The sequence below is a fragment of the Streptomyces colonosanans genome (assembly GCF_001866645.1).
Classification (GTDB): Bacteria; Actinomycetota; Actinomycetes; order Streptomycetales; family Streptomycetaceae; genus Streptomyces; species Streptomyces colonosanans.
The window spans coordinates 1-57,671 of sequence record NZ_MLYP01000032.1 but is presented as its reverse complement, the minus strand read 5'-3'; the positions used below and the strand labels follow the sequence as shown (position 1 = coordinate 57,671).

The following is a 57,671-nucleotide window of genomic DNA, read 5'->3' as shown; positions in this document are numbered from 1 at the left end:
GGTTTTCGGACGTGGTCACGCCGTACGACGACTGGCTGGGGTCGGGGACGAAGGGGCGCCGGACCGTGCGGAGGATGCTGTCGTACTGGCGCTCCACGGTGGCGGGGTGCAGTGCGTACTCGAGCTGGTCCTGCGTACTCGGGGAGCCTGGCTCGGGCGGCGGGGCGGACAGACTGACGACGCTCCGGAAGTGGGGAACCTGTTCGACGGAGTGGCGCAGGCCCGTGTCCTCGTACCGCTCCAGCGCGCGCGGGAATGCGGCGGACAGGCAGGCGGTCACCGCCACCAGCAGCGCGAGGGCGAGAGCGGCACCGGGGGCCGACCGCAGTCGGGTGCGGACCCAGGGGACGGCGGCACGTTCCACACGCCTGAACGGGATCACCATGTCACTCCCCCTCCCGCAGCACCTGCACCGAATCGGCCTGTCGCACCGCCAGCAGCGTCACGACGACGACCGGGACGGTGGCTACGGCCGCCAGCAGGGCGGCCACCTGCAGCGGCGGCAGTTCCACCAACAGATCCGGCACCGGGCGGGTGGCCTCGCGGGTCAGGACGATGAGTGGTAGCACCGCGCGGGTCAGGGCGATGCCCAGGCCCGTGCCCACGGCCAGTGCCAGCGCGACCAGGACGCCGTGCTCGGTGACGACGGCACGGGCCAGCCGGCGGCGTGGGGCGCCCAGGGCGCGCAGGATCGCGAACTCGGCGTTCCGCTCCCGCAGCGCCCCAGCCGCGCTCACCGCGAACCCGAGCGCGGCCAGCAGCGCCGCCGCCCCGGCTGCCGCGGTGAACGCGGTCTCCGGGCCCGCCCCGAACGGGTCGTCGCGCAGCTCGGCGGCGATCTCGTCGCGCACGACGATCTGCCCGGGATCGAGGTCGGGCCGGGCGCGCAGAGCGGTGGCGATGCCCGCGCTGTCCGAGGGCGAGTCCGGCCGCAGCCACCACTCGGTGGGCGCGAGGGCGGCTCCGTAGCGCGCCTGGAGGACCCGGTTCAAGGCGTGCAGATCGACGAGCACGGCGCCGCCGTCGCCGTCTGCCTCCCCGCCCTGGGCCGTCGGCAACTGCCGTAGGTCGCGCACGATCCGCACGGGTATGTTCTGCCCCTCGAAGGCGATGTCCATCGTCTGACCGGGGCGGGCGCCGGCGGAGGCGAGGAAGCGGTCGGTGGCGAGGGCGGCCACCTCGGTGGTCTTGGGCTGCGGCACCTGCATGCGCAGCGTCAGTGACGGGCTGAGCCAGGGCTCGTCGGACGGGACGTAGCCCGTGCCGTACACCAGAGTCGGGTGCGCGGCGGGGCGGAGGCGCGGGCGGGTCGGATAGGTTCCGGGGCTGGACGAGACCTGCCCGTCGGTGTTGGAGACCACCGTCCAGGACGCCGGCAGGGGCACTTGCTGTGCCGTGCCGGCGGCGGTTGTCGCGGTCAGGGCGTCGAAGGTCAGGGTGTGCTGTTCGGCGTGGAGGGACGGTACGGGCAGCACGAGCTGTACCCCGGTGAGTATCAAAGGTCCGTGGCCGCTCGGCAGTTCGACAGACAGTGTGTGCGGGCGCCCGTCGACGGGGAGGCCGCTGGACGGCAACGCGTAGGGGACGCCGTGGTCGTCCTCCAGTGTCTGGGTCACGGTCGCCGTGCTCCCCGTGCCCCGCACCGAACTGAGCACGGTCGCCGTCAGCGTCAGCCGGGTCGCCCCGGCGGGCACGCGCGCGCCCGCCGACTCACCCGACGGACCCAGCCCCGCCAGCAGCGGCTCCATCGGGGAGGGCGCCAGGTCGGGGCGCAGCAGGACGGTGTCCGCCGCGTGCGCGGTGTCCAGCGCCAGCACCGTCGCCGTGCGGTCGCCGGACAGCGGCACGGTCGTCCGCACGGCGGGGACGGCCTCGCGCACGTGGGGCACGGCCGCGTAATCCTGCGTGCGGCCGAACTCGCCGCCATCGGTGCCCAGGACCCGCACCGGCGCGCCCGCCGCAAAGTCCGCCTGGTCGTCCTGCGAGCGCTCCCAGGAGGAGCCCTGGCCGATCGCCAGTACGCCGAGCGCGACGGCCAGGACGAGCAGCAGTACGGGACCGGCGCCGCGCCCCGGGCGGCGGCTGAGCTGCCAGCCGGCCAGCGCCGCGGCCAGCCCCCGCCCGCCCGTCGCCCCGCGCTCGGCGAGCCGGGCGGCCGCCGGCAGCAGACGCAGCGTCAGGACCGCGCCGGCCAGCAGCGCGAGGGCGGGCGCGGCGACCAACAGCGGGTCGATGCCCAGGGCGCCGGTCGTGTCCGCGCTCACCGCGCCCGACGTGCGGCGGTCCAGCTGCCAGTAGGCGACCCCGGCCACCGCCACCAGCCCCAGGTCGGCCCCGGCCCGCAGCGGAGCGGGCAGGGCGCGGGCGCGGGACGTGCGGAACCCGGTCGACGCGACCGCCGGCAGGACCACCGCAAGCGCGCAGCCCAGCGCCACGCCGGCCGACGTCAGCCACACCCCGAGCCGTCCGCCGGCCGGCACCTCCAACTCCAGTCCGATCCGAGCCAGCGCCCCCTGCCCGGCCAGCAGCCGGATCAGCGGGCCTGCCAGTAGCGGGGCGATCAGCAGCGCAGGCCCGGCCAGCAGCAGCGCCTCCCGGGCAGCGAGGCCGGCGAGGGCGGCGCGGGAGGCGCCGCGGGCGCGCAGCAGCCGGGTCTCGCCGGTGCGTTCGGCGGCGAGCAGCCCGGCCACGAGCAGCAGCGCGCAGGCCGCGAGCAGGGCGAGCTGGAGGGCGACGATCAGGAGGGTGGAGCGGGAGACGAGCAGGGAGCGCTCGACCCGGTCGAGGACCTTGGGGAGAGCAGTGCTCGCGGTCGTCCCGCCCTCGCTGCCGGTCCCGGTGGGCAGCTTGAGCAGGGCGGCGGGCCCGGTGCGCGCGGAGCTGCGCAGGGCGTCGATGCGGTCGGCGGTGAGGCGGGCGAAGTCGGCGGAGGCGAGCCACGCCGACTGTCCGTCGCTCACCCGGCCGCCGGTGACGACGGAGGGCGCCGTGAGCAGGGGGCCGTAGGTGGTGAAGTCGGACGTCCGTACGCCCCGACCGCCCAGTTCGTCCAGCAGCCAGTAGGGGGAGGCCGGCTCGGCGGGCCGGTACACGCCGGTGACGAGGATCCGCACGGGCGGCCCCTTGAGCCGGTCGGTGACGGTGAGGCGGGCGCCCGGCGCCAGCCGCAGCAGCCGTGCGGCGTTCTCGGGTATCGCCACCTCGACGTCCGGCGTGCCCGCGCGTGGCAGGCGCCCCTTGCTGAGCCGCACCTGCGTGGAGTCGAGCGCCGCGAAGTGCGTGAGGTCGGGTTTGTCGCCCGGCTGGGTGGCTGCGGCCCGGGTGGTTGCGGGCAGGGCGTACGGGCCGGAGCGCACCAGCGTCCGCACGGTCACCGGCAGCCCGTCGAAGGTACGGCGCGCTCCGTCGCGTACGGCGACGTCGGCGGCCCGGCGACGATCGGCCGCCACCTCGGACTTGACGACCAGCGCGGCATCGGCGGCGTTGCGCGGCTCGGCCAGTGAGTGGCGCAGGGCCGCGTCGCCGATCGCGGTCGAGTAGGCGGCCAGGGCCGCCAGCACGGAGGTGGTCAGCAGGACGGTGACGAGCGCAGCAGTGATCAGCGTGCGATGCGCCTGCGCCCTCGCCAGGACGAGCGTGGTACGCCCCGAACGCACCCCGAAACTACCCCCGTACGTCGTCACCCAGCTTCCCCCAAGGCTCCGGTCACTGTTGTTGCCCAGACGTCCCGGTGATGTTGTCAGAGCGGATGCTGTGGGGTAATCGGTGGTGAAGCGGGCTTGACCAGATTGTGACCGGAATTCGGCGCTCTATGACCGCAATCCCGGGGTGCCTCCCGACGAAGCCGCGGGGACTGCCCCGGGCGCCCGGCTCCCTCTGCCAGGACCTCGACGCTGTCGCCGCCGGACTGATCCTCCCGTGGAGTTCCAGGGTCGTCGAAGGCCACATGAACCGGGGTGAAAACGCTGTGGGTACGTCGACTCGATCCTTCCCTGACCGATTTCACCCTCGGCGCATGCGGGGCTCCTCGGCGCGCTTGAGGGCCGGTCCCGGTTCCTGCAGCAGCCGTTGGACACGCCGTGCCTCGGCGCCGCGGTCCTGGTCGCGGTAGAGGCCGAGGGCCCGGCTGAAGGCGTCATGGGCGTCGGCGGGCCGTTCCAGGGCTCGGTACACGTCGCCCATGCAGGCCAGCGTGTCGGCCTCCTCGTACTCGTCACCCAACCGGCGGCGCAGCGCGAGGGACCGGCCGTAGTGGTCCAGGGCCTGGGCGTGCGCGCCGCTGTGGTGAGCGATGTATCCGAGGCTGTCCAGGGTGAAGGCCTCGCCCTCCGGGAAGCCGTGATGACGGCATAGGGCCAGGGCGCGTTCGCAGTGGTCCCGAGCCCGGTCGTAGTGGCCGAGGTGGGCGTGGTACCAGCCCACCGCATTGAGGGCTTCGGCCTCCCGGTGCGGGTTGCCGAGGACTTCACGGATGCGCAGATTGTGCATGGCGTGCGGCAGAGCCTCGGAGTAATCGCCGTGCCGTTCCCAGGCGAGCGCGAAGTTCAGGTGCGTCTGGGCCTGGCCTGGGCGGTCGTCGGCCTGCTCGTACAGGGCGAGGGCGTGCTGTAGGTCCTGCAGGGCCTCGGCGTGCTGGTCGAGAGGGATGCGGGCGCGGGCGAGGAGCCGGTGGACCAGGGCCAGGGACGCCGGTTCCCCCAGTGCTTCGAGGGCAGGAAGGGTTGCCCGCAGGGTGGCGACGCGGTCGAGTAGCCGCCCCCTCCGCCACTGGAAGGTATCCAGGGCCCAGGCGAGTTGCCAGGTCTGCGGGTGCAGGCCGTGCGCCAGGGTGAACCGGTGGACCGCGAGGAGGCAGCGGTGTTCGGCTTCGAACCAGGCCATTGCCGCATCCGTGTTCTCGACAGCACAGGCGCTGGCGGCGGGGGTGGCGGAGGTCCCGGTGAGCGGGGTTCGCTGCGGGGACAGTAATCGGTCACAGGCCAGAGCGGTGGCCCCGTAGAACTCGAGCAGCCGCTCCGACGCAGCCTGTCGTACGTCGCCGGGCAGGTCGTACCCGCGCTCCGTGGCGTAGAGCCGGACCAGGTTGTGCATGCGGTAGCGGCCGGGGACGTGCTGGTGCACGAGATGTGCCGACTCCAGGGTGCGCAAGAGGACCCGCGTGCGGTGCGCGGGGAGTCCCGTGAGGTGGGCGGCGGCGGACTGGCTGATGTCCGGCCCCGGCGCGAGTGCTAGCAGAGCGAAGGTCTCTGCGGTGCTGTGGTCGAGGATCCGGTACGAGGCGTCGAAGACGGCCCGGAGGTCTGTGGCAAGGTCTCCGGCGTTGAGGGCGTCGAGACGGCACTCGGCGTCGTTCAACTCCGAGGCCAGGACGGCGAGGGGGAAGTCGCGCCGGGCGGCGGCGCGGGCCGAGACGATACCGAGGGCGAGCGGCAGACCCGCGCACCGGCGAAGCAGGGCGCTGATCGCCTCGGGTTCGGCCGCCACCCGGTCGTGACCGAGGGTGCCTGCCAGAATCCGGCGAGCGTCGTCGTCCGGGAGTGTGCCCAGGTCCAGATACTGGCATCCGTGCGTGGCGGTCAGACCGCCCAGGTGGCTGCGGCTGGTTACGACGACGGTGCTCGCGGCACCGCCGGGCAGCAGCGGGCGGACCTGGTCGGCGTCGCGTGCATTGTCCAGCATGATCAGCATGCGCCGGTCGGCCACGAGGGAGCGGTACAGCGCGGCCTGTGCCTCGGGGGCGGCCGGTATCTCCTGAGGTGTGGTGCCGAGAGCCTCGAGGAATGCGCGCAGCACCATGCTGGGCGGCGTGGGTTCGGCGGACGGGTCGAAGCCGCACAGATCGGCGTAGAGCTGACCGTCGGGGAAGCGGTCGCGGTGTTCATGGGCCCAGCGCAGCGCCAGCCAGGTCTTGCCCATGCCACCGGCGCCGCCGATGGCCGAGACGGGCGTGACAGCTCTGTCGTGCTCGGTCCTCTTCAACGAGGCGTCCAGCAAGGCGAGTTCCCGGTCGCGTCCGACGAAGGCCACCGGTGGCGCCGGAAGCTGCCGTGGGACAGTGCGGGCGGGGGCCGCCGCCCCGTGCACCACGACGCCCGTTCCCGGCGCGAGGTCGAGTGCCGGGTCCGCGCCGAGGATGCGCTGGTGCAGGAGGCGAAGAGCCGGTCCGGGGTCGGTGCCCAGCTCTTCGGCCAAATGTGCCCGGATCGCCTGATAATGCGTCAGCGCATCGGCGGTTCGCCCACCGCGGTACAGGGCGAGGATGAGCTGGCCCGCGACGCGCTCGTTCAGAGCGTGGGCCTCGGCCCGGGCAAGGAGCTCGACCAGTATCCGGTCGTGCTGTCCGAGCCGGAGGCGGGCGTCGGCCAGGTCCAGTTGGGCGGCCAGTCGCTCACGGTCGAGGACGTGCCGCCGGCTGTCGAACCACGGTGTGCTGATGCCGGCGAATGCCTCGCCGCGCCACAGCCCGAGCGCCTTCTCCCACAGGGCCGCCGCCTGCTCGACATCCTTCTGCGCACGTGCGCGGCTGATCAGGTCGTGGAACCGGTGCATGTCCACCCGTTGGGGATCGACGGTCAGGCGGTAACCGGCCGGAGTGCGCTCGATGCCGGCGGCGCTCAGCTGCAACAGCACTCGCCTGAGCCGGGAGATATACGCGTACAGGGCCTCTCGCCCCCGCCTGGGCAGCGCTTCACCCCAAACCCGGTCCACCAGAACGTCCGCCGGAACGGCGCGCCCGGCATCGACGAGCAGGGCCGCGAGCACCCGCAGCTGCCGTTGGTGCCCCACCTCGGCCGGCACCCCGTCCTGCCAGGCCACCACGGTGCCCAACACTCCGAACCACGCCGCCATCCCCGCCCCCCCGTAGAGATCGAAATCACTGTCTACCCGCAGGCGAGCGCACACCGCCATCCCGATTCAAGACTTTCCGAAGGTTTCCCAAAGGCCGTCCCAGCATGGTGAGAACACGGCACCCGAACGAACGAAAACGGGGGGGACTTGAGCAAGTGCGCAACGCCGGCACAGTCCGATGCTGTTGCGCCGGATCCGACCACGTCAACAGGCCGAATGGTGCCCGACCGATCAACAAACCCGTGACTGCACCACAGTTCGGCGAATCTCGGTGGGGAAGCTCAAATTCCCTACCCGAATCGACTAAGGAACTTTTCACGCGAAACTGCCATGACCCGGCGACTGCATTTCTCGGTGCGACGCTTGCACTCGGCGCTCTGTCCTACAACCGACAGGAGTACGCATGAGACCCCGTTCGTCCTCCGCGACGCTCATATTGAGCGCGACCCTCATGCTCACGATGACCACTACGGCGAGCGCGCTCGCCTCTTCCGATGCGGCTGCACCCGGGGCCGTGAAAGAGGCCGCAGCACCTCCACGGAAAGACAGCACGCAGCGTCCCGTCTTCTTCGTCAAGGGATACACACCCGGCGACGCGTGCGGTAGCAAGTGGGAATCCGCCGCCACGCTGTTCAACAGGTCAAACTGGAAGGGAACGTTACACCGCGTCGGCTTCTACAAAGAAGACGATCCGCAGTGCGATGTTCGCATCGACCCGGGAGAGAAGGGCACCGTCGACACGTCACTGAAAGATTTGGGACGCGGGCTGGCTTGGAAGATCCACGACATGTACTCCTCCAAGGGGCAGACCGTCGACCTCGTCGGGCATTCCATGGGCGGGCTCATCATCCGAGCCGCGCTGGCCGGATACGCACAGGGCGACCCGACCTGGCCGGACAAGCTGTACGTGGAGGATGTCGTCACTCTGGGCACCCCGCACAAGGCCGCCTGGCTGGGTGCCTTCTGCCTCCCCAACCTGCAATGCCGGGAGATGTACTACCCGAACGGAGCCTTCCGGCGCTGGCTCGGGCCGAAGCTCCCCCAGGCGCAGGGGGGAACGGACTGGACCCTTGTCAGCTCGAATGCCGACTTCTCCGTCAGCGCTGGGAACGGCGCCCCCACCGATGTCGGGGCACAGCACCTGGTGCGCTACTCGGAGCGGGCGAACCTTGGCCACTCCCAACTGCGTACGGTCCGCAGGGCGGGCGCGTTCCCGCTCCGGTACACCAACAACGGTGGTGCCTGGGGAGGGCAGCGCGATGGTGCCGCTCCCCTCCGAGTCGCGATGAACGCCTTGTACTGGCACAAACGGTGGTGAGCCGACCCAGTCGCCGTGACGACGACCGTCCCGGCGCCAGTCGAGCGATCAGTGCGCCGCCCGGACGACTCCCGTTGCCGTGGCAGATGGCGCCCCCTGCCCCGGAGCGCGTACTGCAGGGTGCTCATCATGAGGGGCGATTCGGCAGAGGCCACGGAAGCAGGTCAAACTGATGTGCCGCCACTGAGCGTGCAGGTCGCGGTCGCTGGGCCGGCGGCCACAGACCGTGACGGGGCGTCGTCCCGGTGGTGACCGGGGCGGCGCCCCGCGGCCGCCCTTGAGCGCCCCCTCGCCGTAGTCACCGCTATTCCCCGGCCCAGTACGCGGCCCGCACCTCTCCCTCCGCGAAGTCCCGGCGCGGCAGACGCAGGCCGAGGGACTCCTCCAAGGCATGGAAGTACAGCTCGAACGTGCTGGTCAGTTCGGGGTGGTCCAGCTCGGCACGGCGCACGGCACGGTTGAGGAAGTCAAGCTCGCCGCCCCGCAGATAGGGGGCACGGCCGCGCTCGTACCAGATCAGCTCCAGCACACCCCAGTCATCGTCGACGCGGCCGCCGTCCCTCATGTAGTCGAAGGTGTAGATGGCCTTCGCGGAGGTGGCGGTCAGCCACACGCTCTCCTTGATTCCGAGCGCCGCGTATGCCTCCTTGTCGGCGAAGGACCCCGGCGGCGTGTCGTGGTACAGCAGGAACGTCCACCCGCCTGCCTGCCCGAAACAGCAGCTTTCCCACTGGCGGTCCCAGTGGGCCCGGCCACTGTCCACGGCCTGCAGGTCCTTCAGGCGCGTGCCGGCCGCGACCTGCGCGGGATCTGCCCCGTACAGCAGGGCCAGCCGCTCAGCGTCGACGGTCAGCCCGGGCGCCGCGCGGAAGAAGGCAAGGGTCGTGTACGGGTCTTGCTCACGCCAGGACCCCGCTATCCAGGCAAGCCCCTCCAGCGGGTCGCGCCCGCACGCCTCGACCGTCCCCGCGTCGTCCAAGCCGCCACTGCGGAACCGTCTGCCCCACACCGGATCGATGCGCTCCAACGCGTCGGCCACCTCCTCGAGGCTGCCGCCGCGCCGACGCATCGCGGCCTCGGCGATCAGGTAAAGCGCCTGTTCGAGGACGCGGGTGGCAAAGACCTCCCGGTAGGGGCCGTGATGGCCGCGCACTGTGCCGTCCTCGTCCAGCAGCAGACACAGTCCGCCGTCCTCCGCCTCCTCCTCAGCACGCTCGGCCCACCTCTCCAGCTCGTCGTCCGAGAGGGCCACGGGCGGCAGCCCGACCTCGTGGAGCAGGGCGTGTCCGGCGGCCGTCCGCTGCCACGCCTCCGCAAGTGTCCGCTTGGTGATCTCCATAGCGTCAGCATAGGAAGGGTCACTGACAACCGGCCGATCCTCGCGGCCGGTCAACACTCGGCCGCTTAGGCGTTCTTTCACTGCCACTCGAACAGCGCACGCTTCACGGCGCACCTATGTTCTTCGTCAAGTGCGTGGGGCAGAGACGAGATCACCGCCGGGCTGACCGTGCTCGTCGGCTTCGACCAGGACCACGCGGCCGACCTGGCAGCCAGCGTCGCGGGCGACCGTGAGCGGGAGGACCCGTGCCCGTGGTGGGCGCTCTTGCCGACGTCCATGCCGAGGAAGACGCCCACGTTTCCGGTGTCGAACATCGCACCCTTCCAGAGGAGTTGACTCTTCCTGGCCTCGGTTCGGATGTCGTACGCGCGCATCCACGTTATGCAGACCTGCCGCCCGCGAACTGTCCGGCATTGCACCGGACCGGGCAGTGGCCGGACCTCTCATCAGCGTCTCCGACGGCACCTCCCGGGCCCGGTGACACCACCCCCCAAGGTCATCCGTTCGACAGGGGGACACAGTCATGCCGGGCCCGGAGGTCAGTGGTCCTCTTGCAGGACCGCGAAAAACATTCGGGACCTTCAGGCCGAGGCTCGCGAGTTGGAGAACGAGATCCTCCAACTCGTCCGCCAGCATGCCCCGAAGCTCTTGGAGTTGCTCGGCGTCGGGCCGATTACCGCGGCGCAGATCCTGGTCAGCTGGTCGCACCCTGGCAGGTTCCGTTCCGAGGCCGCCTTCGCCTCCTTCGCCGGCGTCGCGCCGATCCCGGCCTCGCGCCGGCGGGACTGGTGCGCCGCGACGTCGAGGCGACGGCCGCCGCGGCCCGGCACCTGGTCTTCGACGTCGACCTGGACGAGGTCCGCCTGGGTGGCGGGGCGGCCTTCCTAGGTCCGCGTCTGGCCCGGGTCCTGGACCTGGCCGCAGCGGACGCCGTGGCCATGTGCCCGCCGTCCTCGCCGCTCTGGGTCGGTCGGGCTGCGGGGTTGTGACCGCCCAAGGTCTGGACTCGCCCCTCTTCCGCCCGCACCCTTCCCTTCATGACCAACACAAGGCGACAACGCCCCCATATACGGCGCTGGTCAGCCCTCGCCATCAGCGTGGCGCTCATCGCGCTCGGCCTGGCCGCCAGCCCGGCGGCGGCTGCCACGGCGCCCGCGGCGACCGGGGGAGACCACAACCTCTCCCTCACCTGGCAGGGCAAGGACCGGACCTTCAAACTCCACACACCGCCGGGCTACACCCCCGGCAAGAAACTCCCCCTCGTCGTGGTGATGCACTGGTACCCGGGCACCGCGGAGGGCATTGAGGCCTACACAGGCTTCAGCAAGCGCGCGGACAGCCACAACTTCCTTGTGGCCTACCCGCAGGGCCTCGACGGCGGATACAACGCCCTGGAATGCTGCGGCAGCGAGGACGACGTCGGCTTCATCACCGCGATGGTGGGCCGCCTGGTCGACGGCTGGGACGCCAACCCCTCCCGGGTCTACGCCACGGGCTTCTCGAACGGCGCGGACATGTCGTTCCGCCTGGCCGTGGAACGCTCCGGCGTCTTCGCCGCCGTCGCCCCGGTCAGCGGCGGCTACACGGGCCCGCTCACGCAGGACCCGGGGTATGTGCCGTCCAGGCCGGTCCCGGTCATCACGATCGTCGGCTCCAAGGATCTGGGGAGCCTCTACTTCCAGGCCGGCATCGCGACGTGGCGGGAACGGCTGGGCTGTGTGACCACCGACCGGGTGAACAAGCCGGGCGAATACACGGCCATCATGTCGAGGTGCGCGGACGGAAGCCGGGTGCACAGCTACGTCATCGAGGGCATGGGCCATGAATGGCCGGACGATGCCGACTACGCACTCAACGCGACCGACGTGGTGTGGAAGTTCCTGAAGAAGTACAAGCGACACTGAACGCAGAAATGCCTCAAACCCCTGCCCATGGCAGGGGTTTGAGGCTAATGATTGTTCGGCGGCGTCCTACTCTCCCACTGGGTCCCCCTGCAGTACCATCGGCGCTGTGAGGCTTAGCTTCCGGGTTCGGAATGTAATCGGGCGTTTCCCTCACGCTATAACCACCGAGTCGCTATGAAACTGACAGCAGGAAAGCTGTTCGTGGTTTCAGAGCCAACACAGTGGACGCGAGCAACTGAGGACAAGCCCTCGGCCTATGAGAGTGCCCGGCAGTAGGCGGGCGGGCCATCCCGTCGAAGGCCCTGGGTGCAGACCAGGCACGAGCAGTACTCGTCGTCGCCGTTATCGTTCAGGGCGCCGAGTCTGGGGACCTCTTCGGTGCCGGCCAGGCCCCCGCACCCGACACTGGCCGTGCAGATGCGGAATCCGCCGGATGCTCAGCCGCCCGATCCCCCGCCGACCGGGGCCCCGGTGACGGCCTGCATCTCCTGCGCGATCATCTCCTGGAGCGGCACGCCGTCGCGGTTGCCGAGGATGACACCGACCCAGCCGGTGTAGGGGTAGATGTCCCAGTTGGCACTGACACCGGGGTTACCACCGGCGCGCTGGTAGTTCCACTGGCCGTTGACGATGGAGACCGGAATCCCGTAGGCCCCGAACGACGCCGGTCCATGCGGGATCTTCGCGGCAGTGAGCACGTCGGCCCAGGGCCGGTCGAGCACCGTGCCGTCCCCCAGCGCGCGGGCGAACCGGGCCAGATCCGGCGCGGTGGCGAAGCCGCCGTCCCCGGGGGCATCGATGAAGGCGCGGCCCGGATTTTTGCCGGGTACGTTTGGGTCCGGGCTGCTCTTGTCCAGGTTGCGGACGGCGTCCACCACACTGCCGTCGGCCAGCTCCATGTACGGGTGCGCGATGTGCTCGTCGGTGAGCCACTGCGTCCTGGTGTAGAACGCCGAGCCGGTCATGCCGCAGCGCTCGAAGATGTTCTCCTGCACGTAGTCCCAGTACGTCTTGCCGGTCACGGCCTCCACGATCAGCGCGGAAATGGTGATCTCTGCCTCCTCATGGGCGGTGTCTGGAACGCCCGGGACGCCCATCAGCTTCGCCTGCCGGGCCCGCTGCTCGTAATACTCGTGCACGTCATCTTGGCTGTTGAAGACGCGTTGCACGTCCTCATTCGTGTTGTCCAGTCCGGAAGTGCCGGACAACACGTGGTGGATGGTCACCTGCTCGGCGATCTCCTTGGCGAAGCCCTTGAGATGGGTGCCCACCGTGTCCGACAGCTTCACCTTGCCCTGCTGCGCCAACTGCAAGATGGCAACCGCGCCGAACGGCTTGCCCGCCGAACTGAGGCTGAACGCTACGCCCTCGTGGTTGGCGATCCCCCTCTCCTTGTCGGCCAACCCATAGCTGCGGGACAGCACAGTCCGGCCCCGGTGCGACAACAGCACCACGCCCGAGAACTTGCCCTCGGCGGCCAACTTGGCCACATACCGGTCGTAGGCTCCGCCAGGCCGGGTGTCTGACGGAATCGGGTCGGCTGGGGCCTGGTCGGCGTGGCCGGGCTGGGCGCCCACCAGCGACGCGCCTGCCATCACGCCGGTGGCCGCCAACCCTCCCCACCCGAGAAGCCGCCGCCGGTCGACACTATGTACGGAATCCTGGTTCATGATCACAGTCCTCTCCCGATGGACCAACTGACCGTTGATGCAATGTGGTCCGTGCCTCCACTGAAGACGGGAGACTGTTGCGGTGGCGTATGCGATTTTCGAAACGTCCGCGATACACGTTCCGGGAAGATCACTGGTCGTCGTACCGAGGTCAGCCCGGCGTGAGCGACCCGCTGGTTCGCGGCGTCGAAGGTGCTGGACCTTGAAGCACCCCCGCTGCTGGCCTGGCAGGAGGTGCCCGCGCCGCTCCAGGTGGTCGCGGTCACCACCTTCACCTCGACGAGTACGTCTGCGACGCACTGCGCGGCGGTGTCTGCGTGTTCCTGCTCGTGGATTCCGGGCCCGCCCTGCTTGCGGAGGCTGTCCGTGCTGCAGGCTGACTCACTGGTCCTCGGTCACCGACAGCCTGCACAAGCACCTCACCAAGTACCCCAAGCCAGCCTCGAATCCGGCCCGGCCGAGCCGCTCACGACCGCGAGCTGGACGTGGCGCGGCTGGTGGCCTTCGGCCGTACCAACGCCGAGTTGTACGTCTCGCTGTCTACGGCCAAGACGCATCTGTCCAGCGACCAGTTCAGGCTGTCGGCCCGGAGGCGGTAGAGGCCGCCTCCTTGGCTTGGTGCAACGGACACGCCACGACGACACAGGACTCCGAAGGCCCAAATCACGGCACATGACCACCCTCGACCGGAGTCGCGGGCGAGGCCGCACACCGTCATTCCGAACTCAGCCTGCCTTCTCTCTAACTGGCTACGCTGAACCACCCCTGCCGCACTTCGTTCAGAAGCGGTTGCAGCGACCGCAGTGCGGCCCGCATGTCCTGATCCGTGACGTCAAGAGGCTCCGGCAGGCTCAGCCCATACTCGCGCAGCCTCCAGAGGTCGAAGGTTTCACTACCGTCGGCTGCGAAGTCCACATCGACCTCAGTGCCGTTGTCGCTCACGAAGAGGCACCCTGCCCCATGGACCTTGTAGAAGTAGGTGCCGATGTGATCACTCCGGCTGATCTGGTGCGAACGGGCCAGGCCGACGACGTCCGCCAGTCGCTCAAGTGAGGGGATCGCCACCCTCATGGCCTCATCAATCGCGTTCAGAGCGCGGACGTAACCGAGTACGAGGTCTCGCGCAGCCTCAACCCGTTCCATACGGTGTCATCCCCCTGGGCCCGTGACTGAAGGGATTGTTCCATGGGGCCTCCAGCGCCTCCGCAGGACGGCATTCTGAAACGAACAGTAAGAGGGCGGTTCGTGAGTCTTTGAGTCGCTCTGGGGTCGCCTGATGGTGTGGGGTGTGGGCGGAATCCGCAGGTCCGCCAGGCGGGGTCTGCTGGGGAGCAAATGTCAAGAGTTGTGGCCGAGTGCCCCTGCGACCCCAGGGCAGTCGTGCGCTTGGAGATGTCACGTGGCTGAAACTGATCAGTAGTCAAGTCGCTGGTCGTCCATCAACCGGACCCGGGAGTCGTTGAACAATGCGTCGTAGGTCCTGCCGAACGGAACGCGATGCCGGTTCGGCGCCTGTTGCAGGCCGCCGATAACCTCTCGCCAACGTGGGTAACACTGCGCTACAACCGCTTCATGAGCTTGATCATTGAACGGGTGGACGCGAGGGACTGGTCTGATGAGCAGATGGAGGAACTGTTCAGCGAAGGTTTCCCCGAGTTCATCACGGCCGACCGGCTGGCCAAGCAGTACATCGGCAGGATCCGGGAGTGGTTCGCCGATCTGAACGTGATGCTCGTCGATGAACAGGGCACGCCTGTTGCCACAGGCTGGGGCATCCCGATCTGCTGGGACGGGAGCGTCGAAACACTGCCATCCGGCTACACTGACGCCACCATCCGTGCTGTTGAGAACCGCGAGCAGGGCGCCGAACTCAACACCTTGGTCATCTGCGGCGCGGTGGTCACACCCTCGCTGACAGGCCGCGGCCTGGCCGGCGAGACCCTCACCGCGCTTCGCGGATTCGCCGTCGACGCTGGCTGGCAACACGTCATCGCCCCGGTCCGCCCCACCTTGAAGTCGCAGTACCCGTTGGCGTCTATAGAGTCGTTCATGAACTGGACCCGCCCAGATGGCACCGCACTCGACCCGTGGATCCGCACCCACCAACGCCTCGGTGCCCGCATCCTTACCGCCGCCCCCGCCTCGCAGACTATGACCGGCACCGTCTCCGAGTGGGAGCAGTGGACAGGCCTGGCTTTCCCGGAGTCCGGCGACTACGTGATCCCGCAGGGCCTCAGCCTGCTCCGCATCGACAAGGACACGGACCAGGGCGTTTACATCGAGCCCAACGTGTGGATGCAGCACACGTGATCGTCAGCCGTTTGGGCCCTGAGAGCCGCGACGAGGGCGGCCACCGATCGGAGGAACCGTCCCGCAGGGGGATCCGGCGGCTTCCGCCGTCCTTCATCCTGGTCAAGCGGCCTCCTGCTGGCGCTCGACCAATACGCCGTTTTCGAAGCGGGCTCCGGCGCGGACCAAGGGTACGAGGTGGGGTCCGGTGATCGCGCGCCAGCGTGCTTGGGCGGATTCGACGAGCTTGTACACCATCGCCAGGGCTGCGGCCGGACTACCGGCGCCGCGGGTGACCTTGGTACGGAGCTTGACCGTGGAGAACGTCGACTCGATCGGGTCCGTGGTCCGCAGATGGACCCAGTGCTCCGCGGGGAAGTCGTAGAACGCGAGTAGTCCCTCCTGATCTTCGGTGATCTTCGCGACGGCCTTGGGCCATTTCGCGCTGTAGGTCTTCGCGAAGGCTTCGATCGCCTTCTCGGCGTGGGCGCGGTCCTCGGCGTTGTAGATCTCCTGCATCGCCTTCGTTGCACCCGGTTGTGCGGACTTCGGCAGGCAGTTCGAGACGTTCCGGGCTTCGTGGACCCAGCAGCGCTGGTGGCGGGCGACGGGGAACACCTCGGCCAGGGCCCGCCATAGCCCCATCGCGCCGTCGCCGACGACGAGCTCCGGGTCGCGCATCCCGCGGCGGCGGCAGTCGCGCAGCAGGTCGGCCCATGACTTCGTGCTCTCCCGCAGCCCCTCGGCGAGCGCGAGCAGCTCCTTGGAGCCGTCCAGGCGGACGCCGAGCAGGACCAGGACACAGGAATGCGTCTGCCCGAGCCGGCCCTTGGGGTGGACCCCGTCCGCCCACACGTAGACGTAGTCGCGCTCCGAGAGATCTCGCTGCTGGAAGGCCGCGTAATCGTCGCTCCACTGCTTCGTCAGCCGGGTCACCGTCGCCGGCGAGAGGCCAGTCACGCCGCCGAGGAACTGCTCCAGTGCGGGTACGAAGTCGCCGGAGGAGAGCCCGTGCAGGTAGAGCAGCGGCAGCACTTCCGAGATCTTCGGGGACTTGCGGCACCACGGAGCCAGAATCTTGGACGCGAACCGCTTGCGCTCGCCGGTCTCGTCGTCGACGCGGCGGTCGTTCACCCGGGGCGCGGTAACCTCGACGGGACCGGCCGCGGTGACAACGGTGCGGGACTGGTGGTGGCCGTTGCGGACCACCAGGCGATGTCCGCGCTCGTCCCGTTCTCCCGCCAACTCGGCTATGTACTGGTTGACTTCCGCCTCCAGCGCGGCGGCCAATCCGCCGGGCGCCCTCGCGGACGATCTCGTCGACGAGGGAGCCGGACTGGGTGGAGCCGTCGTTGGAAACTACGCTGAGCACGGGCGTGCCTTCCCGACCCGCGCTGCAACGCGGGCCTAAACGATGTCAGTCAAGGGATCATCGGGAAGGTACGCCCTCGGCGTCCGGCCCGTACTGATCCACAGATCTTGAGCATTGCTCTCCGCCACGCCGTCCACGTCGTCGGCCAGAAGCCGAGCGTGCGCGAGGTCTGGTACCGCGCTCGCCCGCACGTGAGCGGACTGTTCCTCCTGTGGCCTTTGTCCGAGGAGCGCCAGGGCGTGCCGGGCCTCCGCTTCGGCCTGCGCCAGGTCGCCGATGAGAAGCGCCGTGGTGCCGGTGGACATGGCCAACCGCTCTGCGGTGAAGGCGAACTCGCCGCCCACCGCGTCGTGCAGGTCGCCACGACGGTCCTGTCCCGCTTTGCCGGAGGGCCGGATCGCCTACATCTGCAGCAGGTGGAGCGCCAGCCTTATGGTGTTCACCAGCTGATTCCGGCCGCCACCGGCAAGTGGTCGCTGCCGTTTGCCGGGAGCACCCACGAGCTGTCCGGCTCCACGCCGCGGACCAGGATCTGGTCGATCCGCGCCACCGGGAACCTTGCCGGCCAGGTGAAGCCGAAGCCGTCCCCGGCCGCGTCCTGGGTCGAGTGCATCTGTGAGGTGATGTCGGCGAACGCGCGGTCGTCCATGGTGCCGTTCAGGTCGCCGAGCAGCACCACCCGCTTACTCGGACCGGCGGCGATGGCCTTGCCGAGCACCTGCACGCCCATGTCCCGCGAGGTCGTCCAAAAGCCCGCCTTGGGATTCACCCGTACGGACCCCAGGTGGGCCACATACACCGTCAGCGGCCCGTGGTCCATGGCCACCGTGGTGCGCAGCGCCCGGTTCGAGGCCGTCTTTTTGTCGACCGGCATGGTGTCCGCCAGCGGCCCGTAGTCCATGATGTCGATCGGCTGGGTGCCCGACAGCGGCAGCTTGCTCCACAGCCCCACCGTGCCCTGCACCGTGTGGTGTGGGTACGCTTTCGCCAGCTCCTTCTCGTACGTGCCCGTGGCCTGCGGGGTAAGCTCCACCAGGGCCAGCACGTCCGCGCCGGAGGCGGCCAGGTCGCGGGCGGTGCCGGCCGGGTCGGGGTTGTTGGCGTTGACGTTTTGCTCGGCCACGGTGAGGTCGCTGCCCGGGTGGGACTTGTCGCCGAGCAGCCCGCCGAAGAGGTTCAGCCACACCACGACCGGCAGCAGTAGCGCGACCACGGCGGAGGCGGAGCGGCGCCACAGCGCCCCGGCCAGCAGCACCGGGATGAACAAGCCGAACCACGGCAGGAAGGTCTCCACCAAGCTGCCCAGGTTCCCGATCCTCCGGTTCGGAATCTTCACGTGCAGCAGCATGAACAGCCCGAGCAGCAGCGCCAGTGCCGCGGGCACCAGGCCGCGCTTCCAGGGCCCCGGCCGGGAGGCGGCGCGTATCGCCCGGCGTCTGCGCGCACGCCAGGTCTCGGCGCCGGACTCCCGGCGACCGGTGCCGCCCTGTCTGGTCTCCGCCGTGTCCACCTGCGTCATCGTCTGTCCTGGTTCACTGCCGGTCACTGCTGCATCCTCGGGTCCTGGGTGGGGTTGGCATAGGCATACATAGTCGGGCAGCCGTCGTCGATCGCTTTGGGGCGCAGTTCGTAGTGCCAGGGTTCGTTGCGGTAGTTCTGGCACAACCCGTACTCGGCACCGTGTGTGGACAGTCAAGCCGTCGCATCAAAGTGCCCGATCAAGGGCGGTACGGCTGAGGAGGACGAAGAAGACGAGGAATTCTGCGACTGACAGCCGAGGGTTGCGGCGATCGCTGCGATGACAACTATCAGGCCGACAACCGGACGCCGGTGGATCCGACGGCTCGTTGTCCGCGCTGATGGCGGGGTGTGATTCATGCCGCCAGTCAACGCAGCCTGGTGTTGTCGGCACGTATGGGATTTTCGATACGCCGACGATATGCGCCGGCTCGTAGCATCAAGAGCATGCGCGTGTTGATCGTCGAGGACGAACCCTTTCTGGCAGAAGCCATCCGCGACGGCCTACGCCTCGAAGCGATCGCGGCCGACATCGCAGGTGACGGCCACACCGCTCTGGAACTGCTGAGCATCAACACCTACGGCATCGCCATCCTCGACCGCGACATCCCCGGACCGTCCGGTGACGAGATCGCCAAACGCATCGTCGCCTCCGGCAGCGGCATGCCGATCCTCATGCTCACCGCGGCCGACCGTCTCGACGACAAGGCATCCGGGTTCGGACTCGGCGCTGACGACTACCTCACAAAACCTTTCGAACTCAAGGAACTCGCGCTCAGGCTCAGAGCACTCGACCGCAGGCGCGCCCACAACAGACCACCCGTGCGAGAGATCGCAGGACTGCGTCTGGATCCGTTCCGCCGCGAGGTCTACCGGCACGGCCGCTACGTCGCGCTCACCCGGAAGCAGTTCGCCGTGCTCGAAGTCCTCGTCGCCGCAGAAGGCGGTGTCGTCAGCGCCGAAGAAATCCTGGAACGCGCGTGGGATGAGAACGCCGACCCCTTCACCAACGCCGTGCGCATCACCGTCTCGGCACTGCGCAAGCGTCTCGGCGAACCCTGGATCATCGCCACCGTGCCAGGCGTCGGCTACCGCATCGACACGCAACCAGAGGCCGGACACGATGGAGGCGAGCGTGGATAGAGCACCTGGATTGAGCATTCGCCTCAAACTCACCCTCAGCTACGCCGGGTTCCTCATGCTGGCCGGCGTCCTGCTGCTCGCGGCGGTGTGGGTGTTCCTCCTGCGTTATGTCCCCGAGCGTGCGCTCATCGTCCCCGGCTCCACTGGCACCCCCACTGAGGGTGTTTTTCCCATCCGGTCCAACCTCCTGCACGTTTTCGCTCCGAGGGCAGCCGCAGTGTCGGCATTCCTGCTGGTGCTCGGCCTCGTGGGAGGGTGGATCCTTGCTGGCCGCATGCTCACCCCCCTGACCCGCATCACGGACGCCACCCGCCTGGCCTCGACCGGATCGCTCTCCCACCGAATCCGGCTACCGGGCCGCAAAGATGAGTTCCGCGAACTCGCCGACGCCTTCGACACGATGCTGGCACGGCTCGAAGCACACGTCACCGAACAGCAGAGATTCGCAGGCAACGCCTCGCACGAGTTGCGCACCCCGCTGGCGATCTCGAAGGCACTCCTTGATGTTGCCCGCACCGATCCGAACCACGACGCCGGCGAAGTCATCGACCGCCTCCACGCTGTCAATACCCGGGCGATCGACCTCACCGAGTCATTGCTCCTGCTCAGCCGTGCTGAGCAGCGGTCCTTCACCCGAGAACACGTGGACCTGTCCCTCATAGCGGAAGAAGCCACCGAAACGCTCCTGCCCCTCGCGGAACAGCATGGCGTCGCCATCGAGACCCGCGGCGACATCACCCCCACGATCGGATCGCACGCGCTCCTCCTGCAGCTGACCACGAACCTCGTGCAGAACGCGATCGTCCACAATCTGCCTGAACAGGGCATCGTGTGGGTGAATACCAGCATCCGCCCCAACAATGTGGTGCTCGCTGTCGAGAACACCGGCGAGCGGCTCACCCCGCAGCTGGTCTCAACGCTCACCGAACCGTTCCAGCGCGGCACCAAACGTATCCGCACCGACCACGCAGGCGTCGGCCTCGGCCTGGCGATCGTCAAGACCATCACCCACGCACACGACGGAACACTCACCCTCACCCCACGCTCTGCCGGCGGGCTCCGCATCACTGTGGAACTACCCGCGACAGACCCGCACTCCGACAGGAAGCGAGAGCACTGAGCCTCGCACCACCACGTGATGGCTGGCGCTGCGAACACCGGCCTCGCGCTTGCCGAAAACCTCATCCCACGAACTGCGCCTGCGCCCGCTGCCGGATCAGCTCACCCCCGTGACCGAACCTGCCCCGCACGGCTTCTGGAGCGACGGCAACCTCGCTCCTGGCCCTGGATCGACCCACGAACGAGGCCGGGGCGCCGCACGGTGACGCCGCCGTCCCGGCAGTTCAGGGCCGGGGCGGCCGTCTCAGGGTCGGTTGAGGTAGAGAAGCACGGCCAGTACGCGACGGTGGTCTTCCGTCGAGTTGGCCAGGCCCAGTTTGGCGAGGATTGAACTGACGTGGGTTTCCACCGTGCGGTGTGTGAGCCACAGCCGCCGGGCGATGCCGACGTTGGTGCGGCCTTCCGCCATCAGCGCCAGCACCTCGCGCTCCCGGGCGGTCAGGGGCGCCAGCGGATCGGCGGCCCGGTGTGCCCCGATCAGGCGTGACACCACTTCCGGGTCGAGAGCGGTACCTCCGGTCGCGGCGAGCCCTGGTACGAGACCGGCGTTGATGACCCGGACGGGCGCCGTCGGCGCTACCAGGAGCCGGTCAGTCGCTGACTCTGGCAGAGATCAAGCGGCGAGGACGTCCCGCAGTTCTCGTATGACGCGCTCGTGGTGGTGCTGGGCGGGGGATTGCCTCGTACAGGTCCAGCGCGCGGCGGCGGTCGCCGTGCCTGCGGCGCGTGCGGCAACTCGAGGAGGCCGGGGTCTTTTTTCCGCGGTCACCGGGCGCTGATCGATTCCGCCGCGGTCGGCCGCAGCCTGCGGGTGTTCGCCGGGGTGCGGCTGATGCGGCACACCCGCGCGGACGTGGTCGCGTTCGAGCGTGGGGTCAGGCAACTGCCGGAAGTCGTCCATTGTCACCACATCACCGGCAACTTCGACTATCTGCTCCAGGTCGAGGTCGCCGACCTGCCCGCCTACGAGGACTTCCACGCCCACCAGTTGGTGATGAGCCTGCCCGGCGTGGCCACGGTGACCAGCTACGTCACCATGAAGACGCTCTCCGCCGACACCACATGACGGTTCCGGCCCCGCTGGTCAGAGAATGATGGTGCCGCGTACGCAGATGACGGCGGCGCCGCTGACCCAGACGGTGCCGTCCGCATCGGCGGCGACCTCGATCCTCGCGGCCCGTCCCAGCCTCGTGCCCTGGGAGACCCGGTAGGCGGAGGGTGCTGCGCCGGTGGAGGTGAGCCACTGCCCGACGCCGGCGTTCATGCTGCCGCACGCGGGGTCCTCGGGCACACCCGCGCCCGGCGCGAACGTACGCATCTCGAAGGCGTACTCGGACCCCTCGGGGTAGGCACCGATCGCGCCGACCATCGCGTCCGGGATGAGGGCCAGATCGGGTTCGAGGGCGAGGACCTCCTCGGCCGTGGCCAGCTGGAGCACGGCCCAGCCGGGACCGTTGTCGACCCACTGATGGGCCACGACCCGGTCGCGCGTGATGCCGAATGCGGCCACGATCCGCTTCAGATAGTCGTCGTCGAGAGCGCCGTCCCGCACCCGAGGCGGGGCGGCGAAGGACAGGGTGTCCTCACCGCGGCGCACGGTGACCATGCCTGCGGCGCACTCCTGCACGACACGGTCGGCGTGCCGCGGCGTGCCGCCGCCGTCCAGCCAGGCGCGGGCGGAGCCGAGGGTGGGGTGGCCGGCGAACGGCAGCTCGCCTCCCGGCGTGAAGATCCGCAGCCGGTAGTCCGCCTCCGGGACAGTGGGAGGCACGACGAACGTGGTCTCGGACAGATTCGTCCAGCGCGCCAGACGCCGCATCTCCTCATCGCTCAGGTCCGTCCCGTCCAGGACGACCGCGACCGGATTGCCGGAATAGGGGCTCGTGCAGAATACGTCGACCTGCACGAACGAGCGTGTGCGCGGCATGGTCATCGAGGGCCTTTCGGTAGCGGCTGCAGCGGATTCTGAACATCCCGCCCGTCGGCGGAAGCAGGTCCATCCCAACGGGCGCCCGCACGGCCAGGACAGGGCCAGTCACAACAGAGTGGACTGACTGGGCGGGACTTGAGGAAGGGGCGCACGCCGGTAGTGGGTCCAGGGCAAGCCGCTTGCAGTCGGCTACCGCAGGCGCAAGCGCCCACGGTAGCCACGCGTTCGGTCCCGGCATCCACTACATCCCGCTCACCGAGTGCCGGTGGGCGTGACCAGGAGACCGCCGACGAAGGTGTGCGTGGGGTTCAGGTCGCGCAGGGCGTCGTCGGGGCACTGGGCGGGGTCCCGGTCCCAGACGGTGAGGTCGGCGAGGCGGCCGGGGGCGAGGGTGCCGCGCAGGTGTGCCTCGCCGAGCAGCCGGGCGGCGTTGGCGGTGTGCAGGGTGAGGGCTTCGCCGTAGGTGATGGCGTGTTCGGGGCCCTTGACGCCGATGACAGTCTGTCGGGTGGTCATGCCCCAGACGGAGCGCATGGCGCCGAACTGGCCGACGGGGAAGTCGGATCCGGCGCTGACCTGGGCTCCCAGGTCGATCCAGCCGCGGGCGGGGAAGAGGCGGGCGACGCGTTCCGGGCCCCAGAAGCCCTCCTCCACCTCGGCGGTGTCGTGCAGCAGCGGCTGCTGGATGGTGACGGGGATGCCCAGGGTGACGGCGCGGGCGCGCTGTTCGGGGCCGGCCAGGCCCCCGTGTTCCATCACCAGCGTGTCGGCGGGCAGGCCGGGGTTGCGTTGAAGGACGCGTTCGTAGACGTCCAGGAGGGTGCGGACCGCCCGGTCGCCGTAGGCGTGCGTGCCGACCCGCCAGCCGCGCCGGACCACCGCCTCGACCGCCTCGACCAGCGAGTCCGGCTCCCAGATCAGCATCCCGGAGAAGGCGTGGTCGCAGGCGTACGGCTCCTCGGTGGCCCCGGCCTCCAGTCCGCCGTCGAGGCCGAACTTCACACCCCACACCGACAGCCACGGGTCGGAGTTGTCACGCCACTCCTCCATGACGTCGAGCAGGTCCTCCACCTGCGCCTTGCTGGTCAGTCCGAGCGCTGAGATCAGCGCCCGTACCCGGGTGCTGAGCGCCCCCGCCTCACGGGCGGCCAGGAGCACCGCGTAGTCCTCAGGGGTGACCGCGCAGTCGCGCACGGTCCCGATGCCCGTGGCGGCATAGTCGCGGCTGGCCAGGCGCAGTCCGTCGATGCGTTCGGCCCGGTCGGGGGCCGGGATCAGGTGCTCCACCAGGTGCAGGGCGTTGTCGATCAGTCGGCCGTCCGGCTTGCCGTCGCTGCCGCGGCCGATGATGCCACCCGGCGGTACGGGGGTGTCCTCGGTGATGTCCGCCAGACGGAGCGCGTAGGTGTTGACGACGTCGTTGTGGCCGCCGCGCTTGACGAGGACCGGGTGCCGGTCGGTGGCCTGGTCGAGTTCGGCCGCGGTGGGCATGCGGCGCTCGGCCAGATTGAGTTCCTGCCAGTTGGTGGTGGTGCGGATCCACTCGCCCTCGGGGGTGCGGGCGGCCCGCTGCCGGATCAGGTCGAGGAACTCGGGGATGTTCCGGGCCCGGTGGACGGGAACGTCATGGGCACCGAGCGCCGCGAAGATCAGGTGGGTGTGGGTGTCGTCGAAGGCGGGCAGCACGGTGGCGCCGGGCAGGTCGTGCACCTCCGTTCCCGCGCTCACCAGGTGGTCGAGGCCGTTGGGGTCGGCGGACACGGCGGCGATACGGTCGCCGCGCACGGCCAGTGCCCGCTGCGGGGCCTGACCGGGCACCAGGGTGTGCACCGCGCCGGCGCGAATCAGCAGATCGGCTCCATGATCAGTCATCGTCTTCTCCCTCTTCTCGAAGGTGTCGGATCCCGAAGGTGTCGTTCGGTGACCAGACTGTTGTAGGAGACGTGCGGGCATTCACCGCCAAGCTGAAGCCCGTTGCGTAGGAAACACGCCAGTACCTCCGCCTATCATGCAGATCATGAGACAAGTGCTCGACGAAACCGATCGGCGGATCGCGGCCGCGCTGGTCGCCTCGCCGCGCGCTCCGGAGGCCCGCAACAACCTGCTGCTGCGCGATCTGCCCGCCACCGACGCAGTCGGCTCCTGGATCGCCCACACCCTGCTGCGCGTCTTCCCCACAGCGTTCCGCTGGACCGCCGGTCTCCTCTCACCCCGGGAACTGGCCGAACTCGCATCCGATTCCGCGTCACCGACGACGCCGGCACCGTCGTACACGCATCTCGACGTCGACACCGCGCTGATCGCCGGACTGGCCGAGGACGGTCGGGCCACCTACACGGACCTGGCCCGCCGCGCCGGCACCACGGCGCTCACCGCCCGCCGACGGCTCGAGGCCCTCGTGGAGGGCCGGGTGCTGCGCCTGGCCACCGAACTCGATCTCGCACTGCTCGGCGCGCAGACCGAGGCGTTGCTGTGGATCGCCGTACAACCAGGTGCACTGCAGGAGACCGCGCAGACCCTGATCACCCACCCGCACGTCCGCTTCTGCGCCGCCACCACCGGTCCCGCCAACCTGATCGTCGCTGTCGCCGCCGCGGACCTCGACGCCCTGTACACCTTTCTCACCGACACCGTCGGCCCCCTCGACGGGGTTACCGCCATCGACACCACCCCGCTGCTGGCGACCGTCAAACGCACGGGCCTGATCCGCCACTGACGACAGCGGCGGCGCCCCCTCCGCGTCGTCGCGGCGGCCACCTCTTGCTCCTCCGCGCTGCAGCTTGATTGTGGGGGAGTGATTCGTCAAAGGGGGTTGCCCTGCTGGACGATGGCTTGTGCCACCCCGCGGCGCCGAAGCCGCCGCCGGTCCGGCGCCGCTCCCGGCAGTACCCCGGCTGTCGGCCGAACCCACCGCGCACCGCGCGCCGACACCGCTGGCAGTGAGTGAGTTGCCGCCAACTTGAAGTCCGAGGTCGAAGGGCTGGTGTGATCGGTCCTCGGGGTACTCATGCTGGTTGTGGACGGGGGTCCGAGAAGTAGATCGTCTGTCAGCTCGGTTGAAGAAAAACGCGATGCAGCAGCGTCGGCGGATGTGCGAGCCTTCTTTTCCCAGACGCCGACCGAGAAGACTCTGATGAACCGCGACGACGCCCTCAAGCAGCTCAGCCACATCGCGCGCGAGCGGGCATTCGGTAGTCACGTCGGGTCCGACCGACTCATTCAGGCAGGGCTTGACGCACTCATTGCCGAGGTCGAGAGTCCCTCCCTCGCCATGTTGGCCGGCCTCCTCCGCAGCGAGGAACCCGAAGCGCCAGCGCTCTTCGACCAGGTACTGGAGGAGCTGGGATTGTTCTACCATCCGCCCGCAGACCCTCGGGCCGCAAAATGGGCGATGGCCCACTGGATCGCCGGTCAGATAGCCGACGGAACCCTGGACCCCGCCACCGGCACCCACCTCATCTGGGCAGACATCGCCTACGACCTCGGCTACCCCGAAGAGCTGCAATCCCTCGTCTCGTGCCATTTCAACCTGGACGAATGGGAGGAGAGCTGGGGAGTCTCCGTCGAGGAGCTCAACAAGGAAGCAGTCGAGGCGGCGAAGCAGTTCCTGAGCAAGAGACCAGCAGCAGAAGCGGGGAGTTGACCTTCCGCCCAAGCTGCGCCGATGCCCGGGCAGGTGGGCGGCCGGGCGGTGATGCTGATCCCGCACCGCGAGCCGGGCGCGGACGAAAGCATGCTCCCGCCGGACTACCAGCGCATCCTCGCCGCCGTGCGACAAGCCGGCGGACCGGTCATGGCTCGCGAGGTCGGCGAGGTGGTGGGAGTGGACGTCAGCGTGCGGGCCAAGCTGGAACCGCTGCGCAGCAAGCTGGTCAGAATCGTCGATCGCGGCTTGCTGCGAAAACTGCCCGACGGCCGGCTCACCACCCGCCTGTGACCGGGAACGCTGTCGCCCGGATCGGTGCGGCGCGACCGTAACCGGGGTGCCCCCGGCGGCCGTTGGAAGTGTGTGACGAAATCCAAAGAACGCGCTGAGGTCACCTGCCCGCAGCCCTGGCCATTTTCAGGAATCCCCATCACCCTCGGCAGCGTTGCGTGCCAGCTGGGAGACGTCGTTAACCCCGTCAACCCGCCCTGACCAGCTAGTCAGCCACTCCCGCCCAGCGGGGGAACCTCAAGAAGACGCTCCCCTGGTCCCGTGAGCCGCACGACGGCTGGCCGGACGAGGCCGAGCGGGGCCGTGGCCGGCCCGCATCGCCCGGCTGGACACCCGAACAGGCCGCCGAGTTCGACCGGCTGTTCGTCGCGGGGGTGTCGGCTCCAGTGTGCCGCCGGCTTCGGTGACCAGACGGGTGGCGGTCTTGTCGTGGTAGCCGAGGGCCCTCGCGATGACGGGTCTCCAACGGATTGCGAGGACGTTAAGCCGAAGTTTCCGCTGACAGCAATGGTTTGGTGGCCCACCTCACATGCCGATCACGAGCAGCGACCGGACAGTTTCAGTGAAAGCGCTATTTTGGCGGGATCATGCCATGTCGGGGATCATGTCATGTCGCGCATTCCGCCAATGAATGATGCTTGTCGAGAACATGGCAATGATGCTTAGTTGTTCGTCGGCGGATGTACCCCATCCGCTGTCGACCTTGAACCAGCGCACGGGTCGACCCCAGCTCAGCAGCATGGGAGTCACACAATGCGCACTTCGAGGCATTCCAGACCGGCCGTACGGAGGATCTCCGCGCGGCTGGCCGCTTTCACCGCGGCGGCCGTCGCCGTCATGGCCGCGGGCTTACCCGTCGCCCAGGCCGCCGGCGACGCCGCGGAAGCCACTCAGGGCACCGCCGCCACCGCGACGCATCCCGGCGTGGAACAGGTCTGCAGCACGCCCGAGAAGGGCGAGTTCGGCTGCATGGCGCTGCGCCGCACCGACGTCAAGGCCACCAAGGGCGTCCAGCCGATGGCCAGTACGCCGAGCGGCTTCGGAGCGGCCGACCTGCAAAGCGCGTACATCCTGCCGGCGAACGGCGGGGCGGGCCAGACGATCGCCATCGTCGACGCCTACGACGACCCGACCGCCGAGGCCGACCTGGCCGTCTACCGCCAGCAGTACGGCCTGCCACCCTGCACCACTGCCAACGGCTGCTTCAAGAAGGTCGACCAGCGCGGCGGCACCAACTACCCGGCCCCCAACGCGGGCTGGGCGGGCGAAATATCGCTGGACCTCGACATGGTCTCCGCGGCCGCCCCCAACGCCCACATCCTGCTGGTAGAGGCTGACAACCCCAGCTTCGCGAACATGGGCGCGGCCGTCGACCAGGCCGTCGCCCTCGGCGCCAAGTACGTGTCCAACTCCTACGGCAGCAACTACAACAGCACGCCGGGCACTGGTGAGGACCCGTCCCAGGTCACCGTGTCGGACGCCCACTACAACCACCCGGGCGTCGCCATGGTCGCCTCCTCCGGCGACAATGGCTACGGCGTCTCCTACCCGGCGGCCTCGCAGTATGTGACCGCGGTCGGCGGCACCGCCCTGAAGAAGGACACCACCACCAGCCGCGGCTGGTCCGAGTCGGTGTGGCACAACAGCTCCGGCGGCCCGGGCTCGGGCTGCTCGCTGTACGAGCCCAAGCCGTCCTTCCAGACCGACACCGGCTGCGCCATGCGGAGCGTCGCCGATGTCGCCGCGGTCGCCGACCCGCAGACCGGGGTCGCGGTATACCAGACCTACGGCGGCGCCGGTTGGGCCGTGTACGGCGGCACCAGCGCCTCCGCGCCGATCATCGCGGGTGCGTACGCCGTAGCCGGCAGCCCCGCCCCGGGCAGCTACCCGAACTCATACCCGTACCAGAACCCGTCGGCGCTCAACGACGTGACCACGGGGGCCAACGGGAGTTGTAACCCGGCCTACCTGTGCACCGCCGGTCCCGGGTACGACGGCCCGACTGGTCTGGGCACGCCCAACGGCACCACTGCCTTCCGCAGCGGTCCGCACGGCGAGGTCTCCGGCAGCGTCACCGACACCTCCGGCGTGGCTTTGTCCGGCGCCTCCATTGCCGCCGGCGACTACCGGGCGACCACCGATGCTCAGGGCCACTACACCCTGACCGTTCCGGCCGGCACCTATGACGTCACCGCGTCCGCCTACGGTTACGCGACCAAGAAGACCACCGGGGTCAGTGTCGTCGACGGCGGCACCGTGAAGGCCGACTTCGCCCTGGCCGCGGTGCCCAGCCAGACTGTCTCCGGCAAGGTGACCGACGGCTCCGGGCACGGCTGGCCGCTGTACGGGAAGATCACCATCGACGGCGTGCCCGGCGCACCGGTCTTCACCGACCCGTACACCGGCGCGTACAGCGTCGATCTGCCGCAGGGCGAGAGCTACACTCTGCACTTCACCGCCGTGTACCCCGGCTACCAGGCCGTCACCAAGCAGGTGAACGTGGCCGACTCGGCACAGACCCTGAGCGCCGCGGTCCCGGTGGACATCCAGTCGGCCACGGCTCCCGGCTACGAGCTCAAGCTGACAGGTCCGACCGAGCCCTTCGACTCCACCGCCGCCGCCCCCGACGGCTGGTCCGTGGTCAACGCCGACGGCACCACCGGCGGCTGGGAGTTCGGCGACCCCGGCAAGCGAGGCAACAGGACCGGCGGCTCGGGCGGCTTCGCCATGGCCGACAGCTACTACTACGGCTCCGGCAAGGAGCAGGACAGCTCGTTGATCTCCCCGGTCTTCGACCTGACCGGCATTACCAGCCCGCAACTGTCCTTTGACACCGACTACAGGAGCTTCAGCGGCCAGACCGGCACCATCGATGTCACCACCGACGGCGGCGCCACCTGGACCAACGTCTGGAAGCGCACCACCATCCTGACCGGGCCGGCCCACGTCGAGGTTCCGCTGACCGCCTTCGCCGGCAAGTCCGGTGTGCAGCTGCGGTTCCACTTCACGGGCGGCTGGGGCTTCTGGTGGGAGATCGACAACGTGTTTGTCGGCAACCGCGCCTACGAGCCCGTCCCCGGCGGCCTGGTGGCAGGCATCGTGACCGACGCCAACACCAACAAGGGCATCGTCCGCGCCACCGTGGTCAACGGGGACGCCCCGCAGGAGAAGGCCATCACGGCCGCCAACCCGGACGACCCGGCGCTCGGCGACGGCTTCTACTGGATGTTCTCCACCAAGACCGGCACCTTCACCGCCTCCAAGTTGCACTACACCGACCTGGCCAAGACGGTGAACGTCGCCCCGGACAGCATCACCCAGGCGCCCTTCAACCTGAAGGCCGGCAAGCTGGTGGTCACCCCCGGCTCCGTCGACAAGACGCTCGCCTGGGGCAAGCAGGGCACCCAGGACCTGACGGTGAAGAACACCGGCGGGGCGCCCGCCACGCTCACCCTGGGCGAGCAGGTCGGCGGCTTCAAGATGCAGGCCACCGGCGGTGCACCGCTCAACCTGGTGAAGGGCAACTACTCCCCGTTGGCCGCCAACAAGGCTGACAAGAGCTCGGGCGACAGGTCTGCGGCTCCGGCCGCCAACGCGGCCGGCGATGCCTGGCAGCCGGTGGCCAACCTGCCGGTCACGCTGCAGGACAACGCGGTCGCGGCCGACGGCGGCAAGGTCTACTCCGCCTTCGGCTACACCGGCAGCGCGGCCACCAACGCGCTGTATGCCTACGACCCTGGCAGCGACTCCTGGTCCCAGCTGGCCTCCGCGGCCGACGCCCGTGAGGCCCCGGCCCGCGGCTTCATCGGCGGCAAGCTGTACGCGGTCGGCGGCTGGGGCGCCAGCGGCATCGACGCCAAGCTGGAGGTCTACGACCCGGCCTCGAACAGCTGGTCCACCAAGGCGTCCTCGCCCAAGCCGTACGCCGGTTCGGGCAGCGCGGTGCTCGACGGCAAGCTGTACGTCGTCGGCGGTTGCACCACCAAGGACTGCTTCACCACGGACGTCACCGTCTACGACCCGTCGTCCGACAGCTGGTCGCAGATCGCCTCCTACCCGGAGCCGGTCTCCTGGGAGTCCTGCGGCGGTATCGGCGGCAAGCTCTACTGCGCCGGCGGTTACAGCACCGCCGGCTCGGTGAAGCACGCCTACGTCTACGACCCGGGCGTTGACAGCTGGTCGACCGTTGCCGGCCTGCCGATCGACCTGTGGGCTTCGGCGTACAGCGTGGCCAACGGCCTGCTGCTGGTCTCCGGCGGCGTCACCGCCAACGGCGCCGCCGTCACCAACCAGGGCTTCGCCTTCGACCCGGGCACCGGCAGCTGGACCGCCCTGCCCAACGCCAACACCAGCGTCTACCGCGGTGGCGGCGCCATCGGCTTCTACAAGGTCGGCGGCCGCGGCTCCGGCGGTCCGCCGCCGGTCACCGCCGTCGAGGTGCTGCCCGGCTACGACCAGGACGGTTTGGACGTCAGCTGGCTTTCCACCTCCCAGCAGAAGGTGACGCTCCAGCCTGGGGCGAGCACGACGATCACGGTCAGCCTGGACGCCTCGGTCCCCGAGATCACCCAGCCTGGCGACTACTCCGCCGGGCTGACAGTCCTGACCGACACCCCGTACGCGGGCTCCCCGATCGACGTGACCATGCACATCAACCCGCCGGCCACCTGGGGCAAGTACGCCGGCACCGTGCTCGGTGACGACGGCAAGGGCGGCACCGTGCCGCTTGCCGGGGCCACGGTCCAGATCGGCAGCTCGGCGGCGAGCTACACGTTGCGGACGGCCAAGGACGGCACCTTCGCCCTGTGGCTGGACACCCGCAAAAACCCGCTCACCGTGATGGTGTTCAAGGACGGCTACCAGGCGATCAACACCAGCGTGAGGCTCAAGAGGGGGGAGACCACGATCGGCAACTTCACGCTGAAGAAGACCCCGTGACCCTGTCCCCTTGAAACAGCCTGCGGGCCGGTCCTTCGGGGCCGGTCCGCGCGGCACTCGGCGGCCCGGACGCCACGCGGTCGTCCGGGCCGCCGAGGCGAGCCGGATCGCAGAGGACGGGAAGGATCTTCAAACACTGCCGCCTGAGCCGTTGGGCTCAGGCGGCGGTCGCCTCTGTCCGCTTTCATGTCATGCTGCGGCTGGTGCGGGGGAGTCGGCCGCCCGCTGCGGGTGGCGGTGCACCGCGTCGGCCGCCTGTCAGTATGTGCCCCAGGGGTCGCCATGCACTGCTTGATTGCGGACCGGGGGCGCCGGTCGACGGTGAAGGTGAAGAGGTTCGGTCGGCCGGAGGACTTGCACAAGGTCGCGGACACGCCCTCTTCCTTGCCGTCCGCGTTCCATCAAGCGTGTCCTCGGGGCCGGCGGAATGCGCGATGATGCCGGTGGCGCGAAAGGCGCCGCACGGGAATTCCTGCGGCGCCTCCACTGTGGGCGAGCCGCGTTACTTCAGCGCGTACGCCCGGGTGACGATGTGTGGCGGGACGATTGAGCAGATGCCGACGTGATTCTCCATGGTCTTCAGGTGCCCCGGCGGTGTGGCTTTCCCGGCCTGCGGGCTCGGTTCGCCTGCATGGCGAACGGACGGGGGCTTCGGCGTGCGCGGCGTCGCCGAGCGAAGTATGTGGTTGCGTCCTACGGTGGTGGTAGGTGGTAGGGGGCTGTTGCCGCCCCCGGCGGGTCCAGCACGAGGACCACGAGGTGGTCTATCTGGCTCAGAAGTGTGATGGCCGATGCCATCTGGCACCTCCCGCAGATTGCGCGGACTGGAGGAGCGAGGACGACCGCCAATACCTTCAGACCCGAAAGTTGACCCTGCGCCTCGCCAGGAAGGACCCGTTGTGGGGGCGCCGGCGGATACAGGCAGCTTGCCCGGTTGGGCATCACCGTAGTGGCGGTCACCGTTCGTGCGGTCCTGCGGCAGGGCAACGCTCCGCCCGCGCCCCAACGAGCGCGGGACATCCGAGCCCCTTTCCTACGCGCCCATGCGTCCCGGCCCCTGGCCTGCGACTTCCTCCATGTGGACACCACCTTCCGAACGGGGGTACCCCAACGAGCAGCTCGCGATAGGAGGCTGGCATGACACGGTTCATGTACGACGGGGTCACACCGAGGACTATCCCGGACGACGCCTCGATGGTCGCCGGGTACGCCGACGGCCACTACGCCAACCTGAGGGAGATGGCGGCGCGGTTCCCGCATGCGATCAGGGTGTCGATCGCGGTGAAGTACACCACCGAGGCACAGGTTCTGGACGTGGAGCTGGGCGATGCCACCCCGGATCAGGCCGTGCTGTGGTGCACCCAGACGATGGCGAGCACGCCCAACAAGCAGCTGACGGTCTACTGCAACCTCTCCATGTGGCCCGCGGTACGTGCCGCGTTCCGCGCGGTGGGGGTCACCGAGCCGAACTACTGGCTGGCGCATTACGACGGTGTGGCCTCGATCCCGGCCGGCGCCATTGCCAAGCAGTACAAGAACGCACCCGGCTACGACGAGTCGGTGGTGGCGGACTACTGGCCCGGTGTGGACCATGCCTTCACCCTGGAATCCGGACCGGCCGATAGCGAACTCTACCCAGGGGCATCCACCAGCCACTGGTACGAGACGGCTTACCCGGGCGACCCGATGCACGTGAACACGATCGTCTGGCACTCGACGGAGAGCACTGGGCTACCAGGCTACGCGGGTGGGTCGATGGCGCCGACGCTGACCGCGGTCCCGAACTGGTCGGCGGAGCGCCTGGACTGGTTCCAGCACTTCCCGTTCGACCGCTCCGCCCGGGCCCTGGTGCACGACCGGACGCAGATCGGCACCAACACCCTGAACGTGGCGCAGGTCGAAATCGTGGGCACCTGCGACCCGGACACACACGCCCACTGGGATCAGGCCGGCATCCGGCACCTGTACATGCCCGAGCTCCCTCCTTGGGCGGTAGACGGTCTGACCACGTTCGCCCGCTGGACGCACGACGTCCACGGGGTGCCTCTCGCCTCGGGCCTCACCTGGAATCCCTACCCGGCTTCCTACGGTGCCGCCAACGGGGTGCGCATGAGCACCGTCCAGTGGCAGGAGTTCCAGGGGCACTGCGGCCACCAGCACGTCCCGGAGAACGACCACGGCGACCCGGGCCTGTTCCCGATCGCGTCCGTCCTCACCACGGCCACGTGAAGCCTGGAGGCGGCACTGAGCTGTACTGAGAGATGTGTGGAGTCTCTGATGCCAGGTTACGGTCCTGGCGATGGGAGTGTGGACGTTCACGTGAAATACCGTTCACACGGCGGCAGTGTTGGCGCCGTAGAGCACCACGCAGATCTTCTCGCCGCGGCCTGGCCGGTAGCTGCGGCTTGCGTGCTGGTCCGTGCTCAGCGCCAACACATCCTGGCCACCGAGCCCGGGGTGCGGGCGCGGGCGCGTCTGGCCACGGTCCGACGCTTGGAGTGCGGATACGACCGTGGTCATAGGCTCGTGGTAAGAGGGACGACCTGACCGTCGTCGTGCACCCGGGGCGCGTGACCGGCTTCCTGGGCCCCAACGGAGCAGGCAAGTCGACCACGATGCGGATGATCCTCGGCCTCGACCTGCCGACCAGCGGACACGCTGTGGTGGACGGCCGGCCGTACCGTACGCTCCCGCGCCCACTGCGCGAGGTCGGGGCGTTGCTCGACTCCGGCGCGGTGCACGGCGGCCGTGCGGGAGGGCCAGTTGGCGAGCGGTGGGACGTGAATCGCGATGAGGAGGCAGCACGTCGTCTGCCGCGCCTGAGTGCGCTGTTTCCCGTTGTTGAGGCGAAATGGAAAAGGGCATCACCCGGACTGGTTCAACGCTCTGGTCAGTTGAACCCTTCCGGGTCCGGGCAGCGGTTCACCCAGGAGGAAGGCTCGCAGCAACGCGGTGTAGAGGCGCGGCTGCCCGCGTGAGATGGAGTGACCGGCTCCCTTGACGGTCACGAACTCTGAGTCCGGGAGGGTGCGCTGGTAATCAGCGGCCACGACGGGTTTGATGAAGTCGCATTCCCCTCGCATGATCAGAGAGGGGACGTGCGCGGTGCGCAGACTCGGTCGAGGGTCGGGGAGCTGTTCAAAGTCCTTGCGGGTCATCTGGTTGCTGTAGAAGCCCTGGGGATTGTTGTGCGCCCTGGTGGGCGACTCCGGCGGCGGCCAGCGTGACGATGACCGCTCCCACGAGGGAGGGCCCAGCGGTTCGGTGCACGGCCAGGAGATGGAGCACGACCAACACGGAGACCGCCGCAAGGACAGAAAGGACCACTGCGTGTCCTGTAAAGAGGCCGTCCCGCGCCGACCACATGAACCGATTCACCTACCTGCATCGGCGGCGAGAAGCCCCTCGGCCACGTCTTCCCTAGGGGTGGTTCGGCGTCCGAGCACATGCTCAGGGCCGGTGTGCACTTCCAGCACCCCAGAACGCTTCAGGCCGACAAGCCAGTCCATCTCATCCCGCGCCGGCCGCTCGACGATCCCCATACCCGCAGACTAACCAACCAGTTGAAGGCGAGCAACGTCTTGTTGGACGCCGAACACCCCAACCCCGGCGGCCCCTGGCAACGCCGCAACGCTCGGCGAGGCGACCTCGCCGAGCAGGTCGAGCAGTGCTACCTCAACACCGGTACCGCTCTGGCGGAAGCCGGTGGTTCCATCGACGACGTAGCAAAACTGACCGTCTACGTCGTCGACTGGACCCCCTTTCTGGCCGTAGCCCCCAGAGAGGCCCGCGGAACGCCCCGCGGATCGTCAGGACATCTCGCTCATCCGACCGATCTCGCTGGTCTGCTGTGTGATCACCTCGTTCGCCATTTCTTCGACCTGCACGTTGTTGCCCTCCGAGAGCACCGAGGTGGCCATGGTGATCGCGCCGTTGTGGTGCGTGATCATGAGTTTCAGGAACAGCTCGTCGAAGGCCGCGCCCCGCGCCGCGCGAAGCTGCTTCAGCTGTGCCTCGGTCGCCATGCCGGGCATCGCGGCATGGTCGTGGTGGTGCCCCGAGCCCGCGCCACCATGCCGCGCCCGGCCGTGGTTCTGCAACCACCCCTTCATGGCGCCGATTTCCGGCCCCTGTCCTGCGGCGATGCGTGAGGCGATCCGCTTCACGCTGCCCGACTTCGCCTGGTGCGCGGCGAGTTCGGTCATCTGCAAGGCCTGGCCGTGGTGGGTAATCATCATCTGGACGTACTCGAAGTCCGCCGCATTGGGGGAGTCGTTGGGCGCCTTCTTTGCGGCGTCCTCGACGGACAGGGTCCGGGCGGGCTCACCGGGCCTGCCGGGAGCGATCACCGAGGGACCGGGCGCGCTCTTCTTCCCCGGGGCGTCCGCGCCCAAGTCGCACCCGCTGACAGTGAGGGCGACAAGGGTAAGAGCGGTGACCGCCCGCCACTTGACACGATCAAAGACTTTCATGAAAGGCGTGTTGCCATCTTTTGATCTGTGCATGAAGAAGACGATACTGCCGTTGTCCGTGAACCGTTCCCTTGCGAACGGAGACCAGGGAGGAACTGTGTATCTGTTGAACAGTCTCCGAACACGGCGCAGACGCCTCGGGGTTGTGGCAGCCGCCACCGGTCTGCTGGCAGCGCTGCTCACGGCCGCTCCGGCCGTGGCGACACCCGATCCCGGCGACGCCAACACCACGCCTCAGCGTGTGTCGAAGAGTGAGTCGGCCGAGACCAGAACGGCCATCGCCAATGGCGAGATACCGGCGCCGGACGAGGTCGTCCACTCCGACAACATCGAACACCTCGTCAACATCCCCAAGGATGCCCTGCCGGGCACAAACTCCGACCTCGCCTTCCAGGGCAAGTACGCGTACGCCGGCAACTACGACGGCTTCCGTATCTTCGACATCAGCAACCCGAAGGCTCCCAAGACGGTCTCCCAGGTGCTGTGCCCGGGGTCGCAGAACGACGTATCCGTCTCCGGGAACCTGCTGTTCCTGTCCACCGACTCCTCACGCAGTGACGACTCCTGCTCGAGCACGCCGCAGCCCGCGAGCGTGAAGTCGTCGTGGGAGGGCATGAAGGTCTTCGACATCAGCGACAAGAAGAATCCGAAGTACGTCGCGGCCGTCGAGACCAACTGCGGCTCGCACACGCACTCCCTAGTTCCCCATGGCCGCAACGTCTACATCTACGTGTCCTCGTACTCCCCCAGCCCGTCGTTCCCCGACTGCCAGCCGCCGCACGACGGCATCTCCATCGTCAAGGTGCCGCGTGACGCTCCCGAGAAGGCCGCGGTCGTCAACTTCGCGGTGCTCTTCCCTGGTGACGGCCCCGACGGTGGCGGCAACCCCGGCGCGCCCACCAACCCGGGTGTCTCCAAGACGACCGGCTGCCACGACATCACCGTGCTGCCGTCGAAGGACCTGGCCGCCGGTGCCTGCATGGGCGACGGCATCCTGATGTCCATCAAGGACCCGGAGCACCCGAAGGTCATCGACCAGGTCCAGGACAACGTCAACTTCGCGTTCTGGCACTCGGCGACCTTCAACCAGACCGCGAAGAAGGTCGTCTTCACCGACGAACTCGGCGGTGGAGGGGCCGCGACCTGCAACGCGGCCGTCGGCCCGAACCGCGGAGCCGACGGCATCTACGACATCGTCGGCAAGGGCGACCAGCGCAAGCTCGTCTTCCGCGGCTACTTCAAGATCCCCCGGCACCAGGCGGACACCGAGAACTGTGTCGCCCACAACGGCTCGCTGATCCCGGTGGAAGGCCGCGACATCATGGTCCAGGCCTGGTACCAGGGCGGCGTGTCGGTCTGGGACTTCACCGACTCGACAAAGCCGAAGGAGATCGGCTACTTCGAGCGAGGCCCGCTCACCACGGACCGGCTGACCGTGGGCGGCTCCTGGTCCGCGTACTACTACAACGGCTACATCTACTCGAACGACATCGCCAAGGGCTTCGATGTGCTCAAGCTCAGCGACCGGCGCACCGACCCGGCCCGAGAGATCCACCTGGACCAGCTGAACGTCCAGACCCAACCGGACTACTTCGACTGACCCGGCAAAGGCCTGCCGGGCTCCGGGCCCAGGAACCCGGAGACGTGGACAAGCGCTACGACACCGGTCCCGCTGGGCGGCTCGCCGCCCAGCGGGCCTCGGCGTCGATGCCACCAGCAGCCCTGCCGAACGAGGTTGAACTGTCAGAAGAAGCCGCCGTCGACGGGCAGGGTGCGGCCGGTCGTACAGGCGGCGTCGTCGGAGGCGAGGAAGGCGTAGCCCGCGGCGATCTCTTCCGGCTGTGCCAGGCGGCCGAGCGCGCCGTGGACCGCGAGCCATTGGGACAGGGGCATGGCGTCCTGGAGTTTGGGGTGCCGATAGCCGGAGCTGTGCTCGGCTGCCAGGTCGGTGGCCGTGCCGCCGGGGGCGATGGCGTTGACGGTGAGCTGCGACGCCAAGACCGCAGGTGGCACACGTCTCGGCCCCTCCGAGGCCGCCGGTAGTCCGGCAGCCGGGCGGATCACACCCTCGGCTGCCGCGCAGCCGCCGGCCGGCGGAGGATGTGTCCTCCGCCGGCCGGCGCACGTGGTTTCCGCGGGGTGTTACGGGGCCAACGCGATGTCGAAGAGGTGGATGGCGGCATTGGCCGGGAGTACCACGAGTTCGACCTGCTTGGCCGGGTCCAGGGCGATGGAGTGCGCGAAGACCCGGTAGTCGATGCCGGCGTTGCCGTAGCCATCGGGACGGTTGCGGCCGTCCGTCGACTTCACGAGCGTCGCGCCGTGTGCCGTCGGCTCCTGGAACGACCAGTTGGGGAAGCCGATCGACCCGGCGGTGCTCGACCCGTCGGTGTAGATCACCGTCGCCGTGCCGGTGGCCCCGAAGCCGACTCCGGAGCCGAGGAAGACCAGCTTGCTGCCCTTTCCGGCGAGCTTCACGGCCTGTCCGGTGCTCGACACGCTGTTCTTGGTGCCGGGGGCCGCGGCGGGCCAGGTCAGCTGGGCGCCGAGGGCGTTGACGGACGCTCCGGGCGTCAGCCCGACCGCGGCGAGCTTCTGCGCGGAGAAGCTGTTGCCCTCGCCGTCGAATTCACCGGCCTTGGTGTCGTTCTCGTCGGTGATCGCGACCTTGTTGTACGCGTCGGAGAGGCGGGCCAGCGCGGCGCCGGAGCGCTCGACCCGCGTGCCGGTGGCGGTGCCCTGGCCGTCGCCTCCCTTGTAGGTGGCGGTGGCCGTGAACGTGCGCATGGTGAAGCCCGCGCGCTGTTCGGGCACCTGGATCCGGAACTCCGCCGTGGCCGCGGCACCTGGCTGGTACGACCCGTCGACGCTGCGCACCGCGGGCTGCACGGCCCAGCCGGCGGGGCCGTTGAGAGTGACATTGAGCCGGCTCAGGCGCTCGGGTCCCGCGTTGGTGACGGTGACCTTCACCTCCGAGATGGCAGGGCCGTTCAGGTCGAGGGGGGCAATCGTCACCTGGGTGCGCGCCTCGGACGCGGCCGGGTCCTGCGCGGCTGCCGCGGGGGCGGCGGTGAACGCCGCCGCCGCCACCGCCAGGGCCGCCACAGCTCTTCGGGCTGCGGTCACATGTACGGACATGAATGCTCGCTCCTTCTCTCACGGTTCGGGCAGTGCTCGCCCAGGGCTCAGGGGACAGGACCGGACGTGGGCCGCAGTCACACGGGCGGCATCTCCGTCATGCGCGAATCGAGGCCGAGACGGAGGTTCACCCACGCACCGCGGGTGAAGTCCGGGATCTCCACAGGCTTGCCCTTGTGCTCCAGGGACATGACGCTCAGCGGCACCGGCGCGCACCAGGCCGCCGAGTCGTACACGTCGATGTCGGGCACGAGGCCGGCGCGCATCAGATGCACGGTGCGCCACTGCAGGACGTAGTCCATGCCACCGTGGCCGCCGTTGTTCGCGGCGTCGTCGCCGATCTTCTTCCAGAGCCAGTGGTCGAACTCCTTGAGGTACGACTCGAAGTCCCGCCAGGCGTCGTCGCCGTGGTCGGGCTCGAAGTAGATCCGGGCGCCGGTGGAGGAGTTTCCGGCGTAGTCCTCGAAGATGCCGCGGCTGCCCGCGATGCTGTTGATCCGGCTGTACGGCCGGGGTTCGCTCACGTTGTGCTCGGCGCGGATCGTCCGGCCGTTCGCGGTCTCGATCATGCAGGTGACGAGGTCGCCGTTGATATAGGTCTCGTTCCACGACGGGTGGCCCTTGGGGACGAAGCGCTCGCGGTAGTCGGCGAGGCCCTTCGGGGCGGTCGCGGTGGCGCGCAGCGTGGTCATCCGGTCGCCGCGGTTGATGTCCATCGCCGCGGCGACCGGGGCGAGACCGTGCATCGGGTAGAAGGAGGCGGTGCTGCGGGTGTGCCACAGGCGACGCCAGGAGTCCGTGTAGTACGTGTCCGAGAACAGCAGCGCGCGCAGGTCGTGCAGGTAGCCGCCGTGGCCGTTCGTGACGTCACCGAAGACGCCGTCGTGCGCCATCTTGAGCATGGCCAGCTCGTTGCGGCCGTACGAGCAGTTCTCGGCGAGCATCAGGTGCCGTCGGGTCCGCTCGCAGGTGTCGACCAGGTCCCACAGCTCGTCGAGCTGGGTGGCGATGGGAAGTTCGACGATGACATGCTTGCCGGCCAGCAGCGCGGCCTTGCCCTGCTTGTAGTGGAACTCCCAGGGCGTGGCGATGTAGACGAGGTCGATGTCGTCCCGCTTGAGCATCTCGGCGTACGAGTCGGCGGAGCCGCCGAACTCGGCGGGGCGCGGCTTGCCCGCCTTGGCCAGGTCGTCCGCGACGCGCTTGGCGCGGTCCGCGCGGATGTCGCACACGGCGGTGACCTGACAGCCGGGCACGATGGACCAGCCCTGGGTCATGCCTCTGCCGCGGTTGCCGAGGCCGATGGTGGCGACCCGGACGGTCCGGTGCTCCTCGTACGGCACATTGATCATGGACGTCTGGCCTGCGAGGCGGCGGCGCTCGGAGGTCGTGACCGTTTCGGCAGCGCCGGGCGCGGCAAGCGCGGGGGCGGACGCGACGGTTCCGAGGCCGACGGCGAGCGCGCCCGAGGCCACCGCCCCTGCGAGAACCGAACGCCGCGAGACTGCGGGGACTTCAGACATGACGGGACTCCAGATTCGGCATGGTCGGCATGACTGGCGGAACGACTGTGATGGGCATGACATCTGCGTGTCAATAGATGTTTGCAAAATGCTTCTTGCGCTCAGAAATGAACACCGCGGCCTGAATCCCGCTGCATCTGCGTGCACGGCGGGGCGGGCCGCGGTGAAGGATGGGACCTCAGCTGCCGGCGAGCACTCCGAGCAGCCGGGCCACCTCTGCCTGGACGGCCGCGCGGGCCGGGCCGAGGTACTTGCGCGGGTCGCCGACCTCGGGGGACGCGCCGAGACGCTCGCGCACCGTCCTGGTGAAGATCTTGTTCAGATCGGTCGAGATGTTGACCATCGTAATGCCCGAGGCAACGGCCTTCGCAAGGTCGTTGTCTGCGACACCGGGGGAGCCGTGGAGGACCAGCGGCACGTTGACGGCAGCCCGCAGCCGCGCGATGAGCTCGAAGCAGAGGACGGCGTCCCGGCTCGGCATCCCAAGCACAGTGGTAGCGAAAGCTGCTTTCCGCGACGTACCTGAGTAAACGCCCTCTTAAGCGTCAAGCTGACAGCAGGACAGGCACGAGCCTTCCGGTGATCGCTGAGCTTGGAGAACTCCGTGATCACCGCGGCTCGCGCCTGCTCTTCATCCGGGGGCAGCTTCTGACCGCCGGTGCGCGCCTGCTGTCGGACGCTCTTAGAAGACGAGCCTCCAGCTGTCGATGTAGCCCGTGTCGAAGCGCTCCTGGTCCTGGACCCGGAGCCGCCAGGTGCCGTTGGCGACCTGGCTGGAGGCGTCCACCGTGTAGGTGGCACGGAGGTTGGCGCCCGAGTCGCGCCAGTCCCACTTCCTCAGCGGGTACAGCGTGCCGTCGGGAGCGACCAGGTCGATGACCAGGTCACCGCGGTAGGTGTGCTTGATGTCCACGTCCACCCTGAGGTCGCTCGGCGCCTGGCCCGAGAGCCCGGTGACGTCGATGTCCGAGAAGACGTGGGGGCCTGGGACGCCCTTGCCCCCGTCCGGGATCGACACGTCGGTGGTGTTCTCGAAGACGCCCTTGGCGACGTACCAGGTGAAGGTCGCCGTGCTGAGGCCGTGCTTGGAGCCTCTGACGGTGACGGTGACGTCGCTGGTGCCCACCGTAGTGGCGGTGCCGGTGATGAGGCCGGTGGTGCGGTTGATGGTCAGGCCGGCGGGGAGGCCGGTGGCGAAGTAGGTGAGGGCACCGGGGTTGAAGCCGGTGGCCTGGACCTGGAAGCTGGCGGCGGTGTCGACCCCGCTGGTCTGGGGGCCGGGGTTGGTCAGCATGATGCCGTCGACGACGCGCGGGCCGACGTTGATGGCGGCCCAGGCGTTGGCGGCGTTGATGTAGGTGTTGCTGCCCAGCCCGTACAGGTCGGCGGCGGCCTGGAGGGTGGCGGTGCGGGCACCGGCGTAGTCGGTGGACGAGGTCATATAGGTGGTGAGGGCCCTGTACCAGATCTTGGCGGCGGCGTCCCGGCCGATCGCGGTGACCGGCAGGCCGTCGGAGGTCGCGGAGTCGTAGTCCACGCCGTTGACGGTCTTGGCGCCGCTGCCCTCGGAGGCCAGGTAGAACCAGTGGTTGGCCGGGCCGGAGGAGTAGTGGACGTCGAGGGAGTCGATACCGGGGTACCAGGCGTCGGCGGACCTTCCGTCCTTGGAGGGCTTGTCCATGTAGCGCAGCGGGGTGCCGTTGCCGCGGATGTCGATCTTCTCGCCGACGAGGTAGTCGCCGGGGTCGGAAGCGTTGTCGGCCCAGAACTCCACGGCGGTGGCCATGATGTCGGAGGTGGCCTCGTTGAGGCCGCCGGACTCGCCGCGGTAGATCAGGCCCGCGGTGTTGGAGGTGACGCCGTGGGTCATCTCGTGGGCGCCGACGTCGATGGAGGTGAGCGGCCTGGTGTTGCCGGAGCCGTCGCCGTAGGTCATGCAGAAGCAGGAGTCGGACCAGAACGCGTTGGCGTAGGCGTTGCCGTAGTGGACGCGTGAGTAGGCGCCGACGCCGTCGTTCTTGATGCCGTTGCGGCCGTGGACGTCCTTGTAGTAGTCCCAGGTGAGCTGGGCGCCGTAGGCGGCGTCCACGGCGGCGGTCTGCGGGTCGTCGGTGGTGCCGTCGCCCCAGGTGTCGTCCGGGTCGGTGAACAGCGTGCCGGTGCCGGAGCTGCCGTGGTTGAGGTCGTAGGTCTTGTGGCCGCCGCGGGTGCCGTCGGTCATCGAGTAGCTGCCGTCGGCCGGTGTGGTGCCGATGGTGACCTGGCCGGAGTACTTGCTGTTGCCGACGCCGGTCTCGATGCCCTGGTACTCGAACAGCTTCTTGCCGGACTTGGCGTCGGTGATGACGTGCAGCTCGGAGGGGGTGCCGTCGGCCTGGGTGCCGCCGACCACCGTCTCCCAGGCCAGGGTCGGGGTGCCGGACGCGGCCCAGACGACCTTGCGGGCGGTGCCGGCCGTCGCCTTCGCGACGCCCTTGGCCTTGGCGCGGCCCAGCGCGAAGGTCTTCGCGGAGCCGGCGCTCTTGGCGGCGGTGGTGGAGGCGACGGTGATGGTCGCGTTGGTGGCCTTGGTGACGCCCTTGGTGGAGCCGTTCGCGGCGGTGTGGACGACCAGGTCGCCGCCCAGGACCGGCAGTCCGGCGAAGGTCCGCTCGTAGCGGGTGTGCAGGCTGCCGTCCGCGTCCTTCAGGACGGACTTGACGATCAGCGCCTCCTGCGATCTCAGGTGCAGCGACCTGGCGGTCACCGCCCGGGACGCGTTCGCCGCGGCCAGCAACTTGCCACGCTGCGACGGCGACAACTGCACCGGCAGTGCGCCGGCGCGAGCCTGGGCCTTGGCCGGGGCCTGGCTCATGGTGTCGGCGGTGGCGACGCTGGACGGCAGCGCGGCCGCGATCATCGCGGCGCCGGCTATCAACGCGCTCGCGGCGACGGCCTTTCGGGGGGATCGATTCACACGGAACTCCTTGTGCGGCGGCCGGGTGTGTACCGGCGGGAGGCAGCCGGGCAGGCGGGGGTGTTGCCGCCCGGTAGAGCTGGAGGTGCGAGTGGGTCGGACGGTGTCCGACGTGATCGCCGCATCGTGTGGTGCGCGTACGTTTGCAAGGGTGCTCTGCAGCGACTGGACAGAAGCGTGCCAGCGTTGACAGAGACCCGTCATGTACGCGTCGCCAACTTGACCGGAATCCGTCGTTGATCGATCTGTGGTCCAGCGGACCACGCGGCGGGTACACGTCCGCGTCGATGTAGTCGGTGACACCTTCGTGGAAGCTGGTGAGCTGTCAATCCCCTGGTTGCGTAGAGACGTTGGTGTTGCGGCTCGGCCTTCTTGATCGGTCCGGGCTCGCACTTCCTGGATGATCTGTTCGAACTCGAGGGGCGGCTTCCCGCCGGCCGCGCTGTGACGGCGTTTCGTGTTGTAGCAACAACCTTCGCGACGACTTCGGGGTCGAGCCGGTGTGGCGGGAACTGGACCTGTCGGTTTCGGCATACAACGCACGCCGCAGACGACCCAAGTCCGCCAGGCACCGGCGCGACGAACAGCTCATAGAGCACATCCGCCGCCTCCACGCCGAATCCGGCGAGACGTATGGGGCCTGGCGCATCCACCGCCAGCTGCGGCGCGAAGGCGTCCGGGTTGCGCGGTGCACCGTCGAGCCGGCGGCGGTCAGGCACGGCCGAACCAAGTTGGTTGATCCGCGTGCCCGGTGACGTTTCATCGGGTGAGAGACGGTCACGTCCGGCCTTGACAAGGATGCGTGCACGCCTGGAGGTATTTGTCAGGGTCCTGCCACGCCGGATTCGGACAGCGCCGACGTCTTTCTCCGGGAAGCGATCTCCGTAGACCCTGGCCCGGCACAGCCGACCGCCTCTCCCGCGACGCGTCTGTCGTCTTTGTGGGGCAGTCGGCTTCAGTCCGCAAAAGGAGTGAAGGGGAGCACGTGGACAACCCAAGAGCAACCCGGTACAGACGACTTCTGGCAACGGGGGTGGTGCTGGCCGCTGTCGCCGCGCTGCCCGGCCTGGCAGGTGCCGCCGGGGCTTCGGAGCAGAACACGGGCCTGGTGCAGCCCGCGGCCCCCGCCGGGGGGGCCGTCACGACCCGGGTCACCCTGGTCACCGGCGACACCGTCGAAGTCGTCAAGGACGCCACCGGCAGACAGTCGGTGCACTTCGCCGACGCCCGCAGCGCGAGCAAGCACTTCGAGACGATGTCCGGGCCGGACGGGGCCCTGTATGTGATCCCCGCGGATGCGATGGGCGCGATCGCCTCCGACGCGGTCGACCGCGAGCTGTTCAATGTCACCCGGCTCATCAGGGACGGTTACGCCGACTCCCGCAGTGGCAGTCTGCCGGTGATCGTCGGTTATGCGGACAAGCCGTCGGACGCCACGCTCAAGGCGCGCGTCGACGACTTGCCCGACGCCCATCGGGGTGCGCTGCTGGAGACCGTCGACATGGCGGGCGTGAAGGTCGACAAGAAGCATGCCGGAGAGTTCTGGCGGTCCGTCAAGCCTGTGTCCGAGCGGCCCCGGCACGGCAGGATGGTCACCGCCCCGAGCGTGTCGAAGGTCTCCCGCCTCTGGTACGACGGGAAGGTCCGGGCGTCCCTCGACCAGAGCGTGCCGCAGATCGGCGCTCCCGAGGCCTGGGCGAAGGGCGTGGACGGCAAGGGCGTCAAGGTCGCCGTCCTCGACACCGGCGTGGACCTCAACAACGCCGACATCAAGGGGCGGCTGACAGCCACTCGGAGCTTTGTGGACGGCGCCGCCACGGTCCAGGACGGACACGGCCACGGCACCCATGTCGCCTCCACCATCGTGGGCAGCGGCGCCAACTCGGGCGGCAAGTACAAGGGCGTGGCGCCCGGCGCCGACCTCTTGGTGGGCAAGGTGCTCGCAGACGAGGGCAGCGGTCAGTTTTCGTGGATCATGAACGGCATGGAGTGGGCCGCGGCCCAGGGCGCCGATGTGGTGAGTATGAGCCTCGGCGGCACCACGAACACTCCCCAAGACCCGATGACGCAGGCGGTGGACCGGCTGTCGGCGACCACCGGCACCCTGTTCGTCATCTCCGCCGGCAACACCGGCCCCCGAGCGAGCACCATCGAGAGTCCCGGCACGGCCGATTCCGCCCTCACCGTGGGCGGGGTCGACAAGTCCGATGTCCTCGCCGGATTCTCCAGCCGTGGCCCGCGCGTCGGCGACAGCGCGATCAAGCCCGAGATCACCGCGCCCGGCGTCGGCATCGTCGCGGCCCGCGCCGCGGGCACCTCCATGGGCACGCCCGTCGACGCGAACTACACAGCGGCCTCCGGTACGTCGATGGCGGCTCCGCATGTCGCGGGCGCTGCCGCCCTGCTGGCCCAGCGCCACCCGGACTGGACCGGCCGGCGCATCAAGGCGGCACTCGTCACGCACGCCAAGCCCAGCAGCGACTACTCCGTCTACCAGCAGGGCAACGGCCGGGTGGATGTGCCCGCCGCGCTCGATCCGGCGCTGGAACTGTCGGGTACGGCCGACTTCGGGCTGGTCGAGTGGCAGCCGGGGACGTACGAGAAGGAAACCCGTACCGTCACCGTCACCAACTCCACGGACACCGTCACCACCGTGACCCCCGCAATCGGCGGGAACATCCCGCAGGGCGCTGTCACCGTCCCGGGGCCGGTCGAGGTGGCTGCCGGCGCCAGCACCGAGATCACCGTCACCCTCGACCCGAACCTCGCCCCAACCGGCCTGACCAACGGCACCCTCACCCTGACCAGCTCGACGGGCGCCACCGCCCACACGGCCATCGGCCTGGACAAGGAGCCCGAGAAGCACAAGCTCACCATCCATTTCAAGGACCGCAAGGGCCAGACGCCGAGCGGTTTCCGCTACAGCCTCAAGGGGATGAGCACCGGCAGTTTCAAGTTCGGGCTCGGCTTCGACACTGGGAAGGCCGAACTGCGCCTGCCCGCGGAGCGTTACAGCATGATGGGTGCGGTGGAAACCCAGAGCAGCGGGGACAAGTTCACGAACTACGCCAGCGATCTCTTCGCTCTTCCGACGATCGACCTCACCTCCCATGACGCCGAGCTGACCGTCGACGGCACCACAGCGACCGACTTCAAGCTGGACGTGCGCGACGAGAAGCGGCCCCTGGAGACCGCGGACTACGCGTATGCCCTCGCCCGCCCGATGGAGGGGGACAAGAGCTCGCTGCAGGGCTTCGGCCTGGTGAACGTGGCCATCAGTGAGGAGCACGCGGGCGCCATCCCGGTCGAGGCACCGAAGAAGGGTGACGGCGAGCTGTGGGCCTCCTTCTACCAGTCACGCCGCGAGCCGCTGATCCGGGCATCGGTGACCAGGCCGGAGTCGCGTGCACTGACGCCCATCCCCTCCGAGTATTTCAACCGGTTCGACGGCCGCGGCCGCTATGACCTCGTGGACGTCGGCGCCGGAACCGCGGAGGATCTGGCGGGACTCGACCTCAAGGGCAAGGCGGCCCTTCTGCACCTGGACAATTTCTTCGGCAACAACCCGCCGGTCCAGCGCGTGGAGGCGGCCGGCGCCGCCGCGATCGTCCTCGCCCCCAGCGTCGACGAAACCCTCAGCGTGTACGTCGACGGGGTGAACGTGCCGTACTTCGGCGTCAACTACGACGAAGGCCGCAGGCTCACTGCCGATGTCGCGGCCGGCCGGACCACGATCGACGTCCGGAGCATCAAGGAGTCGCACTACCAGTACACGGGCCACTACGACTGGAACACCGGTATCCCGGCGAACCTGTCGACCCCCAGCAAGAAGGACGACTACGCCAAGGTCCGTAACTCGTTCCACAGCAACGGCACCGAAAAGATAGGCTTTTACGCTGTGAGTTCCCAGGGTCCGGCCCCCTGGTACCCGGGACGGTTCTCGCGTAGTCTCCAGCTGGGCACCGAACGTGACGACTACATGCTGGCCCGTCCGGACGTCACCTACCGGGCCCGGGTCACTTCCTCCGGCAGCGGCGGGTCAATGGTCATGCTCGAGTCGGCGCGCAGCTACCGGCCCGGGACCTCGGTCGCCGCGCACTGGTGGGCGCCCGTGCAGCATCCGTCCGTCGAACCCGACTACGCCTGCTCGTTCTGCCGTTCCGACATAGGCACCCTCTTCTCGCCGGCTCTCGGCGGTGACAGCGACCCGACGCACTCGACTTACTACGGTGTGAGTCGGACCTGGGCGTACTACCGCAAGGGTGAGCAGATCAGCGACACCTCCAGGATCTTCGTGCCGGAGAAGGCCGACTACACCTTTGTCTCCACCGACACCCATGCCGACAGCACGGTGAAGCTCGGCGGCAAGGTCGTCACCGAGTACGGCTTCACGTCCGAGGCGCCGAAGTCGATGGAGGCACCCGACTGCAAGGCGGTCATCCCCCAGGCGACCGCCTGCGAGACACTGCCCGTCATCCAGCTCGACTACCGGATGAAGGCCTCCCTGCTCAACGAGGTGGCCGCGGGCAAACCCTTCACGGTCACCGTGGACGCCTCCCGTGCCCAGGGCTTCGCCGGCGACAGCCGGATGGCCGGGGCGAAGTTCTCTGTCAGCTACGACGACGGCGCCACCTGGAAGAACGTCGACGTCGACCGCACCGACGACACCTCGTTCAAGGCCCGGTTCACCAATGCTGAACTGTCCGACTCCAACGGCTACGTCAGCATCAAGGCCGAGGTCTGGGACAAGGCGGGCAACCGCACGGTCCAGACCGTCACCCGGGCGTACGCGCTGAAGTAACACGCCTTGCCCACAGCGGAGGCGCCGCACGGGAACTCCCGTGCGGCGCCCTTCGTGAACTTGAAGAGGAACGCGAGATCCTGCGGAAGGCGGCGAAGGTTTTCGCCGGGGGAGACGCGCTGGTGAACCGCTTCCAGTTCGTCGCCGACCACCAGCGCCATTACGGCGTGAAGCGGTTGTGCACCATCCTCGGCATCGCCCGCTCCAGCTTCTACTACTGGCGCCGAACGGCCGCCGACCGAGCCACCCGGCAGGCGGCCGACGCCCGGCTTGCCGCCCGGATACGGGCCGTGCACCGCGACTCGGACGGCACCTACGACGTCCCCAGGATCACCGCCGAGCTCCGCGATGACGGCGAGCAGGTCAACCACAAGCGGATCGCGCGCGTGATGCGGAGCCCCGCCGCGAAGACCGCCGGTGGGCGACGGGGCGTCGAGGACGACGCCGACGAGCTCTCCGCCGTAGCTCTCGCACTCAACAACAGGCCCCGGAAAACCCTCGACTGGAAGACACCCGCCGAAACCCTGAACGAGCACCTGCTATCAGTCCAAGCAGTCGCTGTTGCGACGGCCGGTTGAGTCTGGGCTGTACACCCTGCACTTTATGGAGGAGGTGTCCGCCCGGCTCGGGTGGGCGTGTCTAGGATCCGCGAGTCGATGCGCAATGTCGGCTGAGGATGCGAGGTGAATGCGCAAATGCGAGGACCGGTGCACGTTCGTTACGGCCTGTAGCTGTCGTTGTCGAGCTCTTGCGATCTTTCGGAGAGCGGCATGCCGGGGGCTCTCTACCGTCCAAGACGTGACGGTGCGGAGCACGGGCAGCGCCCGTCGTACGCGCAAGATCAGGAGGAACTCACTGGGCCTTGGCGCGCGGCCAGAGCATGCCGTTCTCGGTGCGGATGACTACCCAGCGCCCGGGCCTTGGGGTACCGATGACCTGGACGTGTTCAATTCCCGACCTGTCCGACGCATCACACCGCTCAGCAATGTCCCGCCAGTGGAAGGACTGGAGGAGTACGCCGATTGAAAACCAGTCAGCCCATTCCTCCTCCGGTGGGATGTCCCTGAGTTCGCTTTGCACAGGCCGGTTCAAGAGCGAGGTTTCGTACCGCAGCCACACCCATGGTCTCTTCACCTCGACCGCACCGCTGATGCCGCCTGCGACGTCCTCCTTCACCAGCCCGGTCGTCATCACCATCGGGATGGCGTACAGCCCGGAGCTTCGCAGCATGCTGCGTACCCTCAGAAACCTCCAGGCGTTCTTGATCCGAAGCAGCGCTAGCACCGGGGAGAAGAGGATCGCCACGCTGCAGACTCCTCGGCCTACGTCCTCATACCATGTGGGACCAGTCAAGGCGTCCTCGACCTCCGCCACCGCTGCGAGGACGAGGACCGACAGCCACAGCAAGAGCCACCAGGCAGCCTTCCTGAGGCGCCGGTAGCCGCTGTCGGCTGTGTACTCGTCGATGGCCGGGCTCTTCGCGAGAGGCGTACCCGGCCAGAGGCCTTGGGACGTGGCCTGGCGGAAGGCGCCCACCTGCGCCTCCTGCCACTCCACGGTGCCCGTGTTGTCGGGCAGGACGAACGACACGGCGCCCCCCGAGGTGTCGGCGCGCAGGTCCGCCACCTTGCGGCCCTTTGTGCGGACATGGGCACCGTGCCAGGAGACGTCTCCACGTGTGTACAACTCGGCCGTGACGGGTGTGCCCTTGCCCGCCGCGGAGATCTCGTCGCGGTGGGTCACCACAGCGGGGTAGGGCAGGCCGACGTGGTCCACGCGCAAGCTGACATACAGGACACCGCTGAAGTCGGTATACGTGGCCAGCCGTGTCCGGTGTCCGTCAGGGGCGGTAAAGAGGGGGCGCACGTCGAGGGGAACGGCGTCGTCTGCAGCGACGCGGACAGTACGGTCCGCCCTCCCTGGCTCGGCCGCCCGCGGCGGGCGTCGCGCAAGGGGGATAGCGCCAACCCCAGCTTCTGTCTTCATGTGCGGAATCTGTCCGGAGGCCCGGAGCCGACCATAGGCGTACCGGTAAACGTCATACGCCGTCACATAACCGTCCCGGCCAAGGGCACCGGATCTCAGCCCAACGACGAGATGGCGGGTAAAGGGGCTGGCCACGCCCGGCTCCTCGGCGTCGGCGGAGGTGTCCGCATGGCTGGAGCTAGTCATCACGAACCGGCCGTGCCCGGCCAGTTGGGCTGCGGGGTCCGAACCCTTCACAGCAGCGGCTCCACTGAAGCAGCAGTCCAGAACGACAACGATCGACCGTGCCGCGCAGTCGTCGATCAGCTCGTCGATGAACCTGAGTCCCACGGAACGCGCCCGAAGCCGTCCGAGCGTGGTGTCGCGCGCGCACAGGCGCAATCTATTGCGGAGGTCGAGGCGGCCGTGCCCGCTGTAGTAGAGGAACAGCTGCTCTTGCGGCAGCGCACTCTCGAAAAAATCCGTCAGTTCCTCCTCGATACGCTGCGCGGTCTCCTCCAGGACTGTTCGCACGGTGTCGACCCGGTGCAGGCCGGTGTCGGGGTCTGTCAACGCGGCGGCCAGCATCGGCACATCCGTCGGTGGCCCTAGCAGGGGCCGCAGATTGTCCGGGTCGCCAGGGAACTCGGAATTGCCGATCAGGAGCGCCCGGTACGCCCTCCCTGACTCAGTCACCCGGTGCACCGTTCGGGTCGGCTAGCTCGTCGACGGTCGTGGCATCGCCCGCTGCCGCGCGCAGGCCGTGCTCCAGCGCACTGCGCAGGGTCTCGTTGTCACTGGTGTTGGTGGTTACGATGAACTCGCCGCGGCGGCCGTCCACGGTCCAGGTGAGATGCACACTGCGCCCTCGATCGCGCTTGAGCCATGCGTTGAGCCCTGCCACGACGCCCGCGACGATCCCAGGGCCGGTGAGGTGGAGAACCACATCGGAGAGTGCTCCCTTGGCTCCCGGGACCGGCTCGGAGCGGCGCTCCAAAGGACCCGCAGCCTCTTCAAGTGCCATATGCAGGAGAAGTACTTGGCTCCGCCAACGCTCGTCATCTTCGTCGAAGCGGTCGCTCCGAGCCTGTAAGTGAACCTCCGGCATGGTTCCGCCCTCCCCGTCTTCCGGTCTCATGCCGTTTGTACACGAGGCGGGCGCCACCAGGCAGCCCCCTACCGCCCGGCGCCGGCCCAAGGCACCAGACCGGAGCGGACACCCGACCATCAGAGCCCAGTTCAGCAACGTCCGCGGTCGTGCGGCGCAGTCATGCCGGCCCGAGCACTCGGGAGGTGGCCAGGGCGCATGCTGCGTCGGCGAAGTGCTGCTCGCTCTGCTCCTCGGTCAGACCGAGCACGGCGCGCTGCCCTAGCCTGGCGAGCAGTGCCCGGAGCCGGTCCAGGGGACTTGCTGGTCGGGGTCGTGGACGGCGCGCCGTACGGGTGCGGAGGGGCCGTGGTGGAGCGGGTCGGCCAGCGGTGCCGCGAGGACGGGGACGTCGTGGAGGAAGCGGGGCGGCGCCAGCAGTCCGGTTCCCGCGCGCAGGGCGCTGATCCGGTTGTCGACACCGGCGGGTCCGGTGCCGTCCAGGGTGAACAGGATGCGGGGGAAGAGTGGGTAGCGCCGCCGCCACTCCTCCAGCGCCGGTTCCTGGAGGGTTGGCCGGCGCTCTGGGACCGCGGGCACGTGGCGGAACAGGCGTTCGTACGCGGTCGGCTTGGCGGTGAGGCGTTCGGGGCCCATGGTGGCGCTGTCGACTTCCACGAACGCCCGCAGCATCGACCCGTTGTCGCTGTCGGCGGGGCCGCGCCGGTAGTACAGGAGGGCGTCGGGGGTGACGGCCTCGCCGCTTCCGGTCGGGTGGTGGGCCTCGGGGATCCAGTCCAGCGGCCGGCGCAGCTCGCCGTGGCGGCGGGCGTCCTTGAGGAAGGCGAGCGCGGTCTCGGTCACGGTCGGCGTGTGGCCGGCTTTCAGCCGGCACGGGCCGACCGAGTCTACGACGGAGCCCTTCCCCTGACCCGACCCTGACCGTTCTTCGCCCTGCGCCCCGATCACCCCTGAGCGGTCCCCGACCCGACCCGGAAAAGCCCCTGACGGGGGCACCACACGAGCGACAGTGCACCTAACGTGACGACGGTGCCCCGGCCGGGTCCGCACGCCTGACACAACCACTCTCTTCACGAGGAGGATCCATGCCGTTAAGGGGAAGATCCGCACTGCGGCGCATCGCCTCGCGGGGCACGGCCATGGCCGTGGGAGCCGCCATGGCCGTCATCACCGGCCTTGCCGCCGCTCCCGCGGTCCACGCGTCGCCGTCTGCCACCGGGGCCCTGCGGTGGGCACCGTGTGACGACCCGGCAAAGCCGGGAGCCGAGTGCGCCACTCTTGCGGTGCCGGTCGACTGGGCCCACCCGGACGGGCCGAGACTCGACCTGGCTGTGGCCCGTCGCAAGGCCACCGACCCCGGCGCACGCGTCGGCTCGATGGTGTTCGGCCCCGGCGGGCCGGGCGACTCGGGTGTGGAGATGGTGGTGCGCCGTATCAGCCGGTTCAGCCCCGAGGTCCGCCGCAGGTTCGACATCGTCAGCTTCGACCCGCGCGGTGTGGGCGGCAGCAACCCGGTGGCCTGCTCTGGCGACCTGCTTGCCGAGCGGCCGTCACCGGAGCTGAAGAACCAGGCGGACTTCGACGCCACCGCGGCGTACAACAGGCGGCTCCGTGCCGACTGCCGGGCCCGTACCGGCCCGGTGTTCGACCACCTTGACACCGCCCAGACGGTCCGGGACTTGGACGCCCTCCGGGCCGCCCTCGGCGAGCGGAAACTGACCTTCCACGGCAGCTCGTACGGCACGCTGCTCGGGGCGCAGTACGCCGAGACCTACCCGCGCCGGGTGCGCGCGATGGTGCTGGAGAGCGTCATGGACCACAGCGTCCCGACCACCGGTGACTTCCTGCGGTCCGAGGCGGCCACGGCAGAGGATTCATTCCAGGAGTTCGTGAAGTGGTGCGACGGTGCCGCGGACTGCGCGCTGCACGCCCGCGACGTCCGCGCCGTCTGGCAGGGCCTGTTGGCCCGGGCCGGGCGCGGTGAACTGGAGAACCCGGCGAAGCCGGGCACCTCGCTGTCGTCTTCGGACCTGGTCAACAAGACCGCGTTCAAGAAGTTCTACGAGGTCGACTACGCGGGCCTGGCCACGGCGATCGCGGGGATGGAGGCGAGCAAGCCGCTGCCTGCGTCGCCCACTTCGATATCGCCGCTGCATCCGGCCACCCCGGTCTTCTGCTCGGACTGGCACCTGCCAGTGCGCGACTACCAGGAGTACGCCTGGCTCGTCGCCATGATGAACATGACCGCGCCTGACCTGCCTTACCTGCTGCCGATCCACGTGGCAGCGGCGTGTCTGGGCTCGCCGACCGCCAACCCGCAGCACCACCTGGACGCACACGGTGCCCCGCCGATCCTGGTGTCCAACGCGCTGCACGACCCCGCCACCGGCTACCCATGGGCGGTCTCGGTGGCCCGGCAGCTCGGCCGCAGCGGCGTGCTCCTCACCTACGAGGGCCAGGGTCACGGCAGCGTCACCAGCGGCCCGTGCATGGAGGACGCCGTGGACAGCTACCTCACCGACCTGGCAGTCCCACCACGGGGCACCAGCTGCCCCGCCGTGCCGTCCTGACGCGGGCGAAAGTCCTCCTGGAACGCCGGCGCCGATGCGACGCGCCCCAACGTGGCGGCCACGTCAGCAAGCTTGGTGCGGGACTTCTACGACGCCCTGGCCGCCGAATACCATCTGATCTTCGCCAGCTGGGACGCGAGCATGGCGTACCAGGCGACGGTGCCAGACGATCAAGTCCGAAGGCGGACTGAAGTGCGCTGTGCGCCATCTGTGCACGAGCAGGGCACGTCAGGGCTTCTGCGCCTCTGTCCGGCTGGCACCGAGGCTGGCGACTACGGCAGCCAGTCGGTCCATAGTGTGGGCGACGCGGAGGCCATCCATGTAGTCCCGGACGTGCACGATCAGGCCGTTGCGGACCCGGAGCACCAAGAGACCGGGGAAGCTGAACGCCTGGCCGGTCGTAGTCACGGTCCCAACGACGACCTGCTCGACGGTGATCACTTCCGGGTCGATGCTCTCGTGGACGAAGACGTCGTGGATCTTCTGCGGCTGCGCTGGGCTCGCACCCCAGGCCGCTCGATAGCCCGCACGGATTTCTTCGCGTCCCTGGTAGCGCTCGGGCATGCCCGGAAAGCCGAGAAACGGGAACTCGTGCACGGCGTCGGCAGTGTACAGATCAGCCAGATCGTCTGCAGACTTGTCGAGCATCGCCCGGTGGTAGCGGGTCAGGACGTCGCGGGGACTGAGGTTGGCCGAGGTGATGTCCGGCATGACGGTGGGACTCCGTTCAGTCAGCGTGTGGACGAACTCGTCCGAGTGATGGACCGGAGTTCGGACGTGAGGACGAGACGAGGGCCTCCAAGTTCCGGTTGTGACGCATGACTTGGAGACCCCCATCGCCGCACTCTACGTGAAGATCGACCACGTCGGTGCGGCGGCGGATCTCCTTGTTCAGCCGTTCCTGCGGGTTGTTCGACCAGATCTGCCGCCAGATCTCGCGGGGAAAGGCGGTGAAAGCCAGCCGGTCGTGCTGGGCGGCGTCCAAGTGGGCTGCAGCTTTGGGGAACTTGGCCTCCAATGCGTCCAGAACGTGCCGCATCCGGGCTTTCACGGCGTCGGTGTCGGGTTGTTCGAAGATGGTCCGCAGCAGGGTGGCCACCCTGACCGACAAGACCTGACCGGTGCGGTGCACAAGGCGACGACGCCGAATGCGCCCTTGTGTTGGGCGCCCCTGGGCGAGGACGGGCCCGGGCGGCACGCAGGCGCCGACGGCTACAGAGGGGCGCAGCCCCGCCCGGCCGGCCACCACCCGGATCAGCCGACTGGGCGCGACGGGCAGCCAGACCTCCGCTCGCAGTTCATCCGCTTCCTCCCCCTGCCGTTTCCCGAAGGCAGCCTGTGCCGCAAGAGCACCAGCACGCCGTTCCTCAGGCGCTGTCACCCTGCCAGCCAGCGTGACAGCGCCCACGGCCTCCCCAGCCAGCTCTGCCCGACCCCGGGGAAACCGGCCGTGCTGCGTACGGTCCCAAGCTCGTTACGCCCTGGCCACCCTCACCAGGGATGCGCGCCTACGACTTCGCTGCGTTCACCCACGGGGCCAGGGCCTTGCGGAACGCCGGGAGGGACGCGGACAGCCACTCCGTCTTCGACTGGGGCTCACCGTCGAAGAACGTCACCTGGGGCAGGCACTCGTACTGGTCGTCCCCCATCACCTTCGTGGTGCCGAGCCTGCGGCCGGTCTTCGCCTCGTACACCGTGACGTCGTACCGGCCCTGCCTGAAGTAGCGGACGTAGTCGTGGTTGTAGCGGCAGGTCGTCACCAGCTTGCCCTTGCCCGCGTTGGAGACGCAGGCCACGAGTTGTGCCTTCGCCGGATCGGGGTGGTACGTATCGGGGGCCGGGGCGGTCGCCGTCTCGCCCGGCGACGGGAGCGGGGCCTGGGTGGCCCTCAAGGGCGTCGGGCTCGTGGTGGCGATCAGCACGGGGTGCGGCCCCTTGCCCTGGTACGCCGGCTGGCCCGTCAGTAGCGTGGCGGGGCCGCCCTTGTAGCAGTACGCCTGCAGGTCGTAAGCGTCGGTCGCGGCGGGGTGTGCCGCGACCGTGGGGGTAGCGGAGGCAGGAGTGGCCACGGCGGACGGGGACGGAGCTGCCTTCGTGTCGTCATCACCACCGCTGCACGCCGACGACAGAAGAGCGATACCCACGACCAAGACCGAAACCGTGCCACGAGCCCTTGTCATTGTCGCTGCCCCTTGAGTCCTCTTGTGCAGACACGCCCACCGCGCCACCGACCCGCCATTTTCCCGGCTCAACGCCCTCTGATCAACGGCCGTTTGCGCCGGAGCCCTCCCGGCGTGCGGCAGCCAAGAAGCCACCGCACCCCCAGCTCGGTCAGCACCGGGTCGTTCTCCAGCGAGCACACCGCGACCATCGGGGTCCGGTGGCCCATCAGGCGCCACGCCTGGGCGGTCTGCGCGAGCAGGCCCAGGGTCGGGACGGTCACGAGGATCCAGCCGCTCGGGAAACACTCCAGCGCGCACGCGGCAGCGGTGATCGTCTTCCCCGATCCGGTCGCGGACACGATCGTGCCCCGGGCGCCCTGAGGGGCACAGATGACCTTGCAAGGAATCCCACCCACTTACGGAAACTCGACTTCTGGTCGACCTGGTGTTCCTTGAGTTGAATTGCTGACATTTCCTTACCTCCCCGATGCCTAATTCCAGTGGTCTTTCAGACGGCCGCGTGCGGGCAATAGGCCGCTCCGGAGCCGTTCCGGATCGACGCATTCGCGCGGCGCGAGCTGCAGGGCTATACCTACGTCCCAGGACGGCGCAGCTGCGGGGCACGGTGAGACCCGCCGCTGCTCCGTGGTGTGCGGGCGTGTGAACGCAACACCACCTGCAAAAGGAATGGGCACGCCAGCCGGTGAGTGGATAGGCCCCATCCGGCCATGCGTCGTCTAGCGGCCGCGGACACCGCACTCGGGTTCGCCCCGATGCGGAAACCCCGGTAGCGGCGTCCGCGCGATCGGCGCGGATCGGGCACTGCGGCCGGGAAGCGCCGCAGGCCGGGGATCTCGGCGGCTTCGCCGCTGGTGGCGTGGAGCAGTCGGCTCAGTGAGGCGGGGACGGGAGGGGATGCAGGGGCAGGCACAGTCTCGCTCGGTGATCTTAGGTCTCGACAACCACATGATTCTGGGGCGCCGTGCCTGTACTGCTGTCCGGGACCTCCTCAACTGTCCGGCGGCCTCGCTGAGCTGACGGACTGCCCGGCAAGCTCACTACAAACCGGACACCTCGTCAACATGCAATACCCCTGGGTACATCATCCACAGGAACGACGGCTTTATCCACGTCAAGCCGGGTCCGCAGACCTTGCCCAGGCAGGCAGCCGAGGGGCTGCTCGCCTGCCTCAACCCGCAAATCCCAGGCGCCTCGTCCCTCGGGCAGGATGGCCGGCATGGAGATCACTCCGGGACTCGGCGTCGACACGGTCAAGATCGGCGACCCGCGTTCGCAGGTCGAAGAGCGCATTGGTCCGCCACATCACGGCCCGGGCGGACAGCGGGCCGTCTACACCACCACACCCATGCTGGTGATCACCTACGCGGCGGACGAGACGGTCGAACTCGTTGAGATCAGCTATAGCGGTGAAGGCGGTGCTACCGAAGCGCACTACGACGGCGTTCAATTGACCTATCGCTTCCTCGATGACGTCGTCGCGGATCTTCATGCCCGGGGATACACGAGCACGCCTTCAGACATCGGCCATGACTTTCATGCCGGATTCGCCGTATGGTCCATGCACTCACTGTGGGCTGGTGACCTTGACCCCGAAGCCGGGGTCTGTAAAGTTAACGGTGGTTCTGGAGT

42 protein-coding genes, 1 rRNA gene and 9 pseudogenes (1 of these 52 running past the window's edge) are annotated in these 57,671 nt (G+C 68.8%); 22 read left to right on the top strand and 30 right to left on the bottom strand.

The window, feature by feature from the left end; genetic code table 11:
- The 3 genes from BIV24_RS12210 to BIV24_RS12200 all read right to left on the bottom strand — a co-directional run.
- Positions 1–385, bottom strand: the start of a protein-coding gene (locus BIV24_RS12210) for an FtsX-like permease family protein (protein ID WP_071366268.1). It extends 2,381 nt beyond the left edge of the window; only the first 385 of its 2,766 coding nucleotides appear in the window; it begins with the start codon at positions 383–385; its stop codon lies beyond the left edge, outside the window.
- A 1-nt stretch (position 386) separates the two neighbouring features.
- Entirely contained in the window at positions 387–3,683 is a 3,297-nt protein-coding gene (locus BIV24_RS12205; RefSeq protein WP_245766777.1) for an ABC transporter permease, read from the bottom strand.
- A 319-nt stretch (positions 3,684–4,002) separates the two neighbouring features.
- A complete protein-coding gene (locus tag BIV24_RS12200; RefSeq protein ID WP_071366266.1) occupies positions 4,003–6,849 on the bottom strand; it encodes an AfsR/SARP family transcriptional regulator in 2,847 nt (948 codons plus the stop codon).
- Positions 6,850–7,252: 403 nt separating this feature from the next.
- Between BIV24_RS12200 and BIV24_RS12195 the strand changes: the two genes are divergently transcribed.
- Entirely contained in the window at positions 7,253–8,167 is a 915-nt protein-coding gene (locus tag BIV24_RS12195) for an esterase/lipase family protein (RefSeq protein ID WP_079168212.1), read from the top strand.
- Positions 8,168–8,471: 304 nt separating this feature from the next.
- On the opposite strand, the gene BIV24_RS12190 is transcribed toward BIV24_RS12195, so the two are convergent.
- Both BIV24_RS12190 and BIV24_RS12185 read right to left on the bottom strand, forming a co-directional pair.
- Positions 8,472–9,506, bottom strand: a complete 1,035-nt coding sequence (locus BIV24_RS12190; protein WP_071366264.1) for a hypothetical protein — start codon at positions 9,504–9,506, stop codon at positions 8,472–8,474.
- 77 nt (positions 9,507–9,583) lie between these two features.
- Positions 9,584–9,880, bottom strand: a complete 297-nt coding sequence (locus BIV24_RS12185) for a hypothetical protein (protein WP_071366263.1) — start codon at positions 9,878–9,880, stop codon at positions 9,584–9,586.
- A gap of 184 nt (positions 9,881–10,064) precedes the next feature.
- On the opposite strand from BIV24_RS12185, the pseudogene BIV24_RS36440 reads away from it, so the two are divergent.
- The 3 genes and pseudogenes from BIV24_RS36440 to BIV24_RS12175 form a co-directional block, all read left to right on the top strand.
- Positions 10,065–10,280: pseudogene (locus tag BIV24_RS36440) on the top strand (transposase); the annotation flags it as partial.
- A 14-nt stretch (positions 10,281–10,294) separates the two neighbouring features.
- The gene (locus tag BIV24_RS34330; RefSeq protein ID WP_071366262.1) at positions 10,295–10,495 is read left to right on the top strand and encodes a hypothetical protein; all 201 of its coding nucleotides are present in this window, start codon (positions 10,295–10,297) and stop codon (positions 10,493–10,495) included.
- A 48-nt stretch (positions 10,496–10,543) separates the two neighbouring features.
- Positions 10,544–11,410 (top strand): CE1 family esterase, encoded by an 867-nt coding sequence (locus tag BIV24_RS12175; protein ID WP_079168211.1) that lies wholly within the window; start codon positions 10,544–10,546, stop codon positions 11,408–11,410.
- Positions 11,411–11,463: 53 nt separating this feature from the next.
- On the opposite strand, the gene rrf is transcribed toward BIV24_RS12175, so the two are convergent.
- Both rrf and BIV24_RS12165 read right to left on the bottom strand, forming a co-directional pair.
- Positions 11,464–11,579: ribosomal RNA gene (gene rrf / locus BIV24_RS12170) — 5S ribosomal RNA — on the bottom strand.
- A gap of 268 nt (positions 11,580–11,847) precedes the next feature.
- Positions 11,848–13,023, bottom strand: a complete 1,176-nt coding sequence (locus BIV24_RS12165) for a serine hydrolase domain-containing protein (RefSeq protein WP_245766776.1) — start codon at positions 13,021–13,023, stop codon at positions 11,848–11,850.
- A gap of 258 nt (positions 13,024–13,281) precedes the next feature.
- Here BIV24_RS12165 and BIV24_RS36435 point away from each other — a divergent pair.
- Positions 13,282–13,756, top strand: a pseudogene (locus BIV24_RS36435) (response regulator transcription factor); the annotation flags it as partial.
- Positions 13,757–13,821: 65 nt separating this feature from the next.
- Here BIV24_RS36435 and BIV24_RS12160 read toward each other — a convergent pair.
- Positions 13,822–14,223: a DUF6896 domain-containing protein gene (locus BIV24_RS12160; protein ID WP_071366261.1), complete on the bottom strand. Its 402-nt coding sequence runs from the start codon at positions 14,221–14,223 to the stop codon at positions 13,822–13,824.
- Between the two features lie 354 nt (positions 14,224–14,577).
- On the opposite strand from BIV24_RS12160, the gene BIV24_RS12155 reads away from it, so the two are divergent.
- Entirely contained in the window at positions 14,578–15,390 is an 813-nt protein-coding gene (locus tag BIV24_RS12155; protein ID WP_245766775.1) for a hypothetical protein, read from the top strand.
- Between the two features lie 102 nt (positions 15,391–15,492).
- On the opposite strand, the pseudogene BIV24_RS12150 reads toward BIV24_RS12155, so the two are convergent.
- The 4 genes and pseudogenes from BIV24_RS12150 to BIV24_RS35295 all read right to left on the bottom strand — a co-directional run bounded on the left by BIV24_RS12150 (position 15,493) and on the right by BIV24_RS35295 (position 18,406).
- Positions 15,493–16,741, bottom strand: a pseudogene (locus tag BIV24_RS12150) (IS256 family transposase).
- 35 nt (positions 16,742–16,776) lie between these two features.
- Positions 16,777–17,046, bottom strand: a complete 270-nt coding sequence (locus BIV24_RS12145; RefSeq protein ID WP_143064601.1) for a hypothetical protein — start codon at positions 17,044–17,046, stop codon at positions 16,777–16,779.
- Positions 17,047–17,180: 134 nt separating this feature from the next.
- Positions 17,181–18,260, bottom strand: a complete 1,080-nt coding sequence (locus BIV24_RS12140; RefSeq protein WP_079168210.1) for an endonuclease/exonuclease/phosphatase family protein — start codon at positions 18,258–18,260, stop codon at positions 17,181–17,183.
- Positions 18,261–18,283: 23 nt separating this feature from the next.
- Positions 18,284–18,406, bottom strand: coding sequence for a hypothetical protein (locus BIV24_RS35295; RefSeq protein ID WP_425442562.1), 123 nt, complete (start codon positions 18,404–18,406; stop codon positions 18,284–18,286).
- Between the two features lie 300 nt (positions 18,407–18,706).
- Here BIV24_RS35295 and BIV24_RS12135 point away from each other — a divergent pair, with 300 nt between their 5' ends.
- Both BIV24_RS12135 and BIV24_RS12130 read left to right on the top strand, forming a co-directional pair.
- Positions 18,707–19,402, top strand: a complete 696-nt coding sequence (locus tag BIV24_RS12135; protein WP_071366258.1) for a response regulator transcription factor — start codon at positions 18,707–18,709, stop codon at positions 19,400–19,402.
- Positions 19,395–20,522 (top strand): sensor histidine kinase, encoded by a 1,128-nt coding sequence (locus tag BIV24_RS12130; protein ID WP_071366257.1) that lies wholly within the window; start codon positions 19,395–19,397, stop codon positions 20,520–20,522. The genes BIV24_RS12135 and BIV24_RS12130 overlap by 8 nt, the downstream gene beginning before the upstream one ends.
- Before the next feature lie 243 nt (positions 20,523–20,765).
- Here BIV24_RS12130 and BIV24_RS12125 read toward each other — a convergent pair.
- Positions 20,766–21,044 (bottom strand): annotated as a pseudogene (locus tag BIV24_RS12125) (response regulator transcription factor); the annotation flags it as partial.
- Between the two features lie 309 nt (positions 21,045–21,353).
- On the opposite strand from BIV24_RS12125, the gene BIV24_RS35290 reads away from it, so the two are divergent.
- A complete protein-coding gene (locus tag BIV24_RS35290; protein WP_245766774.1) occupies positions 21,354–21,587 on the top strand; it encodes an Lrp/AsnC ligand binding domain-containing protein in 234 nt (77 codons plus the stop codon).
- Between the two features lie 18 nt (positions 21,588–21,605).
- Here the strand turns inward: BIV24_RS35290 and BIV24_RS12115 are convergent, their stop codons facing one another.
- The gene (locus tag BIV24_RS12115; RefSeq protein WP_245766773.1) at positions 21,606–22,427 is read right to left on the bottom strand and encodes a PhzF family phenazine biosynthesis protein; all 822 of its coding nucleotides are present in this window, start codon (positions 22,425–22,427) and stop codon (positions 21,606–21,608) included.
- A gap of 276 nt (positions 22,428–22,703) precedes the next feature.
- Positions 22,704–24,323, bottom strand: coding sequence for an amidohydrolase (locus BIV24_RS12110; protein WP_071366256.1), 1,620 nt, complete (start codon positions 24,321–24,323; stop codon positions 22,704–22,706).
- 145 nt (positions 24,324–24,468) lie between these two features.
- On the opposite strand from BIV24_RS12110, the gene BIV24_RS12105 reads away from it, so the two are divergent.
- The 5 genes from BIV24_RS12105 to BIV24_RS35285 all read left to right on the top strand — a co-directional run bounded on the left by BIV24_RS12105 (position 24,469) and on the right by BIV24_RS35285 (position 33,555).
- A complete protein-coding gene (locus BIV24_RS12105) occupies positions 24,469–25,167 on the top strand; it encodes an Lrp/AsnC family transcriptional regulator (protein ID WP_071366302.1) in 699 nt (232 codons plus the stop codon).
- Positions 25,168–25,584: 417 nt separating this feature from the next.
- Complete coding sequence (locus BIV24_RS12100; RefSeq protein WP_071366301.1) at positions 25,585–26,094, top strand: hypothetical protein; 510 nt, start codon at positions 25,585–25,587, stop codon at positions 26,092–26,094.
- Positions 26,095–26,115: 21 nt separating this feature from the next.
- Complete coding sequence (locus BIV24_RS12095) at positions 26,116–26,388, top strand: hypothetical protein (RefSeq protein WP_245766772.1); 273 nt, start codon at positions 26,116–26,118, stop codon at positions 26,386–26,388.
- Positions 26,389–27,225: 837 nt separating this feature from the next.
- Positions 27,226–31,326 carry a carboxypeptidase regulatory-like domain-containing protein gene (locus tag BIV24_RS12090; protein ID WP_107459384.1) on the top strand — a complete coding sequence of 1,367 codons (4,101 nt, stop codon included), beginning with the start codon at positions 27,226–27,228 and terminating at the stop codon, positions 31,324–31,326.
- Positions 31,327–32,463: 1,137 nt separating this feature from the next.
- Complete coding sequence (locus BIV24_RS35285) at positions 32,464–33,555, top strand: hypothetical protein (protein ID WP_245766771.1); 1,092 nt, start codon at positions 32,464–32,466, stop codon at positions 33,553–33,555.
- Between the two features lie 102 nt (positions 33,556–33,657).
- Here BIV24_RS35285 and BIV24_RS12080 read toward each other — a convergent pair whose 3' ends face one another.
- Positions 33,658–33,846: a hypothetical protein gene (locus BIV24_RS12080; RefSeq protein WP_071366255.1), complete on the bottom strand. Its 189-nt coding sequence runs from the start codon at positions 33,844–33,846 to the stop codon at positions 33,658–33,660.
- A 23-nt stretch (positions 33,847–33,869) separates the two neighbouring features.
- Between BIV24_RS12080 and BIV24_RS36005 the strand changes: the two are divergent.
- Positions 33,870–34,083: pseudogene (locus BIV24_RS36005) on the top strand (ATP-binding cassette domain-containing protein); the annotation flags it as partial.
- Between the two features lie 617 nt (positions 34,084–34,700).
- On the opposite strand, the gene BIV24_RS34325 reads toward BIV24_RS36005, so the two are convergent.
- Positions 34,701–34,868, bottom strand: coding sequence for a hypothetical protein (locus BIV24_RS34325; RefSeq protein ID WP_177198694.1), 168 nt, complete (start codon positions 34,866–34,868; stop codon positions 34,701–34,703).
- A gap of 99 nt (positions 34,869–34,967) precedes the next feature.
- Between BIV24_RS34325 and BIV24_RS31680 the strand changes: the two are divergent.
- Positions 34,968–35,087 (top strand): annotated as a pseudogene (locus BIV24_RS31680) (RidA family protein); the annotation flags it as partial.
- Between the two features lie 48 nt (positions 35,088–35,135).
- Here BIV24_RS31680 and BIV24_RS12070 read toward each other — a convergent pair.
- Positions 35,136–35,798, bottom strand: coding sequence for a DUF305 domain-containing protein (locus BIV24_RS12070; protein ID WP_071366253.1), 663 nt, complete (start codon positions 35,796–35,798; stop codon positions 35,136–35,138).
- 97 nt (positions 35,799–35,895) lie between these two features.
- Here BIV24_RS12070 and BIV24_RS12065 point away from each other — a divergent pair, with 97 nt between their 5' ends.
- Positions 35,896–37,398 (top strand): LVIVD repeat-containing protein, encoded by a 1,503-nt coding sequence (locus BIV24_RS12065; protein WP_071366297.1) that lies wholly within the window; start codon positions 35,896–35,898, stop codon positions 37,396–37,398.
- A 143-nt stretch (positions 37,399–37,541) separates the two neighbouring features.
- Here the strand turns inward: BIV24_RS12065 and BIV24_RS12060 are convergent, their stop codons facing one another.
- The 5 genes from BIV24_RS12060 to BIV24_RS12040 all read right to left on the bottom strand — a co-directional run bounded on the left by BIV24_RS12060 (position 37,542) and on the right by BIV24_RS12040 (position 43,358).
- Positions 37,542–37,796, bottom strand: a complete 255-nt coding sequence (locus tag BIV24_RS12060) for an SDR family oxidoreductase (RefSeq protein ID WP_071366252.1) — start codon at positions 37,794–37,796, stop codon at positions 37,542–37,544.
- 144 nt (positions 37,797–37,940) lie between these two features.
- Positions 37,941–38,936 (bottom strand): NEW3 domain-containing protein, encoded by a 996-nt coding sequence (locus BIV24_RS12055; RefSeq protein ID WP_079168205.1) that lies wholly within the window; start codon positions 38,934–38,936, stop codon positions 37,941–37,943.
- A gap of 77 nt (positions 38,937–39,013) precedes the next feature.
- The gene (locus BIV24_RS12050; protein ID WP_071366251.1) at positions 39,014–40,459 is read right to left on the bottom strand and encodes a Gfo/Idh/MocA family protein; all 1,446 of its coding nucleotides are present in this window, start codon (positions 40,457–40,459) and stop codon (positions 39,014–39,016) included.
- 178 nt (positions 40,460–40,637) lie between these two features.
- Positions 40,638–40,940 (bottom strand): class II fructose-bisphosphate aldolase, encoded by a 303-nt coding sequence (locus BIV24_RS12045; protein ID WP_071366250.1) that lies wholly within the window; start codon positions 40,938–40,940, stop codon positions 40,638–40,640.
- A gap of 201 nt (positions 40,941–41,141) precedes the next feature.
- Positions 41,142–43,358, bottom strand: coding sequence for a M4 family metallopeptidase (locus BIV24_RS12040; protein WP_177198699.1), 2,217 nt, complete (start codon positions 43,356–43,358; stop codon positions 41,142–41,144).
- A 557-nt stretch (positions 43,359–43,915) separates the two neighbouring features.
- On the opposite strand from BIV24_RS12040, the gene BIV24_RS36430 reads away from it, so the two are divergent.
- The 3 genes and pseudogenes from BIV24_RS36430 to BIV24_RS35275 all read left to right on the top strand — a co-directional run.
- Entirely contained in the window at positions 43,916–44,170 is a 255-nt protein-coding gene (locus BIV24_RS36430) for an IS3 family transposase (protein ID WP_079168204.1), read from the top strand.
- A gap of 230 nt (positions 44,171–44,400) precedes the next feature.
- The gene (locus tag BIV24_RS12035; protein WP_143064600.1) at positions 44,401–48,216 is read left to right on the top strand and encodes a S8 family peptidase; all 3,816 of its coding nucleotides are present in this window, start codon (positions 44,401–44,403) and stop codon (positions 48,214–48,216) included.
- Between the two features lie 122 nt (positions 48,217–48,338).
- Positions 48,339–48,599 (top strand): annotated as a pseudogene (locus tag BIV24_RS35275) (IS3 family transposase); the annotation flags it as partial.
- 469 nt (positions 48,600–49,068) lie between these two features.
- Here BIV24_RS35275 and BIV24_RS12025 read toward each other — a convergent pair.
- From BIV24_RS12025 to BIV24_RS12015, 3 genes are all read right to left on the bottom strand, one after another.
- Positions 49,069–50,877: a caspase family protein gene (locus BIV24_RS12025; RefSeq protein ID WP_177198692.1), complete on the bottom strand. Its 1,809-nt coding sequence runs from the start codon at positions 50,875–50,877 to the stop codon at positions 49,069–49,071.
- Positions 50,870–51,289, bottom strand: coding sequence for an effector-associated constant component EACC1 (locus BIV24_RS12020; protein ID WP_071366246.1), 420 nt, complete (start codon positions 51,287–51,289; stop codon positions 50,870–50,872). The genes BIV24_RS12025 and BIV24_RS12020 overlap by 8 nt, the downstream gene beginning before the upstream one ends.
- A 261-nt stretch (positions 51,290–51,550) precedes the next feature.
- Positions 51,551–52,237: a replication-relaxation family protein gene (locus BIV24_RS12015; RefSeq protein WP_281247732.1), complete on the bottom strand. Its 687-nt coding sequence runs from the start codon at positions 52,235–52,237 to the stop codon at positions 51,551–51,553.
- A 137-nt stretch (positions 52,238–52,374) separates the two neighbouring features.
- On the opposite strand from BIV24_RS12015, the gene BIV24_RS12010 reads away from it, so the two are divergent.
- Positions 52,375–53,859 carry an alpha/beta hydrolase gene (locus tag BIV24_RS12010; protein ID WP_071366245.1) on the top strand — a complete coding sequence of 495 codons (1,485 nt, stop codon included), beginning with the start codon at positions 52,375–52,377 and terminating at the stop codon, positions 53,857–53,859.
- 228 nt (positions 53,860–54,087) lie between these two features.
- Here the strand turns inward: BIV24_RS12010 and BIV24_RS12005 are convergent, their stop codons facing one another.
- The 4 genes and pseudogenes from BIV24_RS12005 to BIV24_RS11990 all read right to left on the bottom strand — a co-directional run.
- Positions 54,088–54,570 (bottom strand): nuclear transport factor 2 family protein, encoded by a 483-nt coding sequence (locus BIV24_RS12005; RefSeq protein WP_071366244.1) that lies wholly within the window; start codon positions 54,568–54,570, stop codon positions 54,088–54,090.
- 142 nt (positions 54,571–54,712) lie between these two features.
- Positions 54,713–54,958, bottom strand: a pseudogene (locus BIV24_RS33195) (transposase); the annotation flags it as partial.
- Positions 54,959–55,367: 409 nt separating this feature from the next.
- Positions 55,368–55,928, bottom strand: a complete 561-nt coding sequence (locus BIV24_RS11995) for a hypothetical protein (protein ID WP_218149304.1) — start codon at positions 55,926–55,928, stop codon at positions 55,368–55,370.
- Between the two features lie 245 nt (positions 55,929–56,173).
- Positions 56,174–56,493: pseudogene (locus BIV24_RS11990) on the bottom strand (DEAD/DEAH box helicase family protein); the annotation flags it as partial.
- A gap of 765 nt (positions 56,494–57,258) precedes the next feature.
- Between BIV24_RS11990 and BIV24_RS11985 the strand changes: the two are divergent.
- The coding region (locus tag BIV24_RS11985; RefSeq protein WP_071366240.1) for a hypothetical protein at positions 57,259–57,671 on the top strand (413 nt) is incomplete at its 3' end.

Bases quoted from the DNA above. Each gene is read 5' to 3' on its own strand.
- BIV24_RS12155 (WP_245766775.1), top strand. From the start codon at position 14,578: ATGCCGGTTCGGCGCCTGTTGCAGGCCGCCGATAACCTCTCGCCAACG.
- BIV24_RS12200 (WP_071366266.1), bottom strand. From the start codon at position 6,849: ATGGCGGCGTGGTTCGGAGTGTTGGGCACCGTGGTGGCCTGGCAGGAC.
- BIV24_RS12005 (WP_071366244.1), bottom strand. From the start codon at position 54,570: ATGCCGGACATCACCTCGGCCAACCTCAGTCCCCGCGACGTCCTGACC.
- BIV24_RS12190 (WP_071366264.1), bottom strand. From the start codon at position 9,506: ATGGAGATCACCAAGCGGACACTTGCGGAGGCGTGGCAGCGGACGGCC.
- BIV24_RS12195 (WP_079168212.1), top strand. From the start codon at position 7,253: ATGAGACCCCGTTCGTCCTCCGCGACGCTCATATTGAGCGCGACCCTC.
- BIV24_RS35290 (WP_245766774.1), top strand. From the start codon at position 21,354: ATGCGGCACACCCGCGCGGACGTGGTCGCGTTCGAGCGTGGGGTCAGG.
- BIV24_RS12095 (WP_245766772.1), top strand. From the start codon at position 26,116: ATGCCCGGGCAGGTGGGCGGCCGGGCGGTGATGCTGATCCCGCACCGC.
- BIV24_RS12175 (WP_079168211.1), top strand. From the start codon at position 10,544: ATGACCAACACAAGGCGACAACGCCCCCATATACGGCGCTGGTCAGCC.
- BIV24_RS12040 (WP_177198699.1), bottom strand. From the start codon at position 43,358: ATGATCGCGGCCGCGCTGCCGTCCAGCGTCGCCACCGCCGACACCATG.
- BIV24_RS35285 (WP_245766771.1), top strand. From the start codon at position 32,464: ATGACACGGTTCATGTACGACGGGGTCACACCGAGGACTATCCCGGAC.
- BIV24_RS12145 (WP_143064601.1), bottom strand. From the start codon at position 17,046: ATGTCCACCGGCACCACGGCGCTTCTCATCGGCGACCTGGCGCAGGCC.
- BIV24_RS12160 (WP_071366261.1), bottom strand. From the start codon at position 14,223: ATGGAACGGGTTGAGGCTGCGCGAGACCTCGTACTCGGTTACGTCCGC.
- BIV24_RS12010 (WP_071366245.1), top strand. From the start codon at position 52,375: ATGCCGTTAAGGGGAAGATCCGCACTGCGGCGCATCGCCTCGCGGGGC.
- BIV24_RS12105 (WP_071366302.1), top strand. From the start codon at position 24,469: ATGAGACAAGTGCTCGACGAAACCGATCGGCGGATCGCGGCCGCGCTG.
- BIV24_RS12100 (WP_071366301.1), top strand. From the start codon at position 25,585: ATGAACCGCGACGACGCCCTCAAGCAGCTCAGCCACATCGCGCGCGAG.
- BIV24_RS12110 (WP_071366256.1), bottom strand. From the start codon at position 24,323: ATGACTGATCATGGAGCCGATCTGCTGATTCGCGCCGGCGCGGTGCAC.
- BIV24_RS34325 (WP_177198694.1), bottom strand. From the start codon at position 34,868: ATGGGGATCGTCGAGCGGCCGGCGCGGGATGAGATGGACTGGCTTGTC.
- BIV24_RS12055 (WP_079168205.1), bottom strand. From the start codon at position 38,936: ATGTCCGTACATGTGACCGCAGCCCGAAGAGCTGTGGCGGCCCTGGCG.
- BIV24_RS12080 (WP_071366255.1), bottom strand. From the start codon at position 33,846: ATGACCACGGTCGTATCCGCACTCCAAGCGTCGGACCGTGGCCAGACG.
- BIV24_RS12050 (WP_071366251.1), bottom strand. From the start codon at position 40,459: ATGTCTGAAGTCCCCGCAGTCTCGCGGCGTTCGGTTCTCGCAGGGGCG.
- BIV24_RS12185 (WP_071366263.1), bottom strand. From the start codon at position 9,880: ATGCGCGCGTACGACATCCGAACCGAGGCCAGGAAGAGTCAACTCCTC.
- BIV24_RS12020 (WP_071366246.1), bottom strand. From the start codon at position 51,289: ATGCCGGAGGTTCACTTACAGGCTCGGAGCGACCGCTTCGACGAAGAT.
- BIV24_RS12135 (WP_071366258.1), top strand. From the start codon at position 18,707: ATGCGCGTGTTGATCGTCGAGGACGAACCCTTTCTGGCAGAAGCCATC.
- BIV24_RS12140 (WP_079168210.1), bottom strand. From the start codon at position 18,260: ATGACGCAGGTGGACACGGCGGAGACCAGACAGGGCGGCACCGGTCGC.
- BIV24_RS12045 (WP_071366250.1), bottom strand. From the start codon at position 40,940: ATGCCGAGCCGGGACGCCGTCCTCTGCTTCGAGCTCATCGCGCGGCTG.
- BIV24_RS12070 (WP_071366253.1), bottom strand. From the start codon at position 35,798: ATGAAAGTCTTTGATCGTGTCAAGTGGCGGGCGGTCACCGCTCTTACC.
- BIV24_RS12090 (WP_107459384.1), top strand. From the start codon at position 27,226: ATGGCCGCGGGCTTACCCGTCGCCCAGGCCGCCGGCGACGCCGCGGAA.